Origin of the sequence: Streptomyces sp. NPDC050549, from assembly GCF_040655035.1 — a bacterium.
Taxonomy (GTDB): Bacteria; Actinomycetota; Actinomycetes; order Streptomycetales; family Streptomycetaceae; genus Streptomyces.
The window spans coordinates 56,348-114,018 of sequence record NZ_JBFAJD010000021.1; the positions used below are offsets into that span (position 1 = coordinate 56,348).

The following is a 57,671-nucleotide window of genomic DNA, read 5'->3' on the forward strand; positions in this document are numbered from 1 at the left end:
CGCCGACGACGGCGTACTCGACCTTGTTGTTGTAGATCACGGCGACCACGCCGCCGCCCTTGATGCCGTAGCTGGAGTACTTCCAGATGCTGCTGGAGCTGGGCACCACGATGTAGGGCAGTGAATCCGCCTTCAGTGGCTGGCCGTTCGACTGGTGGAACGCCGTGTCGTCCTGGTACCAGGGGTCGGCGTTCTCGTTGCACTTCGAGGTGCGCTGGCCGTCGCAGTCGATGTCCATGTCGGCCTTCCAGAACACGGCGCCGTTCTTGCCGCAGACCGGGATGGTGGCCGAAGTCTCGTCGTCGGTGCGGTACTTGCCGTTCGATATCTGCGAGCAGGACGTCACCTTGGAGAGCAGATCGGCCGCGCTGACCGTGCCCTCCTGTGCCGACTTCGGGGTGGCGCCGGAGGCGCTCGCGGGGAGCACTCCGGCGGCGAGCAGGGCGGCACCTGACGCCGCGGCGAGGGTCAGTGTTCGGATGCGCACTGTGGGGGACCCTTCTGTTAGGAAAGTTTCCTTACCGGGTGCGCAACAAGGTGGCCCATAGGCATGCTCGCGTCAAGACCCTGGTCCGAACCAAGTGACGAGAAGCGCCCCGGAGTTGGACTCCGGGGCGCTTCGTACCGCTGGGTTCAGCCCACGTTGAACGTCGACGGATCGGGACCCAGTCGCCGGTCCTCGTTCAGCGCGCTGATCGCCGCGAGGTCCTCGGTGTCCAGGCTGAAGTCGAAGACCTCGATGTTCTCCTTGATCCGCGACGGCGTCACGGACTTGGGGATCACCACGTTGCCCAGCTGGATGTGCCAGCGCAGCACGATCTGGGCAGGGGTGCGGCCGTGCTTCTGTGCGATGGCGACGATCGCCGGAACCTCCAGCAGACCCCGGCCCGAACCGAGCGGCGACCAGGCCTCGGTCGCAATGCCCTGCTCCGCGTGGTACTCGCGCCCGGCCCGCTGCTGGAGCTGCGGGTGCAGCTCGATCTGGTCGACCGCCGGGATGACCGAGGTCTGGTCGATCAGCCGCTCCAGGTGGTCGGGTTCGAAGTTGGAGACGCCGATGGCGCGCACCCGGCCGTCCGCGTGCAGCTTCTCGAACGCCTTGTAGCTGTCGATGTACTTGTCCCGGGCCGGGGTGGGCCAGTGGATCAGATACAGATCCAGGTACTCAAGGCCGAGCTTCTCCAGGGACACGTCGAACGCGCGCAGGGTGGCGTCGTACCCGTGGTCGGTGTTCCAGAGCTTGGTGGTGACGAAGAGCTCCTCGCGCGGGACGCCGGAGGAGGTGATGGCCTTTCCGGTGCCCTCTTCGTTGCCGTAGATCGCAGCCGTGTCGATGCTGCGGTACCCGGCCTCCAGCGCCGTGGCCACCGCCCGCTCCGCCTCGTCGTCCGGCACCTGCCAGACGCCGAAGCCCAGCTGGGGCATCTCGACACCGTTGTTGAGGATGATCGGGGGGACCTTGCTGCTCACGAGCTCTCGATCCTTCAGTCGTCGGGTGGGTACTCCCCATCGTCAACGATCACGGGCCGTGGTGCATTCCTGACCGCGAAATCCGTCCGGACCGAGCGGCCGTCCGGTGTCGTCGGCCCGAGATTGGCGAGAAATGCATCCGACCTTATTCGGTCCGGACCATTGACCGCGGACCGTCATGCCGCGACGCTGAAGCACGCCACCGGACGTGTCCGTGAACGCGGTGCGTCCATGTGAACAACCCTGTGAACACCGGCACCTGTCTGGGCTTCGAGACCCTCACCCCTCAGGAGAGCAGGTTTGCGCGCATGAGCAGGACGCTGCCCGGGATCCTCCAGACGGAACATTGTATGCAGGAAACATCGGATGAAAAGGTGTGGTGAAGGCATCGTCCGCCACGGCCGCACGGCGCACGGACCGCTGATGGCCGGCGGGCGTTTCCGCGACCCGTTCAAACTGATCAGTCGGTCAAGAGCGATGGCGGCCGAGGCCGCGGCTCCATCGAGTCGACGGCCCCATGCACTCCGCCCGAGCGTGCCGAAGCCGCCGGGAGCGCCCGAACCGACCCCACTCGAAAGGAAGGAACATGAGACGCCGACGACTGCGAGCGGCCCTGACCGCGGCAGCCCTCGCCACCGTCAACCTGACCGGAGCGGCCCCGCCGCTCGAAACGGCGGTGGCGGCGAGCCGCCCGGCCGCCGCGCCCGACTGGTCCGTGGCCGTGGTCGACTCCACGACGGCCCGCTACACACCGAGCACCATCGGCGGCTGGTCCTACCCGGTCGGCCTCTACCTCTACGGCCAGTACCTGACGTACAGACGTACGCACGACGCCCGCTACCTGGCCTACATCAAGAGCTACGTCGACCGTTTCGTGAAGAGCGACGGCTCGATCGACCAGTCCTTCAACAGCCTCGACAGCATGCAGGCCGGCCGCCTCCTGGTGATCCTGCACCACGAGACCGGCCAGGACCGCTACCGCAAGGCGGCCAAGAAGATCCGCGACCGCCTCGACACCTACCCGCGCACGAGCGACGGCGGCTTCTGGCACGCCGACAGCAGCAGCCGCGCCCATCAACTCTGGGCGGACGGCGTCTACATGGTGAACCCGTTCCTCGTCGAGTACGGCCAGGAGTTCGGCGACAGCGCCTACACGAACGACGAGGCGTCCAAGCAGCTCTACGTCTACGGCAGCCATCTCCAGGTCGCGAACGGCCTGTTGAAGCACGCCTACGACGAATCGCGCACCGCGAGCTGGGCCGACCCCGGCACCGGACTCGCCCCGGAACACTGGTGCCGCGCGGTCGGCTGGTACGCGATGGCCATCACGAACGTCCTCGACGCACTCCCCGCCGACCATCCGCGGCGGCCCCAACTCCTCGCCATCTTCCGCCGGTTGGCGACCGGTCTGGAGAAGTACCAGGACCCGGCGACCGGCCGCTGGTTCCAGGTCGTGGACAAGGGCGCCCGCGGCGACAACTGGACCGAGACGTCCTGCTCCAGCATGTTCACCTACGCCCTCTCGCGCGGCGCCCAACAGGGCTATCTCGACCGGCACTTCGCCGACGTCGCCCGGCGCGGCTACGAGGGCGTCCTCGCGCGCCTCTCGGTCGGCACCGACGGCCGCACCGACCTCTCGGACATCTCCATCGGCACCAACGTCGGCGACTACGCGTACTACGTCGCCCGTACCCGGGCCGTGAACGACTTCCACGGCCTGGGCGCCTTTCTGATCATGAACGAACAACTGCGAGGTGATTAGTGTCATGAGCGCATCCAGAAGGGCGGTTCTCGGAGCCGCCCTCGGCGGAGCCGCCGGCGCGGCGGTCGGCCTGTCCGCCGCCACCTCCGCGCACGCCGCCTCCTGGCAGCAGAAGTGGGCGCCGACCGCGAGCGGCGACGGCCTCGGCGCCTTCGAGACCGTCGAGGACGACCGCGCCGACTCGCACCCGGCCGGGCACCCGCACATCTACGCCACCGGGAACGACTGGCGCTTCACCATGCATACGGTCGACCGCGACACGTCGACCGACCGGCAGCGCCAGGAGGTCACCGGCCTGCGCACCGGCAGCAGCTACCTCAAGTGGACCCAGGGGCAGACCTGGCGGCTCACGTACTCGATGTACATCCCCAGCTCCCTGAAGGCGACCACGACCTTCACGCACATCATGCAGATGAAGCAGCCCGGCAACGGCACCTCGCCGATCGTCGTCCAGTCGCTGCGACGCGTGAACGGCGTGCAGACCATCGAGCTGAACCTTCCCGTCGCCGGTGTCCTGGTCGGCCGTACCGACCTCGATCCGCTGCACGACCGCTGGACCGACGTCGACTTCCAGATCAAGGTCGGCAACGGCACGGCCGGTTCGGTCCGCTGGATCCTCAAGTCCGGTTCCACGACCGTGATCGACGAGTCGAGGACCGGCGTCGACACCTTCCTCGCCGACCGGGTCCGCCCCAAGTGGGGCATCTACCGCTCCCTGGGCGACACCTCCGGGTCCCTTCAGGACACCTACCTCCTGCTCACCGATCTCCGCGGCTACCAACTCGTGTGAGGAGCCCCTTCCGTGAAACCCCCCACGAAGTCCCGCATGAAACCTCCCATGTACAAACGGAGTTGGGCGGCGAGCGTGTTCTTCGCGTTCGCCGTCGTCCTCGGCCTCGCCCACCCCTCGGCCCTCGCGGCGGCACCTTCCGCGACGCCGAGCCGTCCCGCCGCCGTCTACGACGTCCGCGACTACGGTGCCAAGGGCGACGGTTCCGCCAACGACACCCCGGCCGTCAACAAGGCCATCACGGCGGCCAATTCGGCCGGCGGCGGCACGGTCCGGTTCCCCGCCGGCACCTACAAGTCCAAGAACACCATCCACATGAAGAGCAACGTGACGCTCCAGATCGACACCGGCGCCACGATCCAGGGCTCGTCCGCCGACACCTACGACGCCCCCGAGGCCAACCCGTACGACCAGTACCAGGACTACGGGCACAGTCACTTCCGCAACGCGATGATCTACGGCGACCGGCTCACGAACATCGGCTTCGTCGGCGGCGGGGTCATCGACGGGCTCGGCAACCTGATCACCGGCAACCCCAAGTCCGGCGAGGCCGACAAGATCCTGTCGCTGACGCGCTGCGACGGACTCCGGATCGGCGACGGGCTGACCCTGCGCCGGGGCGGCCACTTCGCCGCGCTGATCAACGGCTGCACGAACGTCACCTCGGACCGGCTGACCATCGACACCGCGAGCGACCGTGACGGCTGGAACATCATCTCCACGACGAACGTCACCGTCACCAATGCCGACATCAAGGCGAACGACGACGCGCTCGTCTTCAAGAGCGACTACGCGCTCGGCGCCAAACTCCCCAACGGCCATGTGCGCGTGAGCGATTCGTATCTGTCGGCCAAGTGCTGCAACGCGCTCATGTTCGGCTCCGAGACCTGCGGCGACTTCACGGACTACCAGTTCCAGAAGATCCGGATCGAGGGCGCCGACAAGTCCGGCCTCGGCATGGTCTCCATGGACGGCGCGAAGATCTCCGACGTCCACTACCGCGACATCACCATGACAGGCGTCCACTCACCGATCATGGAGAAGATCGGCACCCGAAAGCGCTGCGGCGACAGTCCGGGCGTCGGTTCGATCAGCGACGTCACCTACGACAACATCACCGCCACCGGCAACAGCCCCTCCTTCAGCCCGACCCTGTGGGGCGAGAACGGCCACCGCATCAGCGGGATCACCTTCACGAACGTCGACATCACCGTCCCCGGCGGCAACGGCACCATGTCCACCGGCGTGCCGAACAACGACCCCAAGGACTACAACCCGAAGGCCATCGGCACCCGGCCGGCCTACGGCTGGTATCTGCACGACGCCGACAACGTCCAATTCACCGACAGCTCGGTGAAGTTCGCGGCGAACGACGGCCGACCGGCGGTCATCGCGAACGCGGCGAGCGGCATCCGCTTCACCGGCTTCACCGCCCAGCGCGGCACCGACTCGCCCTACGACCTGGGCTTCCAGGACGTGAACGGCTACTGCGTCAGCGGCGCCGGCGCGCCACGCCTCTCCAGCACCGGCTCCACCGAGAACTGCGCGGCCACGCCCGTCCGCTCGCCCGGTGCCCCCGCCCGCCCGCTCGACCTGGAGAACCCCCGCCAGGACTTCCTCCGGGGCTCGGTCGGTGGCCTCTTCCTGCACTGGGGCCTGCGCACCGCGCCCGCCCACACCAGTTGCACCGCGTGGGAGAACGACGTCACGAACGGCGGCTGGACACCCGACTACTGGGTGAACGAGGCCCGGAAGCTGCATACGCAATACCTCGTACTGGCGACCTTCCACAGCCGCCTCGGCTACGCCCGCCCCTGGCCCTCGAAGATCCCCGGATCCTGCTCCACGAAGCGGGACTTCCTCGGCGAGTTGATCACCGCCGCGAAGGCCAAGGGCATGAAGGTCGTCCTCTACATGACCGACGACCCGCAGTGGCACGACGAGGGCGGCCACGAGTGGCTCGACTCGGCCGCCTACTCCGCCTACAAGGGCAAGAACGTCGACCTGACCACCCGCGACGGCTTCGGACAGTTCAGCTACGACAACTTCTTCGAGGTCATGGACCGCTATCCCGACCTCGGCGGCTTCTGGATCGACAACGACAACGCGTACTGGGAGAGCCACGACCTCTACCAGCAGATCTATCAGAAGCGCCCGAGCTACACGCTCAGCAACAACAACGAAGACACCCCGATCATGGACATGATCAGCAATGAGCAGAAGACGGGAATGTCGCCCGCATACGACTACCCGCAGGCTGTATACACCGCACAACCCCGCCTGACGGAAGCCGACTTCAAGCTCCCGTCGACCGGCGCCTGGTGGTACGACGGCTCCGACCCGTCCGTCGACCGCGCCCTCACCCTCGGCCGCCTCGTCACCAACACGGGCTCCTCGGTGAAGGCGCTGATGGCGGAGACCGCCCAGGTCAACGGCAAGTTCCCGGCCAACCAGGCTGCCTTCAACAACTTCGCGAACTCCTACCTCGACCCGATCTGGGAATCCCTGCACGGCACCGAGGGCGGCGGCTACATGTACGGCGGCCTCAAACCCGGCTTCTGGAACGACGGCGCCCACGGCGTCACCACGATCAGCCGGACCGACCCCGACCTCCAGTACATCCACGTCCTGACCCCGCCCGGCACCAGCACCCTGCGCGTCCGCGACAACGGCTACCGCATCGTCTCCGTCACCAACCTCCGTACCGGCGCGGCGATTTCGTGGTCCCAGTCCGGCGGAGTGCTCACGCTCACCGGGCTCGGCGGCTGGGACCCGTACGACACCGTCTTCAAGGTCACGACCGCCGGCCGCCAGGGCATCCTGTCCGGCGTCACCGTCAGCGCGAGCGCCTCGGCGAGCGGACACCCGGGATCGGCCGCCGGGGACGGGACTCACCTCACCTACTGGGACAACGACAAGACCCTGCCCGTCAACCTCACCTTCGACCTGGGCAGTTCGAAGAAGGTGCAGTACATCGGGCTCAACCAGCGCGAGGACTCCGTGGCCTACGCCCGCTCCGACACCGAGCAGTCGGCGCGGATCAAGGCGTACAAGGTGTTCCTCAGCAACGACGGCACCAACTGGGGGAGCGCGGTCAAGACCGGCGAGCTGCCAAGTCGCCGCGGAATCCAGGGCATTGACCTCACAGCCGCCAACGCCCGCCATGTCCGGCTCGAAGTCGACTCCACCTGGGCCGCCGCCACCGACACCACCCGCTACAAGCGGCTGCGGATCGACGAGGCCTGGATCGGCACGTCCTACGCGACGCCCGCGACCCTCACCCCCATGTCGGACAACGGCCAGTCCCTGCGCCCCGCCATGGGCTGGAGCAGCTGGAGCTACGTCCGCCGCACCCCCACCGAGGCGAAGATCAAGGCCCAGGCCGACGCCCTGGTGGCGAGCGGCCTCGACGACCACGGCTTCGTGTACGTCAACCTCGACGACTTCTGGCAGAAGTGCGACACCAACGGCTTCACCGTCGACTCCTACGGCCGCTGGGCCGTCGACCCGGCCAAGTTCCCGTCCGGGGTCAAGGAGTTGGCCGACTACATCCACTCCAAGGGACTCAAGTTCGGCTTCTACGTCACCCCGGGCATCGCCAAGAACGCGGTCACCGCCAACACCCCGATCGAGGGCACGCCGTACCACGCGAAGGACATCGCGGACACGACCAGGACCGAGAAGAACTACAACTGCAAGAACATGTACTACATCGACTACGGAAAGCCCGGCGCGCAGGAGTTCGTCGACTCGTGGGCGAAACAGTTCGCCTCCTGGGGCGTCGACCACCTGAAGATCGACGGCGTGGGCAGTGCCGACATCCCGGACGTCCAGGCCTGGGACAAGGCGCTACGGGCGACAGGTCGTCCCATCAACTTCGCGCTCTCCAACAACCTTCCGATCGCGGACGCCGCCACCTGGCGTCAGTACGCGAACAGTTGGCGCACCCAGGGCGACGTCGAGTGCTACTGCGGACCCGGCGCCAACGGCAGCGGCTATCCGCTCACCGACTGGTCGCACGTCTCCGCGCGCTTCAACACCGCCGCGTCCTGGCAGCCGTACGCCGGACCGGGCGGCTGGAACGACCTGGACTCGCTGGAGGTCGGCAACGGCGACCAGGTGGGTCTGACGGCCGACCAGCGCCGCTCGCACTTCACCCTGTGGGCGATGGCGGGCTCGCCCCTCCTGCTCGGCACCGACCTCACCCACCTCGACACCGTCGACAAGGCGATGCTCACCAACGACCGCCTCATCGGCGTCGACCAGGACGGCGTCGCCGCGAAACGCCTGGTGAACAGCGGTGTCAAACAGGTCTGGAGCAAGCGCGAGAGCGACGGCACCTACGTGGTCGCGCTGTTCAACACCGGTACGTCCGGCAGCGCGACGGTCTCCGTGAACTGGTCGCAGGTCGGCTTCACCGGCTCCGGTGACGTCACCGACCTCTGGTCCGGCTCCCACAAGGGCACGATCGCGGACTCGTACAGCGCGACGCTACGGCCGGGCGAGACCCGCCTGATCCGGGTGAACCCGGTCGACGACGGACTGAGGGGACAGTCATGAAACGCGACAGAATCCTGGCGTGGGGCCTCTCCCTGGCCCTCGCCGTGCCGCTCGCCGGTCTCACCGGCCCCGTCGCGCACGCCGCGAGCACCGACTACCAGGCCGAGGACGCCACCGTCGTCCAGGGCACCGTGGCCACCAACCACACCGGCTACACGGGCACCGGCTTCGTCGACTACACCAACGTGACCGGTTCCTACGTGGAGTTCACGGTGAGCGCCACCGCCACCGGCACCGCGTCGGTCGCGCTCCGCTACGCCAACGGCACCACCGCCGACCGCCCGTTGGACATCTCCGTCAACGGTACGGTCGTCGCGCCCGCTGTCTCCTTCCCGGCGACCGCCGACTGGAACACGTGGGCGACGAAGACCGTGAACGTTCCGCTGACGGCCGGCACCGAAAAAATCAGGGCGACCGCGACCACCGCGAACGGCGGCCCCAACCTCGACCGCATCGGTGTCGGCACCGCGACCGACGCACAGGCCCCGACCCGCCCGGGCCAGCCGAGTTGCCCGGACATCGGCGAGGACGGCCTCACACTGACCTGGGGCGCCTCGACCGACAACGTGGGCGTCACGGTGTACGACCTCTACGAGCACGGCAACAAGATCGGTGAGGCGCCCGGGAGTTCGACGAGCAAGGCCCTCACCGGGCTCGCCCCGAACACCACCTACGACCTCACCGTCATCGCCCGGGACGCGGCCGGGAACACCTCGCCCGCCAGCCCGGTCGTCGACTGCACGACGAAACCCAGCTCCGACACCACCCCGCCCACCGAGCCCGGTACTTTGTCGACCGCCGACATCACATCGAATACGGTCGACCTCACGTGGGGCGCATCCACCGACGACCGTGCGGTTATTGCATACGACATCCGCAGCGGGGACACCGTCTACAAGACGGTCACCACCGGCACCTCGACCACCCTCACCGGCCTCGCCTGCGACAGCCCGTACACACTCGACGTCGTCGCCCGTGACGCGGCCGGCAACCTCTCCGCGCCGAGCAACACCGTCACCTTCACCACGAAGGCCTGCGCGGGCGACGGCGGTGTCCCCTCGTCCGTCGCGACGCTCTCCACCGGCTGGACCATCCCGTGGGGCACCTACTGGATGCCCGACGGCCAGAGCGCGCTCGTCACCGAGCGGGACGACTTCCGGGTCTGGAAGACCACCAAGGACGGCACCCGGACCCAGGTCGGTACCGTGCCGAACGCGGTCACCACCAACGGCGAGGGCGGCCTCCTCGGCGTCGCCGTCGACCCGAAGTGGGCCACCAACCACTACGTCTACTTCATGCACACCGCGTCCGAGGGCAACCGCGTCGTCCGCATGACGTACAACGGCACCGCCCTCACCGACTACACGGTCCTCCTCCAGGGCATCAAGAAGAACCGTTACCACAACGGCGGTCGTCTCGCCTTCGGCCCCGACGGCTACCTCTACGTCTCCACCGGCGAGGCCCAGACCCCCGACCTCGCCCAGGACAAGACCTCCCTCAACGGCAAGATCCTGCGCATGACGACGGACGGAAAACCCGCCCCCGGCAACCCGTTCGGCAACTACGTCTACTCCTACGGCCATCGCAACCCGCAAGGCCTCGCCTTCGACCGCAACGGCCGTCTGTGGGAAGCGGAGTTCGGCAACAGCTCCAAGGACGAACTCAACCTCGTCAAACCGGGCGCGAACTACGGCTGGCCCACCTGCGAAGGGACGTGCGGCGTCGCCGGCATGACCAACCCCAAGGCCACCTGGAACGTCGACGAGGCCTCGCCCAGCGGCATCGCGATCGTCCGCAACGTCGTCTACATGGCGTCCCTGCGCGGCGAACGCCTGTGGCGCATCCCGGTCAACGGCGACACCGAGAGCGTCGGCACCCCGACGGCGTACTACGTCGGAACCTACGGCCGCCTGCGCACGGTCACCAAGGTCCCCGGCGCCGACCAGCTGTGGCTGTCGACCACCAACTGCGACAACAACGGCAACCAGCCGGCCGGCTCCGACAAGCTCTTCCGCGTCAACATCGGTTAGGAGAAGGGCAGTTCAGGCGCGGTACAGCGCCTCGACCTCATTGGCGTACGCATTCTCGATGGCCTTGCGCTTCAGCTTCAGGGACGGGGTCAGCAGGCCGTGCTCCTCGGTGAAGGGCTGGGCCAGTATGCGGAAGGTGCGGATCGACTCGGCCTGGGAGACCAGGGTGTTGGCGGCGACCACGGCGCGCCGCACCTCGGTCTCCAGGTCGGCGTCCCGCACCAGCTCGGCCGGCGTCATCCGGGGTTTGCCGCGCATGGTGAGCCAGTGCTCGACGGCCTCGTGGTCGAGGGTGACGAGGGCGGCGATGTAGGGGCGGTCGTTGCCGACGACGATGCACTGCGAGACCAGCGGATGGTCCCGCACCCGTTCCTCCAGAAGCCCCGGCGCGACGCTCTTGCCGCCGGAGGTCACCAGGATCTCCTTCTTCCGCCCGGTGATGGTGAGATAGCCGTCCTCGTCGAGGGAACCGAGGTCGCCGGTGGCGAGCCAGCCGTCGTGCAGGGTCTCGTCGGTCGCCTTCTGGTTGTTGAGGTAGCCCTGGAAGACGTTGGGGCCGTTGAGCCAGATCTCGCCGTCGTCCGCGATGTGCACGGTCACACCCGGGACGGCCTGGCCGACGGTGCCGTAGCGGGTGCGCTCGGGCGGGTTGGCGGTCGCGGCGGCCGTGGACTCGGTGAGGCCGTAGCCCTCGTAGATCTGCACGCCGGCCCCGGCGAAGAACAGTCCGAGACGGCGGTCCATGGCCGATCCGCCGGACATGGCGTTGCGGATCCGGCCGCCCATGGCGGCCCGCACCTTGGAGTAGACGAGTTTGTCGAAGAGCTGGTGCTGCATCCGCAGCCCGGCGGACGGGCCGGGGCCGATGCCCCAGGCCTTCTCCTCGATCGCGTCCGCGTACTTCACCGCGATCTCCACGGCCTTCTCGAACGGCCCCGACTTGCCGTCCTTCTCCGCCCTGCGGCGGGCCGCGTTGAAGACCTTCTCGAAGATGTACGGCACGGCGAGGATGAACGTCGGCCTGAACGCGACCAGGTCGGGCAGCAGGGCGGCGGCGTTCAGCTGCGGCTGGTGGCCGAAACGCACCCCGCCGCGGATCGCCGCGACCTCCACCATCCGCCCGAAGACATGCGCCAGCGGCAGGAACAGCAGGGTCGCCGCCTCGTCGCCCTTCTTCGAGTGGAAGACGGACTCCCAGCGGTCGATGACGGTGTCCGCCTCGTACATGAAGTTGCCGTGCGAGATGACACAGCCCTTGGGTCTGCCCGTGGTGCCCGAGGTGTAGATGATCGTCGCGGTCGAGTCCGGGGTGACGGCCTGCCGGTGCCGGTGCACCACCTCGTCCTCGATGTGCGCGCCGGCGTCGTAGAGCTCCTGCACGGCGCCCGTGTCCAGCTGCCACAGCTGGTGCAGCGCGGGCAGGCGGTCGATGACGGTGGCGATGGTCATCGCGTGGTCCTCGTGCTCGACCATGGCCGCCGAGACCTGCGCGTCGTGCAGCATCCAGAAGCACTGCTCGGCCGACGACGTGGGGTAGACCGGCACCACCTGGGCGCCGATCGTCCACAGCGCGAAGTCGAACAGCGTCCACTCGTAGCGGGTGCGGGACATGATCGCGACCCGGTCGCCGAAGCGGATGCCCCGGGCCAGCAGCCCCTTGGCGAGAGCGAGGACCTCGTCGCGGAACTCGGCGGCGGTCACGTCCCGCCACCGGTCCTGGTCGTCCTTGCGGCCGAGGGACACGTGGAGGGGGTCTTCCCGGGCGCGCTCGAACACGACGTCGGCCAGACCGCCCACCGGCGGCGCCAACGCCAACGGAGGGTTGGTGAACTCGCGCAAACCCCGCTCCCCGCTCTCGTCGACGCTCCCCACAGCGCGGTGAAAGCTACCCCACCGGGCGGAAGGGCGGGAGGGGGCCGGAAACCGAACGATGCTCACGTTCGTACTGGTCAGCGCCGGAAAATACGCTCACAAGGGGAAGGGTCGGACAGAAATCCTTACGGTTCCGTAGGTTTCGGCCCCGTAATCTCCACTGAATCTGTACGACCCGACTACCTCCGCCGTCCCCCCTGGTGCGACGTCACCCGGGCGACGCCGTCTCCTCCTCACTCAGCGTCCGCGCGGCCGATTCCGTCACTCCGCCCCGCTCCGCGCGGCCGGCCCCGACCAGTACGAGGACCAGCGCGCCCGCCGCCGTCCCGACGAACCCGGCCGTCACGAACGCCGAGTCGAGCCCCGACGCGAACGCGGCCCGCAGCGCGTGCTCGGAGAACGCCCCGCGCAGCGCCGACGCCCTCGCCAGGGACCCCGACACCGCGTGGATCGGCCTCGCCTCCGAAGGCACCGAGATCGTCTGCCTGACCCGCCCGCGCACCCCCGGCGACTACGACGACCTCCTGCTCGGCAAACTCCCGCGCACCCCCAGCGTCCTCGACATCCGCGCCCACCAGATGCTGCACCGCTTCTACGGCGGCCCCACGGGCTGGCTCCGCCGCTTCGAAGTGCTGGCGGACGACCAGATCGCCGCCCTGCTCCCCGAACCGGCGCCGGCACCGGGACCCGCCCGCATCGAACCGGACGACGAGGCCCTGATCGCCGTACTCGAACGCGACGGCCGCGCCACCTACCCCGAACGCCAGCGCGCCACCGGCCGCTCCGAGTCCGCCGTCAAGCGCCGCCTCGCCGCACTGATCGGCTCCGGAGCGGTGTGCATCGACATCGAGTACGACTCCGAGGTCTTCGGTACGCGCGTGCGGCCGTGCTGTGGATCACGGCGCCCCCCGCCTCGCTGCACTCGGTCGGCGAGGCACTGGCCACACACGACGAGATCGCCTGCGCGTCCGCGACGGCCGGCCCGTCCAACATCGTGGTGACGGCCGTGGTGAAGGACACGGCGGGGCTCTACGACTACCTCAGCGGACCCCTGGGCCGGCTCGACGGGGTGCGGCACGTGGAGGCGAGCCCGTTCCTGTGCAGGGTCAAACAGCTGACGTACCGGACGCCTCCTCTCAACTCGCCGTCAACTCGCGCTCCCTCAAAGTAAGTTCAAGATAAATCATGCGCTATACCAAGCACTCGGAGGCGTGAATCACAGTGTTCGGCGATCGAATGTGGCTCGTCCAAGCCGATGCCGCAGGGATTTCCCCCGAAGATCTTTTCCGGCGCCGGAAAAAATCATTGGAAGTCCTCAGGGCGAGACCTCTGAAAGGGATATCGAATTGAAGACCAAAAACGCTCACCGCAGGTCTCTGGGACGGCACAGGAAGGTGGTGGGCGCCTTGGCGGCGGCGACGGCACTCCTCGGCGGCGGGCTCTACGCCAACGCGAACGCCGCGTCCGTCCAGTCCGACCCGTCCAGCAGCGCCTCCGCGTCGGACCCCGGATCCCCGTCCCAGTCCAGCCCCGGGTCCACCTCCCCGTCCACTCCCGGATCCGCCCGCCCGTCCGCCGTCGTGCCCTCGAACTCCGCCGGGACCGGCACCTCCGTCTCGGACGTGGTCGACGCCGCCAACACCTTCCTCGACACCCTGGACGACGACCAACAGGCCGACGTACTCCTCGACTTCACCCAGGCCAACGCTGTCGCCTGGTCCAACCTCTCCTGCGGTGCGACCTGCCGGGTCGGCATCGAACTCGGCTCGCTCGGTGACACCCAACTCGCCGCCGCCAAGGCGGTGGTCGAGGCCGCCACGGGCACCGGCAGCGACACCGGATACGACCAGATCTCCCAGATCCTCGCGGCCGACGACGTCCTCGGCGAGACCGACAGCAGCTACAGCAGCGGCAACTACTACCTCGCCTTCCTCGGCACCCCGAGCACCACCGGCACCTGGCAACTCCACTTCGGCGGGCACCAGTTGGCCCTCAACCTCACCTACAAGGACGGCGAGGTCGTCGGCACCACCCCGTACTTCGCCGGCGGCGAACCCGTCAGCTGGACCGACGGCGACACCACCTACGCACCCCTGTCCGGGATGCACGACGGCCTGGTGTCGATGCTCGAAGGCCTGACCGACGACGAGCTGACCGAGGCGAAGCTCTCCGACACCACCACCGACGTCGTGCTCGGTCCGGCCGGCGACGGCGGCTTCCCCACCACCAAGGAAGGCATCGCGGGCAGCGAACTCACCGACGACCAGCAGCAGTTGATCCTCGACGCCATCACGCCCTGGGTCGAGGCCGCGGACGACACGACCGCCGCGTCCACCCTGAGCACCTACACGTCGGAACTCGACGACACCTACATCTCCTACTCCGGCACCACCGACCTGGACACCGCGGGCGACTACGTACGCATCGACGGACCCGGCGTCTGGATCGAGTTCTCGGTCGAGGACGGCGTGGTCGACACGAGCGAACTCGGCTACGACAGCGTCTACCGCGACCACGACACCGACTACGGAGGAGAGTTCTCTTTCTCCTGAACCGCATAACGGGCGGCGCTGCCCCTGACCGACAGCGCCGCCCGCTGTCGCGCATTCCCCCGGTCAGTAATTCTTGTGCCGTGTTTCTTCTTACCGTCGAGCAATTCGATATCGGTATCTCCCCGCAATGGAGCGCCGATAGTGCCGGTATTACGGACCGCGCCGATGCAGCCGATCCCCGCCCGCCAGAATCGCCGCCGCCAGTGCGTCCGCCGCCCCCTGTGCGGAAACCCGGCGCCGTCCGTGCACCAGCACGAAATCGACCTCGCCCAATTCCGGCAGGCCCGCCCGCTCCGGCACCCGCACAAGCCCCGGCGGCACCAGCCCCTCCGAGTGCGCCATGACCCCGAGTCCCGCCCGGGCGGCGGCGATCAGCCCGTTCAGACTGCCGCTCGTGCAGGCGATCCGCCAGGGCCGCCCCTGCCGCTCAAGTGCCTCCATGGCCAGCGCCCGGGTGATCCCCGGCGGCGGATAGACGATCAGCGGCACCGGGCGGTCCGCGTCCAGGCGCAGCCGCTCCGCACCGATCCACACCAGCTTGTCGTGCCAGACCAGTTCACCCCGGGGATCCTCGGCCCGCCGCTTCGCCAGCACCAGGTCCAGCTTCCCGGCCGCCAGCTGCTCGTGCAGCGTCCCGGACAGCTCCACCGTCAGCTCCAGGTCCACCTCGGGATGGTCGCGGCGGAAGCCCTCAAGGATCTCCGGCAGCCGGGTCAGGACGAAGTCCTCGGACGCCCCGAAGCGCAGCCGGCCGCGCAGCCGGGTGCCGGTGAAGAACGCCGACGCCTGCTCCTGCACCTCCAGGATCCGGCGCGCGAAACCCAGCATCGCCTCGCCGTCCTCCGTCAGCTCCACGGAGTGCGTGTCCCGGGTGAACAGCTGCCGTCCCGTCGCGTCCTCCAGCCGCCGCACATGCTGGCTCACCGTGGACTGGCGCAGCCCGAGCCGCCGCGCGGCCTGAGTGAAACTCAGCGTCTGGGACACCGCGAGGAAAGTCCGCAGGTGGGAGAGGTCGTACATGGCATACACCATGGCATACACCGTTCCGGTCATCGCGAAGCGTGATGGCAGTCAGAGCGGTATGACGGATTCCCGATCAAGAGGCGGAAGAGGACGATGGGGAGGGCACAGGTCCGCGCCGGACGGCGGACGCACAGCGAGACGGTGGAGCACAGTGAAACGCCTGCGACGGCCCAGTCGGATGCCGATCGACCCCTACATCCTGCTGCTCCTCGGGACAGTGGGCGTCGCCGCACTCCTCCCCGCCAAAGGCACCGGCGCCGACATCGCGTCCGGCGCCTCCACGGCCGCCATCGCCTTCCTCTTCTTCCTCTACGGCGCCCGCCTCTCGACCCGCGAGGCACTCGACGGCCTCAAGCACTGGCGACTGCACACCACCGTCCTGGCCTGTACCTTCCTCGTCTTCCCGCTGCTCGGCCTGGCCGCCCGCGGCCTCGTCCCGGTGCTCCTGACCCACCCCCTCTACCAGGGGCTGCTCTTCCTCACCCTCGTCCCGTCGACCGTCCAGTCCTCGATCGCGTTCACCTCGATCGCGCGCGGCAACGTGCCCGCGGCGATCTGCGCCGGCTCCTTCTCCTCCCTCGCGGGCATCGTCGTCACCCCGCTGCTCGCCGCCGCCCTCCTCGGCGGCAACGCGGGCGGCTTCTCCGCCGACTCCCTCGTCAAGATCGTGCTGCAGCTCCTCGTGCCGTTCCTCGCCGGGCAGCTGCTGCGGCGCTGGATCGGCGGCTTCATCACCCGGCACAAGAAGGTCCTCGGCTACGTCGACCGCGGCTCGATCCTCCTCGTCGTCTACACCGCGTTCAGCGAGGGCATGGTCCAGGGCATCTGGCACCAGGTCAGCGCGCTGCGCCTGGCCGGACTGCTAGCCGTGGAAGCCGTCATCCTCGCCGTGATGCTCACCCTGACCTGGTACGGCGGCAAGGCGCTCCGCTTCGACCGTGAGGACCGGATCGCCATCCAGTTCGCCGGGTCGAAGAAGTCCCTCGCCTCCGGACTGCCCATGGCCAGCGTCCTGTTCGGCGCCCACGCCTCCCTCGCCGTACTGCCGCTGATGCTCTTCCACCAGATGCAGCTGATGGTGTGCGCGGTCATCGCCAAGCGCCGCGCCCGCGATCCGCAGCCCGAGGTCACCGGGACGGCGCCCCCAACCGCAGGGTCACGAACCGAGGCCGGTACAGCGACACGTTCCGGCTGAGGTTCCAGGCGGCCGAAGTGGCGGTCGGATCCAGCCAGTTGACGTCGTAACTGAGCACGATCCGCCCGTCGCCGCGGAGCGCCGGATGCACCTGCGGGTTGTAGGCGGCGACCTGCCCGGCCGGCAGTGGCGGGCTGAATCCCCGGGCCGGCCCGTGCCAAGGCCCGACGGGCGAACAGGCCCAGTACGAGGTCACGGTGGTCAGCCCCCGGCTGCCCGCCGCCATCGTGAACAGGACGTACGTCCCACCGTCCCGCAGCACCGAGAACGCGCTCCCCACACCGGTGTGCCGACCGTCCCCGAGCACCGCCCGCGGCCCGGCCCGGGCCGTCCACGCCGAACCGTCCCAGTACTCCCAGGCACCCGGCTCCCCGAGCCGTCCCTCCGGTACCCGCGCCGCATACGCCGAGGACGTCGGCCGGGCCGCCGCCTGCGCGTCGTTCCCGCCGAAGACATACGTCCACCCGCCCACCGCGACCAGCGTCGTCCCGAACTGCACCCGCCGGGACGGGTCCTGGACCAGCTGCTGGTCGAAGACCTTCGCGATCGACTCCACCCGCAGGTCCGGCAGCGACAGCGTGGCCACCTCGGTAGCCGTCGGCACCCCGTAGATCCACGGATACGCCCCCGCCGTCCGCGTCCACAGCAGCACCCGTACGACGGACTCGGCCGAGCCGGGGGAGCGGGGCTCGACGCGGGCCGCCACCGGCCAACGCCACTCGTTCGGGCCCGGATCGGGGAACAGCGGGGCAGGAAGTGTGAATTGGGGGTGTCCGTCGCGCATCACCACCGCCGAGTTGCGCACCAGCGGCGCCGTGGTGTCCCGCCAGACGTACGACTCGCCGACCGGGTTGGGCGGTCCGTGCACCTGGCCGAGATAGGTGTCGGAGAACAGCCACAGCACCCGCCCGTCCGGCAGCCGCACCGAGTGGGTGCCGTCGCCGCCGGTCCAGTCGTCGGAGCGGGTCGCGTCGTCGCCGTACGCGGCGAAGGAGTCGGTGAGCCGTGCGTCGGCCGACCAGGAGCGCACCGCACGGGCCCCGCACGCGCCGCCGCCCTCCCGGTCGTGGTCCTTCGGGAGGGCGGTGAGCAGCACGGCCGCGAGAGCCAGGGTCAGCAACAGGCCGACCCCGGCTCCCGTCCGCTGTCGTGCTCGTCGGTCCTCGGGCACGCCCGGGACGTTAGTGGCTGCCGCTCACCCGGTCCATGGGCAGCCACAGAACGGTCCCCGCGGCCGGCGGCTGCTGGGCGGTCAGCTCGTCGTCCGTCAACAGCCGGTCCCAGACGTGGACTTCGTCGAGGGACCCGGTGAAGTACTGCAGACTGTCCACCCGTTGGCCGAGGTGCACGCCGAACGGCGAGTTGCGGCTCACGGAACCCGTCACATCCGCCGTGCTCACGGTCGTTCCGTCCACGGACAGCGTCAACTGCCCTCCCCCGCGCCGCACTACGGCGTGATGCCACTGCCCGTCGTTGTAGGCGCCGGCGGTCACCACGGAGGTGGTGCGGACGGCCGTCGCACCCTCCCGGGTGGTGATCAGCGCCCGGACGTGATTGCCGGCGGGCTCACCGCGCAGCCACACCTGAGGCTGGCTGGTGCCGACCCCGCCCATCCACAGGAACGGCTGGTCGCCGGTCGTCGCGGTGTACCGGAACCAGAGAGAAACGGTGAAGTCCTTTGTCCCCAGGGGCAGTCGGTCGCTGTACGGCAGACGTACGGCGTCGTCGACACCGTCGAAGGACAGGGCGCCGCCCGACACGCCGTCCGTCTCCCGGGCGCCGCCGAGCACGGCCGCCCGCCCGGCGTGCGGGGCCAGGTCGGCGGTCGTCGGGTCCGGGCCGCGACGCGGTTGCAGCCAGGCCTCGCCGAAGCGGGCGAAACGGATCTCGTCCGTCGCCGACACGGCACCGCCCTCGTAGAGCAGCCCCACCGTGTCCCCGTCCATGCGCGCCATGTCGGAGTAGCCGGACCAGTCCTTCGTCACCACCGTGCCGCGGTCCACGCTGTCCCAGGTGCGCCCGCCGTCGTAGGAGGACCGGATCATCATCGTCCGGCGCCGGTCGGGATCCGCGTCGCAGGCCAGCAGGATCCGGGAGCCGAGACCGAGCGTGGAGCACTGGACCTGCGGGGCGTACAGGCCGGGCAGGTCGCGGAAGGGCGCGGTGAAGCTGTCGCCGCCGTCGCGGCTGACCGCCTGGGTGCGGTGGCCGAGGTCGGTGCCGTCCTGCTCACGGCCGCTCACCAGAATCGAACCGTCGGTGCGCTCGGTCATCGTCAGCTCGGACGGCTTCTGCCGCCAGGTCCCGTCGGCCGCGACGGGGTACGAGTCGGTGGCACCGACCCTCCAGTGGTCGCCGCCGTCGTCGCTCACGATCAGCGCCGCGTTGTTCGCGGTGACCCGAATCCCGTCCCAGGTCTCGGTGTTGACGCCGAACACCAGCCGGCCCCGGTGCTTGCCCCGGGTGAGCTGGATGCCGTGCACGGGGCCGGTGGCGTACCAGGAGTTCCAGTTCGGGGGCAGGATCTCGTCGCTCAGGTCACGCGGCTTCGACCAGGTGAGGCCGTCGTCGTCGCTGTACTGCAGATGCGGGGTGCGGTCGCAGGGGACCGAGCAACTGGCGCTGTCCGTACGGCCCGTGTTGTACGTCTCGGCGAGCAGGATCCGGCCCGTCTCGCGGTCCACGACGGGCGCCGGGTTGCCGTGGGTGTCGCCGCCGCCGTGGTTGACGACCTGCAGCGGGCTCCAGGTGACGCCGTCGTCGGTGGAGCGTTTGACGACGATGTCGATGTCGGCGGCGTCACCGCAGTTGAGGACCCGGCCCTCGGCGAACGCGAGCAGCGTCCCGTCGTTCGTCCGCACGACGGCCGGGATCCGGAAGCAGGCGTAGCCCGGGTCCTGGGACGTCTTGAAGAGGACCTGCTGATCGAACTCGGCTGCGGGGGAGGTGGGTTGAGCGGTGGCGTGCGCGGGGCCGGGGAGCATGAGCAGCGCGGCCAGGGTGAGTGCGGCGGTGAGGGAGGATCTCAGACGTGTGCGAAGACTTGACGGCATGGCGGTGCGACCTGCCCTTCATTCGTCTTTACATCCGGACATCCCATGTCCAATGGACACGCCACAGACGTTAGTCGGGGCATCCGGAGCCTCACAAGAAGCGTGCAGTGGTCGGAGTCACGGAAGTTGACGGTGTATCGGGGACCGGTCGGTTTCTCAGGGCCGCAGCACGACCTTGCCCAAGTTGCTCCGCGACTCGACCACCTCGTGCGCCTTCGCCGCCTCCGCGAGCCCGAACTCCCCGTGCACGAAAGGCTTCAGGGCACCCTCGGCGAACAACTGCCACAGCTCCCGCTGCCACCGCTCGTACAACTCCGGCCTCCCGCGCGCGATCCGCGCCATCTGGAACCCGATCACGGACTTGGCGCCCACGAGAAGGTCGTACGCCCGGATCGTCCCGCCGCCCGAGCTGTACGCCACGAGCCGCCCGCCCGGGGCGAGCGCCGCGACCGCCGGTGCGAGCAACTCGCCGCCCACCGCGTCGAGTACGCAGTCGACGGGCTCGACCGAGCCCAACGCGTCGTAGGTGATCACCTCGTCGGCACCCAGGGCGCGCACGAAGTCGCCCTTCGCCGGATCGGAGACCGCGCCCACCACCCGCCCCGCACCCCGTACCCTCGCCAACTGCACGGCGAGATGGCCGACTCCGCTCGCCTCGGCCGTGATCAGCACGGCCTCGCCGGGCTCGGGCCGGGCCGCGTCCAGCGCGCCGAGCGCCACCAGACCGCTGCGGACGAGCGCGACCGCGTCGACGGTGGAGGCGGTGTCGGGCACGGGGGAGGCCACGGCCTCGTGGAGGACGGTGAAGTCGGCGTAACCGTGCCCGAAGCACAGCCCCGTCACGCGCTCGCCCACCCGGAAGCGGGTCACGCCCTGTCCTACGGCGACCACCTCGCCCGCGATCTCGCCGCCCAGCGGGATCGGCTCGGCCGCCTCGGAGACCTTGCGGACGACGGGCAGGGTGACCCCGACCGTCTCGGCGCGCACGAGGAGCTCACCGGGGCCCGGCTCGGGGACGGGGGCCTCCTCCAGGAACAGCGGACCGCCGGCGGATCCGTACCGGACGCGACGCATCGCACCTCCAGAAAGCTTCGAGGATCGTTGGGAAGCCCAATGATATTCACGACTTCATTGGGAAGTCCAACGACTTTTCGCTAGGCTGCCCCCATGGCCGAAGCACCCCTCCCCGCGATCCGCTCCCTCCCCAGCTGGCTCCTCGGCCGGGCCGCCGCCCGCGGCCGCGCCCTCGTCGCCGACGCCCTGGCCGCCGAAGGGCTCAAGATGTGGCACCACGTGGTCCTCTCCGCCGTCCGCGACCTCGCCCCCGTCGCCCAGGCCGACCTCGGCCGCGGCGTCGGGCTCGACCCCAAGGACCTCGTCGGCGTCCTCAACGACCTCCAGGCCGCACACCTCGTCGTCCGCGAACCGGACCCGAAGGACCGCCGCAAGAACGCGGTGTCGCTCACCGCGGAGGGCGCACGACTGCTGAAGCGCTGCGAGAAGGCGGCCCGCGAGGCCAACGACCGGCTCCTCGCCCCGCTGACGGTGGCCGAACGCGACCGGTTCATGGACCTGTTGATCCGGATCTCCGGTACGGACGGCTGACGGGAGCTAACGTTCCGTCATGACCCCACCGCAGACTCCCGAACCCTGGCTCGCCCTCGACCCCGCGCGCACCGCACTGGTCCTCGTCGACCTGATGGACCGCATCGTCGCGCTGCCGCTCGAACCGTACAAGGGCACCGAAGTCCTCGCCGTGGCGCAGGAGTTGGCCGCCGCCTTCCGCTCCGCCGGAGCGCCCGTCGTAATGATCCGGGTCGAACGCCCCGGCGTCACCGAACAGCCCTCCGGCAGCGGACTCGCCGCCGGACTGGCACGGGAGAGCGACCTGGAGATCGTGAAACGGACGATCGGCGGCTTCCAGGGCACGGGACTTGACGAGCGCCTGCGCCAACGGGGCGTCGACACCCTGGTGTTCGGCGGCATCGCCACCAACCTCGGCGTGGAGTCCACCGCCCGCGCCGCCGGAGACCTCGGCTACCAACTCGTCTTCGTCGAGGACGCCATGAGCGCGCTCACCGAGGCCGAACACCAGGCGTCGGTCAGACTCGACTTCCCACGGCTGGGGTCGGTCGTGGCGGCGACGGAGGTGGGTTTCACGCCGCGAGGCTGAGACGCCCCGTGCTCAAGGCGGTCGAGAAGTGCGGCCCGGCCGTCGGACGAGCACGGTGCCGCCGTCCACGACCACCGTCGAACCGTGCTGTATCCGCCGCGCATCAGACACGGATACGCCTTGGCGCCATCGGACGGCTCGCCGATGCCGCCGACCGCGAGCGCCCCCGGCAACCCCTCCCGGTGCTTCCCGGGCAACTCCCGCCACAGCTCGGTGCGCACCACGCCGGGCGCGACCACGTCGACCCGCAGCGGCGCCGGCTCCAGGGCCGGCGTCCGGGCCGGCGACTCCGTCGCCGAGCAGTACTCCCGCCCCGACATCACCTGCGACCCCGTGACCGACGCCGAACCCGACGAGGTGATCCTCGCCCGGGAGACCACCCGCCGCTCACCTCACGTCACGGCGTTCGTCCGGGCCGCGCAAGGCGTGGCGAGTCCGGGCCGAGTCCGGGCCGAGGCGGGGCCCCTGCGGCGCAGGGGGCGCTCCCCGCCGGCCGGGGCCCCGCCGCCGTGCCGCGGGACGAGGGCGTCAGCCCTGGGCGGCCGCGGCCCGCAGGGCGATGCGGTCCTCGCCCGCGTACACGTTCATGTTGCTGCCGCGCAGAAAGCCCACCAGGGTCAGACCCGTCTCCGCCGCCAGGTCCACGGCCAGCGACGAGGGCGCCGACACCGCCGCCAGCACCGGGATCCCGGCCATCACGGCCTTCTGCGCCAGCTCGAAGGAGGCCCGGCCGGAGACGAGCAGGATCACCCGGGACAGCGGCAGGTCCCCGTTCTGCAGGGCACGGCCGACCAGCTTGTCGACCGCGTTGTGCCGGCCCACGTCCTCCCGTACGTCCAGCAGCTCGCCCTCCTCGCTGAACAGGGCCGCCGCGTGCAGACCCCCGGTCCGGTCGAAGACCCGCTGGGCCGCGCGCAGCCGGTCGGGGAGGCTCGCCAGCAGCGCGGGCTCGACACGGACCGGGGGAGTGTCGGCGATCGGCCAGCGGGTCGTCGTACGGACCGCGTCCAGGCTCGCCTTGCCGCACAGACCGCACGAGGACGTCGTATACACGTTCCGCTCCAGCGTGATGTCCGGAATCACCACGTCCGGAGCGGTCCGCACGTCGACCACGTTGTAGGTGTTCGACCCGTCGACCGTCGCCCCCGCGCAGTAGACGATGTTCCGCAGATCGTGTGCAGTCGCCAGTACACCTTCGCTGACCAGGAACCCGGCCGCGAGCGCGAAGTCGTCGCCCGGTGTCCGCATGGTGATGGCGAGGGGTTTGCCGTTGAGGCGGATCTCCAGAGGTTCCTCGGCGACGAGCGTGTCCGGACGGCTGGAGACCGCGCCGTCGCGGATCCGGATCACCTTGCGTCGTTCCGTGACTCGTCCCATGTCCTGATCAGCCCCGGTTCTGTACGTGCTGGTGGCCGAAACGGCCCTTGATGCGGAGGATGCCGTGGGCCACCGGGCCGCCGTGCGACGAGATGACCTTCACGATCCCATTGTCCTGCACGCGCCGAGCGAGGTCGCCGCCCGCTCCGCGGTACGCGCACAGCGGGGCGGCCGCGGCACCGCTCGATCTCCTCACGCGGCGCTCCTCAGCGCGAGCAGGTCCGAGATGGCGTGCACGGTGCGCAGGGTCGGCACCTCCACACCGGTGATCTCCGCCAACTCGACGACGGCCGCGAGCAGTACGTCGAGTTCGAGCGGCTTGCCGCGCTCCAGGTCCTGGAGCGTCGAGGTGCGGTGGTCGCCGACGCGCTCCGCGCCCGCGAGCCGCCGCTCGATGGAGACGCCGACCTCGCAGCCCAGGGCCTCGGCCACCGACAATGTCTCCGTCATCATGATCTCGATGACCCTGCGGGTGCCGCCGTGCAGACACATCTGCCGCATCGTGGCGCGGGCCAGCGCGCTGATCGGGTTGAAGGAGATGTTGCCGAGCAGCTTGAGCCAGATGTCGTTGCGCAGCTCCGGCTCGACCGGGCACTTCAACCCGCCCGCCTGCATCGCCTCGCTCAGCGCGAGACAGCGCGCCGAGACGCTCCGGTCGGGCTCCCCGATCGAGAACCGGGTGCCTTCGAGATGGCGCACAACTCCCGGGCCCGCGAGCTCCGTTGCCGCGTAGACGACACAGCCCACGGCCCGCTGGGGCGCGAGCACCGCACTGACCGCGCCGCCCGGGTCCACACTCTCGACGCGCTGCCCGTCGTAGGGGCCGCCGTGCGCGTGGAAGTACCACCACGGGATCCCGTTCTGGGCCGCCACCACCGCCGTGGTGTCGTGCAGCAGGGGCTCGATGAGCGGCCCGCACGCCGCGTACGAGTTGGCCTTCAGGCCGAGGAGGACGAAGTCGACCGGGCCGATCTCCGCCGGGTCGTCGGTGGCATGGGCGCGGACGGTGAAGTCGCCGCGCGGGCTGAGGACCTGGACGCCGTGCTGCCTCATGGCCGCGAGATGCGGTCCACGGGCGACGAGATGCACATCGGCGCCCGCTCGGTGGAGCGCGGCGCCGACATAGGCGCCGATCGCACCGGCGCCGAGGACTGCGACTTTCACTGGGACTCTCCGTTCGGTCGAGGGAGTACCGCGGAGGTGGCTGCCGTCCCGTTGGGGCGGACGGCGCCGAACAGTATCGAAGAGTGTCGACGAAATATTGTCTACAGTATGGAGTCGGGAGTCGGCAAGGGTTCGGACAGTGACCGTTGCGTCAGCGACCGTTGTGTCAACGACCGTTCGGCGCACTCTGCATACCGCTCATCGCATACGGCGACGCGCCGCCTTCTCAACTCCCTTGCCACTCCCTACCGTCCGGGATCATGAGTCCCCCAGTAGCACCCCCGGCGTGGAGCCGCTGGCTGGTTCCCCCCGCCGCCCTCTCGGTGCACCTCTCCATCGGCCAGGCCTACGCCTGGAGCGTCTTCAAGCCGCCGCTCGAATCCTCACTGAACCTCAGCGGCACACAGAGCGCGCTGCCCTTCCAGCTCGCCATCGTCATGCTCGGCCTCTCGGCCGCGTTCGGCGGCACCCTCGTCGAACGCAACGGACCGCGCTGGGCGATGACCGTCGCCCTCGTCTGCTTCTCCTCCGGCTTCCTGATCTCCGCGCTCGGCGCGGAGACGAAGCAGTTCTGGCTGATCGTCCTCGGCTACGGCTTCGTCGGCGGCATCGGCCTCGGCATCGGCTACATCTCACCGGTCTCGACCCTGATCAAGTGGTTCCCGGACCGGCCCGGCATGGCCACCGGCATCGCCATCATGGGCTTCGGCGGCGGCGCACTCATCGCCTCCCCGTGGTCCGCCCAGATGCTGAAGTCCTTCGGCGCCGACAACACCGGCATCGCGCAGACCTTCCTCGTACTCGGTCTTTCGTATGCGGTCTTCATGACCCTCGGCGTGCTGCTCGTCCGGGTGCCGCGCACGGAGAAGCCCGTCGAGAACGCCCCCAGCGTCCTCTCCGGCGTACAGGTCTCCGCCAACAGCGCCGTGCGCACCCCGCAGTTCTGGTGCCTGTGGGTCGTCCTGTGCATGAACGTGACCGCGGGCATCGGCATCCTGGAGAAGGCCGCCCCGATGATCACGGACTTCTTCGCGGACACCTCCACACCGGTCACGGTGTCGGCCGCCGCCGGCTTCGTCGCGCTGCTCTCCGCGGCCAACATGGCGGGCCGTATCGGCTGGTCGTCGACCTCCGACCTGATCGGCCGCAAGAACATCTACCGCGTCTACCTCGGCGCCGGCGCGGTCATGTACGCGCTCATCGCACTGTTCGGCGACTCCTCGAAGCCGCTGTTCATCCTGTGCGCGCTCGTCATCCTCTCCTTCTACGGCGGCGGCTTCGCGACGGTACCCGCGTACCTCAAGGACCTCTTCGGGACCTACCAGGTCGGCGCGATCCACGGCCGGCTCCTCACCGCCTGGTCCCTGGCCGGCGTCCTCGGACCGCTGATCGTGAACTGGATCGCCGACCACCAGAAGGCCGCCGGCAAACACGGCGCCTCCCTCTACGGCACCTCCTTCATCATCATGATCGGGCTGCTCGTCATCGGCTTCGTCGCCAACGAACTCGTCCGCCCCGTCGACGCCCGCCACCACATCCCCGCCCCGAGGGAGGCCGCAGATGTCGAACGACAGCACTCAGAGCCCGCCTGACCGACGGCCGCTGATCGCCTTCGCCTGGCTCTGGGTCGGCGCACCCCTCGTCTACGGCCTCTACGAACTGATCCTCAAGGCGAAGCAGCTGTTCACCGGCTGAATGTTCGGGCGACACCGTCAACCGCGGAACGGATGACGGAAGCCGACAACCCGGACGGCAGTTTCCTGTGGCATCACCTGCCGTCGTACCCGCGAGTCACTGGCAAGACTGGTGGATCCCGCTACCCAAGGCAACGAGGGGGACCACCCATGAACGGCACGCGGATCGCCGCCGTCGGCCACTACCAGCCCGCCAAGGTACTCACCAACGAGGACCTGGCGGGCATGGTCGACACCAGTGACGAGTGGATCACCTCCCGGGTCGGCATCCGGACCCGTCACATCGCCGGCCCCGACGAGCCGGTCGACGAGCTGGCCGCGCACGCCGCCGCCAAGGCCCTGGCCGCCGCAGGACTGACGCCCGGGGACATCGACCTCGTCCTGGTCGCCACCTCCACGGCCATCGACCGCTCCCCGAACATGGCCGCCCGCGTCGCCGCCCGCCTCGGCATCCCCTCGCCCGCCGCCATGGACGTCAACGTCGTGTGCGCCGGCTTCACCCACGCCCTGGCCACCGCCGACCACGCCGTCCGCGCGGGAGCGGCCGTACGGGCCCTGGTCATCGGTGCCGACAAGATGTCCGAGGTCACCGACTGGACCGACCGCACGACCTGCGTCCTCGTCGGCGACGGAGCGGGAGCCGCCGTCGTCGAGGCCGCCGACGAACCCGGCATCGGACCGGTCCTGTGGGGATCCGTGCCCGAGATGGGCCACGCGGTACGGATCGAGGGCACGCCCCCGCGCTTCGCCCAGGAGGGCCAGAGCGTCTACCGCTGGGCCACCACCCAGCTCCCGCCGATCGCCCGCAAGGCCTGCGAGAAGGCCGGCCTGACCCCCGCCGACCTCGCAGGCGTCGTCCTCCACCAGGCGAACCTGCGCATCATCGAGCCCCTCGCCGAGAAGATCGGCGCCGTCAACGCGGTCGTCGCCCGCGATGTCGTCCAATCGGGCAACACCTCCGCCGCCAGCATCCCCCTCGCGTTCTCGAAGCTCGTCGAACAGGGTGCCGTCCGCACCGGCGACCCGGTCCTGCTGTTCGGCTTCGGCGGGAATCTTTCCTACGCCGGCCAGGTCGTCCGGTGCCCGTGACCTGTGGACACGCCCCGGTGTGCCTTCGGACGCACCCTCGGATGTGACGAGGCCGACTCCCACAGCTCCTGGCTACTGTGCACCGTAGACTGTAGACGAAAGACAATCGATACTTGGTCGTACGGCTACTGTCTGCAAAATGCCGGTGTTGCCCAGGAGGGGACCGTGATGTTGTCCGCAGGACTGCCGCAGGGAGCGGTGCCCAAGCTCGAACGCCCGGGCCCGCTGCGCGACCGTGTCTACGAGGCGCTGCTCGAACTCATCACCACGCGCGCCCTGCAGCCCGGCCAGCATCTCGTCGAGAGCGAACTCGCCGGGCACCTCGGAGTGTCCCGACAGCCCGTGCGGGAGGCGCTGCAGCGGCTCAACACCGAGGGCTGGGTCGATCTGCGGCCCGCCCAGGGCGCGTTCGTGCACGAGCCGACGGAGGAGGAGGCCGACCAACTCCTCACCGTACGAACCCTGTTGGAGGCCGAGGCCGCCCGCCTCGCCGCCGCCAACGCGGGCAAGGCGGGCATCGCCGTCCTGGAGGAGCTGTGCGCGGAGGGCGAGCGCGCCGTCGACGCCGACGACGTGGACGCCGCGGTCGCCATGAACGCCCGCTTCCACGCGAAGGTCATGGAGCTGGCCGGCAACGCGGTCCTCGCCGAACTCGCCGCGCAGGTGGACCGCCGGGTCCGCTGGTACTACACGCCGGTGGCCCGGCAGCGGGGGCTGACGTCCTGGATCGAGCACCGTCACCTGATCGACGCGATCGCGGCCCGCGACGAACTGCGCGCCGGCCTGCTGATGCGCGAACACACCGAGCACACCCGGCGGTCGTACCACGAGCGCGAGAAGTCCTGAGCTTCACAAGGCTCCTGACGCACCGACAGGTCAGAAGACGATGGCCCTCCCGCATCGAGGAGGGCCATCGGGTGGGTGCAGGTACATAGGTCTGAGTCGGTGCCTGGGGACGAACTGTCAGGTAGCCGGCTGCGGTTGGGGAACGGGCACCGACTCCCGGTCCCCGCGCCCCGGTTGGCGCAGCAGCAGCGCGATCGCCGCCGCCACCATCGAGACGCCACCGGCCAGCGCGTACGCCCCGTTGTAGCCCCAGGCCGCCACCACCATGGAGCCGAGGCCGCCGCCGAACAGGCCGCTGATGAGCTTGCCGCTGTACACCAGGCCGTAGTTGGTGGCGTTGAAGTTCTCGCCGAAGTAGTCCGGGGTCAGGGCGGCGAACATCGGGTAGAAAGCGCCGCCGCCGAAACCGGACAGGAACGCGAAGAACAGGAACAGCCACTCGCTGCGCAGATGGCCGGCCCAGATCACGCCGAACTGGGCGAGGCCCAGGACGACGATCACGAAGACCAGGGTGAGTCTGCGGCCCCACAGGTCGGACAGCCAGCCGACGACCGCTCGGCCGATGCCGTTGATGACGGCCATGACGCCCATCGAGGAGGCCGCCACCAGCGGGCCGAAACCCACGTCCTTCGCGAAGTCGACCTGGAAGGAGATCCCGAAGATCGACACCCCGGCGGTCAGTACGATCGACAGCCACATCAGCGGCAGCATGCCGGTGCGGATGGCCTCCTTGGGCGTGAACTGCCGTACGGCAGGGGGGTTCTTGACGAGGCTCGTCGCGCTCTTGTCGTTGCCGCCGTAGGCCAGCGGATCGATGTCGGCGGGCCACCAGTTCTTCGGCGGGTCCTTGAAGAAGAACGCGCACCCGAACACCACGATCAGGATGTAACAGCCGATCAGGTCCAGCACCCGGTGGTAATTCCCGGTGTCGAAGGCGTAGTTGAAGATGAAGATGAACGGCAGCGAACCGTACGCGAAGCCGCCGTTGACGAATCCGGTGCGGGCGCCCCGCCGTTCGGGGAACCACTTGCCGACCATGTTGATGCAGGTCGCGTAGACCAGGCCGGCGCCGATACCGCCGATCACGCCGAAGCCGATGATCGCCAGCCACACGTTGTCCAGGTGGGACAGCGCGAGGAAGCCGATCACGCACATGACGGAGCCGGCGTACATCGCCTTGCGGGCCGTGAGGACGCCCTTCTCCCGCAGCCAGCCCGCCGGGAAGGCGATGCCGGCCTGGAAGAAGACCCAAATGCTCAGGATCCAGAAGGTGTTGCTCTGCGTCCAGCCGTGCGCGCTGGACAGGGTGTCCTCCGCGGAGCCGTACGCGTACTCGAAGACACTGATCGCCATCATGGCGATCCACGGCAGATAGATCATGATCCTGCGTGAGTGGCCGAGGATGTCCCGGTCGGTCTCACCGACGCGGTACACGCGGCCGTTGGCGTCGGTCACTTCACGGTAGGGACGGTTCGCGGCGCCGGATTCGTTCGTGGTGATGGGATCTGCGGTCATGTCACGCCATCTCCTCGCCGAGCGGGTGCGGGTTGGGGACGACGCGCCGGGCGCTGGGCCTGCCCGGCGCCTTGAGGAAGAGCGCCAGCACCGCGGAGGCCAGGCCCACGGAACCGGCCAGCACGAACGCGCCGTGGTAGTCCCACTCACCGACGACGACCGCACCCAGACCGGAGCCGACGAGCCCCGAGATCAGCTTCGAGCTGTAGACCAACCCGTAGTTGCCGGCGTTGTGGTTCTCACCGAAGTAGTCCGCCGTCATGGCCGCGAACAGCGGGAAGATCGCCCCGCCGCCGAAACCCGAGACCATCGAGCAGAAGAGGAAGAACGGCATGCTGCCCATCTGGCCCGAGACCAGCACACCGAACTGCGCGGTACCCAGCACAGTGCATACGATGATCAGCGTGTGGCGGCGGCCGTAGCGGTCGGAGATCCAGCCGATGACACCGCGCCCGGTGCCGTTGACGATCGCCTTCAGGGACATCGCAGTGGCCACGATCCCGCCCGCGAATCCCATGTCCTTGCCGAAGGGCACCTGGAAGGCGATGCCGAAGATGTTGATGCCGGCCGTGCACAGCAGACAGAACCACATCATCCAGAGCACGGGCGTACGGGCGGCCTCCCTCGGGGTGTACTGCTTGACCGCCGGCGGGTTCTTCTCCAACGCCCGCCGGATCCTGGGGTCTTGGGCCGTACGGAGCGGATCGACGTGCGCGGGCCACCAGTTCTTCGGCGGATCTCGGAAGAACCAGCCCGCCGACGCCACCACCAGACACAGCCCGACACCGACCAGACTGAGCAGCAGCCTGTAGTTGCCCAGGTCCAGCACCGAGGTGAACAGGAACACGAACGGCACCGACCCGTACGCGAATCCGCCGTTCACGAAGCCCGTCTTGCCGCCCTTGCGCTCCGGATACCACTTGCCGACCATGTTCACGCAGGTCGCATACACAAGACCGGCGCCGATACCGCTGCACATACCGAATCCCAGGTACGCGACCAGCACATTCGGCGCGAACGCCAGCGCCAGATAGCCCAGCAGCGTGCCGAGCGCGCCGATCAACATGGCCGTACGGGCGGGAAGCCTGCCGCTCTCCCGCAACTGCCCGGCCGGAAAGGCCACGGCCGCCTGGAAGAACACCCAGACGCCCATCAGCCAGAAGATGTGCCCACTGCTCCACAGATGCGCGTCGTGGAGCGTGTCCTCCGCCGACGTGAACGCGTACTCGGCGGAACTGATGCCCATCATGCCCACCCAGGGCAGGACGACCATCCACTTGCGGGTACGGCCCATGAGGTCCACATCGGATTCCCCGATGCGGTACACGCGGCCGTGACGGTCCGTCACCTCCCTGAAAGGGACGGACGTCGAACAGTCCGTTGTTGCCATCGCTCAGTGCCCCTTGCGTCGAAAGTTCTGGCCAGCGCCCCCTGTCCAATGCCTTTCGTGTGCGCACGGGTCCCCGGGGCCGGCCGACCGCACTGTCGGCCGGCCCCGCCTCGGCTCACGTCATGAACCACCGCCCAACAGCCCCGCCGCACGCGCCCATTGGTACTTCGCGCCGAGCACGGCCACCGGCTTCTCCGTCGTGTACGGGTACGCGACCACCCCGCGCTCGTACAGGTACTGGCAGGCCTCCTCGACCTCCACGTCACCCGCGAGCGACGCCACCACCGGCTTCTCGATCCCACGCTCCCTGAACTCGGCCACCACACGCGCGGTCAGCTCCGCGAAGACCATCGGGGGAGTGACGATCGTGTGCCAGTAGCCGAGGACCAGCGCGTGGATGCGCGGATCCTCCAGCCCGAGCCGGATCGTCGCCTCGTACGTCGACGGCGGCTCGCCCCCGGTGATGTCGACCGGGTTGCCCGCGGCCCCGAAGGGCGGGATGAACTCCCGGAAGGACGCGTCGAGATCCGGCGGAATCTCCATCAGGGAAAGGCCGTTGTCGCTCACCGCGTCCGAGAGCAGCACACCACTGCCGCCGGCGCCCGTGATGACAACGACGTTGTCGCCCTTGGGAGTCGGCAGCACCGGCAGCCCGCGCGCGTACTCCAGCATGTCGTTGAGGCCGGGGGCACGGATGACACCTGCCTGCTTCAGGACGTCCGTGTACACGGCGTCGTCGCCGGCCAGGGCGCCCGTGTGCGACCCGGCGGCCTTCGCACCCGCCGCCGTACGACCCGCCTTCAGCACCACAACGGGCTTACGGGGCACGGTCTTTCGGGCGGCCTCGACGAACGCGCGCCCGTCCTTGAGATCCTCCAGGTGCATCGCGATGCACTCGGTGTGCGGGTCCTCGCCGAACCAGGTCAGCAGGTCGTCCTCGTCCAGGTCCGACTTGTTGCCCAGCCCGACGATCGCCGACACTCCCGTCTTCGTGGTCCGCGCGAACCCCAGGATGGCCATCCCGATCCCACCGGACTGCGAGGTCAGCGCCACCCCGCCCTTCACGTCGTACGGCGTGCAGAACGTGGCGCACAGGTCCTGCCAGGTCGAGTAGTAGCCGTAGATGTTCGGCCCGAGCAGCCGGACGCCGTGCCGCTCGGCGATCTCGACTATCTCGTCCTGGAGTTCGACCTCACCGGTCTCGGCGAACCCCGAGGGGATGAGGACGGCGTTGGGGATGTTCTTGCGGCCCACCTCCTCCAGCGCCGCTGCCACGAACTTGGCGGGAATGGCGAAGACGGCCACATCCACCTCACCGGGAACGTCCGTGACACTCTTGTACGCCTTGCGGCCGAGGATGTCATCGGCCCGGGGGTTCACCGGGTGGATCTCGCCGGCGAAACCACCGTCGACGAGATTGCGCATCACCGAATTGCCGATCTTGCCCTGCTCGTTGGAGGCACCGATCACGGCGACGGAGGTCGGCTCCATGAGGCGGCGCATGGTCGTCAGGATCTCGTCGCGTGTATACCGTCGACGGGCAACCGGCTGCGACTCGGCGAGGATGACCCGGATGTCCGCCGCGACCGCGCCCTCCGGCGTAGCGATCACCGGGTTGAGGTCCACCTCGGCGATCTCCGGGAAGTCCGCGACCAGTTGGGACACCCGGCGGATCTGCTCCGCGACCGCCCACCGGTCGACGGCCGGCGCGCCGCGCACCCCGCGCAGGATCTCCGCCGCCCGGATCGAGTCCAGCATGGACAACGCCTCGTCCGCGCTCACGGGCGCCAGCCGGAACGTCACGTCCTTCAGCACCTCGACGAGCACCCCGCCGAGCCCGAACGCGACCACCTTCCCGAACGTCGGATCGGTCACCGCGCCGACGATGACCTCCTGTCCCTGCGGCAGCAACTCCTGCACCTGGACGCCCTCGATACGGGCACCGGCGTCGTACGCCCGCGCGTTGTCGACGATCCTGTGGAACGCGGCCCGAACGTCTGCGGCGCCCTCCACCCCGACGATCACACCGCCCGCGTCGGTCTTGTGCAGGATGTCGGGCGAGACGATCTTCATCACCACCGGCCCGCCGAACCGCGCCGCGTACGCCACGGCCTCGTCGACGTCGGTCGCCAACTCCTCACCCGGTACGGCGATCCCGTAGGCGTCGGCGATCACCCTGCCCTCCGGCGCGGTCAGCGCGAACCGCCCCTCCACCCGCACGGAGTCGAGCAGCGCGCGCACCTTCAGGACCCGGTCCTCTGCCATCACGTCAGATCACCCCGTTCGACTTGAGGAGGCGCAACTCTTCGTCGCCGAGACCGAGTTCGCCGACATAGACCTCTTCGTTGTGCTCGCCGAGCAGCGGTGAACTGGTCACGTCCACGGGGGAGTCGGAGAGCTTCAGCGGGCTGCCGACGGTGACGAACTCGCCGCGCTCGGGGTGCGGCACCGTCACGACCATCTCGTTGGCGACCAGCGAGGCGTCCTCGATGATCTCCCTGGTCGACAGGATCGGCCCGCACGGGACGTTGTGGGCGTTGAGCTTCTCCAGCACCTCCCACTTGGGCAGGGTGGAGGACCACTCCTCGATCAGCTGGAACATCTTGGCGAGCTGCGGCAACCGGGCCTCCGGCGTTGCCCACTCGGGATCCTCGGCCAGCTCGGGCCGGCCGATCAGCTCGGTGAGCGGCCGCCAGCCGACCGGCTGCACGATGACGTACACGTAGTCGTTCGGGCCGCCCGGCGCGCACTTGACCGCCCAGCCGGGCTGACCGCCGCCGGACGCGTTGCCCGAGCGGGGCACCTCGTCGCCGAAGTCCTCGTTCGGGTACTCGGCGAGCGGCCCGTGGGCGAGACGCTGCTGGTCGCGGAGCTTCACCCGGCACAGGTTCAGCACGGCGTGCTGCATGGCCACGTTGACGCGCTGACCGCGGCCGGTGCTCTCCCGCTGGAAGAGTGCCGCCAGTATCCCGGCCACTGTATGCACTCCTGTGCCGGAGTCACCGATCTGAGCGCCCGTCGCCAGCGGCGGCCCGTCCTCGAAGCCGGTGGTCGACATCGACCCGCCCATGGCTTGCGCGACGACCTCGTACGCCTTGAAGTTGGTGTACGGGCCGTCCCCGAAGCCCTTGATGGACGCATACACGATGCGGGGATTGATCTCCTGTATGCGATCCCAGGTGAACCCCATACGGTCGACCGCGCCCGGCCCGAAATTCTCGACCATGACGTCGGAACGCCGGATCAGCTCGGTCAGGATCTCCTTGCCGCGCTCGGTCTTCGTGTTGAGGGTGATGCTGCGCTTGTTGCAGTTGAGCATCGTGAAGTAGAGGGAGTCGACGTCCGGGAGGTCGCGCAGCTGCCTGCGGGTGATGTCGCCGGTCGGAGCCTCCAGCTTGACGACGTCGGCGCCGAGCCAGGCGAGCAGTTGGGTCGCGGAGGGGCCGGACTGGACGTGCGTCATGTCGAGGACGCGGATGCCCTCAAGTGCCCTGGCGGTCATGGCCGTTCACCTCACTTGTACATCGTCTGGTTCATGGTTCCGGGGGCGTACGCGTCCGGGTCGACCCAGACGTTGATCAGCGACGGCTTGCCCGACTCGCGGGCGCGCCGCAGCGCGGGTGCGATGTCGGCGGGGTCGCGGACCTCCTCGCCGTAACCGCCCAGCATCTGGGCGAACTTGTCGTAGTGGACGTCACCGAGGGTGTTGCCGACCCGCTCGCGCTCCACGCCGTACTTGGCGGCCTGGCCGTAACGGATCTGGTTCATCGAGGAGTTGTTGCCGACGATGCCGACGAAGGGGAGGTCGTAGCGGACGAGGGTCTCGAAGTCCCAGCCGGTGAGGGAGAACGCGCCGTCGCCGAACAGCGCGACGACCTCCTTCTCCGGGCGCGCCTGCTTCGCCGCGAGGACGAACGGGATGCCGACGCCGAGGGTGCCCAGCGGGCCCGGGTCCATCCAGTGGCCGGGCGACTTGGGCTGGACGACCTGCCCGGAGAAGGTCACGATGTCGCCGCCGTCGCCGATGTAGATCGAGTCCTCGGTGAGGAAGTCGTTGATCTCGCTGACCAGCCGGTACGGATGGATCGGTGAGGCGTCCGACTTGAGGCTCGGCAACCGTTTCTCGATCGCGGCCTGTTCGACGGCGCGCAGCTCGTCGAGCCACTCCTTGCGCCTGGACGCGCCGCCGTTGCTGTATCCATTGAAAGCGTGTCCCGAGGCGGCGTCCGCGACGGACTTCAGGACGAGTCCCGCGTCGCCGACGATGCCGAGGTCGATGTCGCGGTTCTTGCCGACGGTGCGGTAGTCGAGGTCGATCTGCACGACGGTCGCGTCGGGGGAGAGGCGCTTGCCGTAGCCCATGCGGAAGTCGAAGGGCGTGCCGACGATGACGATGACGTCGGCGTGGGAGAACGCGTACCGGCGCGAGAGCTGGAAGTGGTGCGGGTCGCCGGGCGGGAGGGTGCCGCGGCCCGCGCCGTTCATGTACGCGGGGATGTTGAGCGTGCGGACGAGGTCAACGGCCGCCTCGGTGCCGCGAGTTGTCCACACCTGGCTGCCCAACAGGATCGCCGGCTTCTCGGCGCGCACCAGCAGGTCGGCGAGCTTCTCGATCGCGGCGGGATCGCCGGCCGAGCGCGTCGAGGCACGGTATGCGCCGGTCTTGGGCACCCGCGCCCTGCTCACCGGCACCTTGGCGTCGAGGACGTCGCGCGGGATCTCCAGGAAGGAGGGTCCCGGCGCGCCGTGGTAGCACTCGCGGAACGCCATCGACACCATGTCGGCGGCGCGTGCCGTGTCCGGCACGGTCGCCGCGAACTTGGTGATCGGCGTCATCATGTCGACGTGCGGCAGGTCCTGCAGGGACCCCATCCTGTGCTGGGTGAGCGCCCCTTGGCCGCCGATCAGCAGCATCGGGGACTCCGCGCGGAAGGCGTTGGCGACACCGGTCACGGCGTCGGTGGTACCGGGGCCCGCGGTGACGACCGCGCACCCGGGCCTGCCGGTGATGCGTGCGTAGCCGTCCGCCGCGTGGGCTGCCACCTGCTCGTGGCGTACGTCGACGACTTCTATGCCCTCGTCGACACAGCCGTCGTAGATGTCGATGATGTGGCCGCCGCACAGGGTGTAGATGCGGTCGACCCCCTCGGCCTTCAGGGCTTTGGCGACGAGATGACCACCGGAAATCACGTCCTGGGTGTCGTCGGGCATGGCGAAGTCCTGTCCCTTCGTAGGGGGTTGGAAGGCTCTCGCAGTACATTGCATACAGTCGACGAATACTGTATGAAGCTTGTTATCCCGCATCCGATGGGTGGTGTCCAGGGGGCGTGCGGCACTTTTAAGTGGGAGCCGAGAGGGAGCCGAGATGGACCTGTACGAGCACCAGGCAAGGGAACTCTTCGAGGAACACGGCATCGTGGTGCCCCGGGCCGAGGTCACCTCCTCGTCCAGGGAGGCACGCGGGATCGCCCGCCGGCTGGGCGGCCGGGTGGTGGTGAAGGCCCAGGTGAAGACCGGTGGACGGGGTAAAGCGGGCGGGGTGAAGTTCGCCGCCGACCCGGCCGCCGCCGAGCTGACCGCACGGCAGATCCTCGGCATGGACATCAAGGGGCACACGGTCGGCACGGTGATGCTGGCCCAACCCGTCGACATCGAGAGCGAGTTCTACGTCTCCTATGTCCTCGACCGGGCGGCGGGCCGTTTCCTCGCGATCGCGTCCTCGGAGGGCGGTACGGAGATCGAGGAGATCGCCGCCCGCCGACCGGATGCCGTCGCCCGTATGCACATCGACCCGGCCGAGGGCGTCACCTCGGCGAAGGCGGGCGAGATCGCCGAGGCCGCCGGACTGCCGCCGCAGACAGTCGACGTCCTGGTGCGGCTCTGGGAGGTGCTGATCCGCGAGGACGCAGTCCTCGTCGAGGTCAACCCCCTCGTGCGCACCCGGCAGGGACAGATCCTCGCCCTCGACGGCAAGGTCACCCTCGACGACAACGCCCTCTTCCGGCAGGCCCGTTGGGGAGCCGAGGACACGATGCACGACGATCCGCTGGAAGCCGCGGCGGCCGCCAAGGGACTCAACTATGTCAAGCTCGACGGCGAGGTCGGCATCATCGGCAACGGCGCCGGCCTGGTCATGTCGACGCTCGACGTGGTGGCCGGGTGCGGTGCCCGCCCCGCCGACTTCCTGGACATCGGGGGCGGGGCATCCGCCCAGATCATGGCCGACGGACTCTCCGTCATCCTCTCCGACCCGGCCGTGAAGTCGGTCTTCGTCAACGTCTTCGGCGGGATCACCGCATGCGACGCCGTGGCCGACGGCATCGTGCGGGCCCTGGACACCGTCCGGTTGACCAAGCCGCTGGTCGTCCGGCTCGACGGAAACAACGCGGCGCGGGGACGGGCGATTCTCGACGGGCACGCGCATCCACTGGTCCAGCAGGCCACCACCATGGACGGCGCCGCCCGCCGCGCCGCCGACCTCGCCAACGCACGCTGAGGAGCAGGGACATGGCGATCTACCTCACCAAGGAGAGCAAGGTCCTCGTCCAGGGCATGACCGGCGGCGAGGGCATGAAGCACACCCGCCGGATGCTCGCCGCCGGCACGGACATCGTCGGCGGAGTCAACCCGCGCAAGGCCGGCCGCACCGTCGACTTCGACGTCCCCCAGTGCCTGAACGGCCTGGGAGGTGCCCCCACGGCCGTCCCCGTCTTCGGGTCGGTCGCCGACGGTATGCGGTCGACGGGAGCCGATGTCACCGTCGTGTTCGTGCCGCCCGCCTTCGCGAAGGCGGCCGTGACCGAGGCCGTCGACGCGGGTATCGGCCTCGCCGTCGTCATCACCGAGGGCATCCCCGTCCACGACTCGGTCGCCTTCACGGCCCACGCCAGGTCCAAGGGCACTCGCATCATCGGCCCCAACTGCCCCGGCCTCATCACCCCCGGCCAGGCCGACGCGGGCATCATCCCCGCCGACATCACCAAGCCGGGCCGCATCGGCCTGGTGTCCAAGTCCGGCACGCTCACCTACCAACTCATGTACGAGCTGCGGGACATCGGCTTCTCCACCTGCGTCGGCATCGGCGGAGACCCCGTCGTCGGCACGAGCCACATCGACTGCCTCGCCGCGTTCCAGGACGACCCCGACACCGAACTCGTCGTGCTCATCGGGGAGATCGGCGGCGACGCGGAGGAGCGGGCGGCCGCGTACATCCGTGAGCACGTCACCAAGCCGGTCGTCGGCTACATCGCCGGTTTCACCGCGCCCGAGGGCAGGACGATGGGCCACGCCGGTGCCATCGTGTCCGGTTCCTCAGGTACGGCGGCGGCGAAGAAGGAGGCGCTGGAGGCCGTAGGAGTCAGGGTCGGGCGTACGCCGACGGAGACCGCCCGGCTGGTGCTGGACCGGCTGGGGGCGGCGCGGGAGGCGACAGGTGACGTCACTCATAGTTGATGTGACGTGACTGTCGGACTCCTTTGGGTGCAACTAGCTTCACCTGTACGACGGTTCGCGCGTTGGACCGTTCCTGCCTCACCCCGCCCCGACTGTGCACCGAGAGCGGAGCAGAAGCATGGCATCAACCCTCACGCCCGGTTCCACTCCCACTCCCACTCCCACCCCCGCCCCCACCCATCGCCCCCCGACCCTCAAGGCGGGCACGTCCTGGAGCGACGCCTGGCGGCGTTGTCTCGCCGTCGCGCCCGAGGCGTTCCAGGACGACCGTGTCCTCAACCTCTGGAGCGCCGCCTGGCAGCGGGACGGCCGGCCCCTGCCCGCCACCACCCCCGTCGACGGCAGCCCCGTCGCGGGCCCGCCCCGACTGGACCGGTCCACTGCCCATCAGGCCGTTCGGGCCTCCCTCGACCAGCACCGGGCCTGGCGGCACGTCCCGCTCGACGAACGGCGGGCCCGCGTCGCCGCCACGCTGGACGCCCTCACCGAGCACCGCGAACTCCTCGCACTACTCCTGGTCTGGGAGATCGGCAAGCCCTGGCGACTCGCCCAGGCCGACGTGGACCGGTCCATCGACGGTGTGCGCTGGTATGTCGCCGGCATCGAACCGATGCTCGCCGGCCGCACCCCGCTGGACGGCCCGGTCTCGAACATCGCGAGCTGGAACTACCCGATGAGCGTGCTCGTCCACGCGATGCTCGTGCAGGCGCTGGCGGGCAACGCGGTCATCGCCAAGACCCCGACCGACGGCGGCGTCGCCTGCCTCACCCTGGCCTGCGCGCTCGCCGCACGCGAGGGCATCCCCGTCACCCTCGTCAGCGGCAGTGGCGGCGAACTGTCCGAGGCGCTGGTCCGGGCGCCCGAGATCGGCTGCGTCTCCTTCGTCGGCGGACGCGACACCGGAGCGGCGGTGGCCACGGCAGTCGCCGACCTAGGCAAACGGCACGTACTGGAACAGGAGGGACTCAACACCTGGGGCATCTGGAACCACACGGACTGGGGCACCCTCACCGCCGTCATCCCCAAGCTCTTCGACTACGGCAAGCAGCGCTGCACCGCGTATCCGCGCTTCGTCGTCCAGCGCGAGCTGTTCGACGAGTTCCTCACCGCCTACCTTCCCGCGGTCCGAACTCTGCGCGTCGGCCACCCTCTCGCCGTCCAGCGCGCCGAAGACGCCTGCCCCGAGCTGGACTTCGGCCCGGTGATCAACGCGGCCAAGGCCAAGGAGCTCCACGACCAGGTGGCCGAGGCGATCGACCGCGGCGCCGTACCGCTGCACCGCGGCAGGCTGTCCGAGGCCGACTTCCTTGCCGGGCAGGACACTTCGGCGTACGTCCGCCCCGTCACACTGCTCAACCCGCCGCCCTCGTCCCCGCTGCACCACGCGGAACCGTTCGGCCCGGTCGACACCATCGTCCTGGTCGACACGGAGGCGGAGCTGCTGGCCGCGATGAACGCGTCCAACGGCGCGCTGGTCGCCACCCTGTCCACCGACGACCGGGCGACCTACGACCGACTGGCTCCGCAGATAAGGGCGTTCAAGGTCGGGCACGGCAAGCCGCGTTCCCGAGGCGACCGTGACGAGCTGTTCGGCGGGTTCGGCGCCTCCTGGCGCGGCGCCTTCGTCGGCGGCGAACTCCTCGTCCGCGCCGTGACGCACGGACCGGTGGGGGAGCGGCTGCCCGGCAACTTCCCGGAGTACCAGCTCATGCCGTGACCGGCGCCCGCCGGCTCACGCGGTGATCCGCGGCCGGGCGGCACTCGCATCCGACGAGTGCCGCCCGGCGATGATCTCGTCGGCCAGCCGGCGGGCCACGCCCCGCGGATACGGGCGCGGCAGGTTCAGCACGATGTGGTTCATCCCGGCGTCGACGAGCCGGCCGACCGTCTCCCGGGTCGTGGCCGGCTCGTCGTAGGACACCAGGACCTGCACCGAACGCGTGATCCCGGCCGGGTCGCGGCCCAGCTCGGCGCAGTGCGCGTCGAGGACGCGGGCGCGCTCGGCGACGTACTCGACGGTGTTGTGCGGCGGCCCTGGAACGTTCCACATGTCGGCGTGCTCGGCGACCAGCCGCAGCAGCCGGGTGCCCCAGCCGCCGATCAGCAGTGGGGGACCGGGCCGCTGGACGGGCTTCGGTTCGCAGCGCGTACCCCGGAGCCGGTAGTGGCGGCCCTCGAAGTCGAAGACGTCCCGGGTCCACATCCCCTTCAGGATCGCGACGGTCTCCGCGAGCCGCTCGATGCCCTCGCCCGGCGGAACGAGCGGAAGGCCGTAGGCGGCGTACTCCGCGATCGCCGGATTGGCGCCCGGGATTCCCCCCGCGCCGGGCGGCTGCCGCGTCCCGCCTACGCCCAGCCCGAGCACGAGACGCCCGCCCGAGATCACGTCCACGGTGGACGCCATCTTGCCGAGCAGGGCCGGTGGCCGGACACGGTTGCTGGTGACGAGGAGGCCGAGACGCAGCCGCCCGGTCTGGGCGGCGAGTGCGCTGAGCAGGGTCCACCCTTCGTGTATCTGTCCGTCCTCCGGCCCGGCGACCGGCAGCAGGTGGTCCCACAGCCACGCGTCCGCGATCTCCGGAACGGCGTCCGCCTCCAGCCAGACCCGGCGGATGTCCTCGTACGACACATGCATGGGTGTGGTCTTGATCCCGAAGCGCACAGCGGTTTCGTCTGTCATAACCGTCAGCCTACTTAATCATCAGCCAAGCTGACGATCAGAAAGAGGATTCATGTCGGGATACAGTCGGGGAATGGCCAACGATCAGTCCCCCAGCCCCCTGGAGTCCCGGCTCGGCTACCTCCTCAAGCACGCGCAGGCGAAGCTGGCCATGGCCTCGGCCGAGGCGCTCGCCCCGCACGGGGTCGACGGTCACGAGCTGGCCGTACTGGTGGTGCTCGCCGAGGGGGAGCCGTTGTCGCAGGTCGAGGCCGCCGGGCGGCTCGGGGTCGACCGCACCACGATGGTGTCCCTGATCGACGGCCTGGAGGACCAGGGCCTGGTGGTGCGGCGGCGCAGCCCGCAGGACCGCCGCAAGAACATCGTCGAACTGACGCCCGAGGGGCAGGACCGCCTGCGCCGGGCGGAGACGGCGCGGCGAGCGGCGGAACGGCGATTTCTGGCACCGCTGGACGAGGTGGGGGCGGCGGCGCTCGTACGGGCGCTGCAGATCCTGGTGCTCGCCGGTCGAGAGTCGGAATCCGGCGTGCGTCCGTAGCGGTTCGTTCACCCGTGGTGGCGGAGTACTCGCAGGTGGCAGGCCTCGCGCGGCCGGTTCGGCCGGGGCGGATATGCAGGTGAAAGGCACTCCGAAAGCTTGGTATTGTTGTCCATGTCGCCGCGGGGAACACCCCCGGTCGGGCGGCAGACACCTCGTCCGGGTGGCGGAATGGCAGACGCGCTAGCTTGAGGTGCTAGTGCCCTTTATCGGGCGTGGGGGTTCAAGTCCCCCCTCGGACACCAGCGGAGACCCCACTTCACGTGGGGTTTTCTGCTTGCCGGGGCCGTCGTGCGGTCGGCCCGCAGATGACATCTCACCTACCGGGTGGGCCCGGCGAGGTTTGCAGCGATGTCGACGTATCCTTCTTGAGGTCTACGGCGTCAAATAGTGGGCGCCGAAAATGGAGGCAACACCCCGTGCTCATTGCTCAGCGTCCGTCCCTGACCGAAGAGGTCGTCGACGAGTTCCGTTCCCGGTTCGTGATCGAGCCGCTGGAGCCCGGCTTCGGCTACACCCTCGGCAACTCCCTCCGCCGTACGCTCCTCTCCTCGATCCCGGGTGCGGCGGTCACGTCCATCCGCATCGACGGTGTCCTGCACGAATTCACCACCGTGCCGGGCGTCAAGGAGGACGTCACCGACCTGATCCTCAACATCAAGCAGCTCGTCGTCAGCAGCGAGCAGGACGAGCCCGTGGTGATGTACCTGCGCAAGCAGGGTCCGGGTCTGGTCACCGCCGCCGACATCGCGCCTCCGGCCGGTGTCGAGGTGCACAACCCCGACCTGGTCCTCGCCACGCTGAACGGCAAGGGCAAGCTGGAGATGGAGCTGACCGTCGAGCGCGGTCGCGGCTACGTCTCCGCCGTGCAGAACAAGCAGGTCGGCCAGGAGATCGGCCGGATCCCGGTCGACTCGATCTACTCGCCGGTGCTGAAGGTCACGTACAAGGTCGAGGCGACGCGTGTCGAGCAGCGCACCGACTTCGACAAGCTGATCGTCGACGTCGAGACCAAGCAGGCGATGCGTCCCCGTGACGCGATGGCGTCGGCCGGCAAGACCCTGGTGGAGCTGTTCGGTCTCGCGCGCGAGCTGAACATCGACGCCGAGGGCATCGACATGGGCCCGTCCCCCACGGACGCCGCCCTGGCCGCCGATCTGGCGCTGCCGATCGAGGAGCTGGAGCTCACCGTCCGCTCCTACAACTGCCTCAAGCGCGAGGGCGTCCACTCCGTGGGCGAACTGCTGGCGCGTTCCGAGGCCGACCTGATGGACATCCGCAACTTCGGTGCGAAGTCCATCGACGAGGTCAAGGCGAAGCTGGCCGGTCTGGGTCTGGGCCTGAAGGACAGCCCGCCCGGATTCGACCCGACCGCCGCGGTCGACACCTTCGCCACCAACGACGCGGACACGCGGTTCGTGGAGACCGAGCAGTACTAGGCAGTACTGGAACGCCGTAAGCGGTGAGTCCCGGCGCCCCGGTCGGGCAACAGCCCGACCGGGGCGCCGTGCTGTGCCGGGCCTCAAGGTGTACATCCCGAGGCTGACAGGCCGTCCGGAAATCCGCCGAGGGCGGGATGCCGTCTCGCCGTTCGCCCTGCAGGGTGGCGGGCATGCGTGAAACCGGAGAACTGACGAAGCGTCACAGACGTTTGTTGTCAGGCAGGTCGGCGGTCCTCGGAGCCGTGCTCTGCCTCACCTCGGCCACCATGGCCCTGCTGCCCGCCCCCGCTCCCGCGTCCGCCGCCACGACGGTGGCCGACGGCGGGCACACGGTCCGGATCAGCCGGACCGAGTACGGCGTACCGCACATCCTGGCCCAGGACTTCGACGGGCTCGGCTACGGCTACGGGTATGCGTTCGCGCAGGACAACGTGTGCGAACTCGCCGACCAGGTGGTGACGTTGCGGGGTGAGCGGTCCCGGTTCTTCGGGCCCGACGGGGACTCCGGCACGGGCGCCGATCTCGCGAGCGACACCTACTACGGCGGACAGCTGCGCGCCGGGACGGTTCGCCGACTGCTCGGCGAGAAGGCGCCGTTGGGGCCGACGACGGAGCTGCGGCGGATGGTCGAGGGGTACGCCGCCGGGTACAACCGCTATCTCCGGGACACCGGAGTCGACCGGCTGCCGGACGCGCGCTGCAAGGGCAAGCCCTGGGTGCGGCCGATCACCGCGCTCGACCTGTGGAATGTCGTCTACGACGTCAACAGGGTGACCGGCACAGTGCCGTTGGCCCCGGACATCGGCGACGCACAGCCCCCGACGGCCTCCGCACCCTCGACCACCCCTGCCTCGACGGCCACGACAACTGCCTCCCGGAACGGCCTCGCCGGTCTCGGCCTCGCCTCCGCCGACGTCGGCAGCAACGGCTGGGCGCTGGGCCGGGACGCCACCCGCACCGGCAACGCGATGGTGCTCGCCAACCCGCACCTGCCCTGGGCCGACGGCAACTTCCGTTTCTACCAGGTGCAGTTGACGATCCCCGGCACCCTGGACGTGTCCGGCGCCGGCCTCTACGGCACCCCGCTGGTGGAGATCGGCCACAACAGCACCCTCGCCTGGACGCACACTGCGAGCGACGCGCAGCACGACTCCTTCTACGCCCTCAGACTCGTGCCGGGTGACCCGACCAGCTATCTGCTCGACGGCAAGGCCGTTCCGATGGAACGCCGTACGGTCCCGGTCACCGTACGCGGCGCGGACGGCGGACTGTCGACCGTCGAACGGACCCTGTACACCTCGCGGTTCGGCTCCGTCCTGTCGTCCGGCTGGACCACGACCACCGCCTACGCGATCCGCGACGCCAACTCCGACAACCTGCGCTCCATGAACACCTGGCTTGCCATGGGGAAGGCGCGCACCCTCGGTCAACTCCGCGCCGCCCAGGACACCTACCAGGGCGTCCCCTGGACCTACACCCTCGCGGCCGACACCAGCGGTGCCACGTACTTCACCGACTCCTCGGCCGTGCCGCACCTCACCGACGGGCAGTTGAAGCGCTGCACCGTCGAGGCCGACGAAGGGCCCACCGCCCTGGACGGCTCGACGTCGGCCTGCGCCTGGGGCAGCGACCCCGACACGCTCGTGCCCGGCCTCTACGGCCCCTCCCACCAGCCGAAGTCGGTCCGCACCGACTACGTCGCCAACTCCAACAACGGCCCCCAGTACGTCAATCCGGAGGCGCCGATCACCGGACTCCCGGGCGTGTACGACACCGATCCCCACCTCGACGGGCGGGCCCAGCTCGGACTCCGCATGATCGCCGAACGCCGGGACGGCACGGACGGCTTGGGCGCCCCGGGCTTCACCGAGGCGACCCTGCGCGCCTCGATGTTCGGCAACCGTGTCCTGTCCGCCGAGACGGGCCGCGACGACATCGTCGCCATGTGCCGCGCCCACCCGAGCCTGACGGCCACCGACGGCACGGAGGTCGACGTGACGCGGGCCTGCGCCGCACTCGCCCGCTGGGACACCCGCGCCGACACCACCAGCCGGGGCATCGTGCTCTGGAGCACGTTCTACAACCGCCTCCTCGACGGCGGCCCGCCCGACACCTGGCGCCGGGTCGCCTACGACCCCGCCCGACCCCTCACCACACCAAGGGGATTCAACGGCGAGGACCCGCGCGTCCAACACGCCCTGGCCGACGCCGTCCAGGAGCTCGCCGCCCGTGACCTCCCGGTCGACGTCGAGCTCGGCGCCGTACAGAAATGGGCCGGTGTCCCGTTGCCCGGCTGCGACGCGGGCTGTTTCGACGTCGTGGAGGCGGGACCCGGCTCGGGGACCGGCACCCCGACCGCCGGCGCCTTCGGCAGCAGCTTCCTGATGACCGTCGAGCTGACCCCCGACGGGCCCCGCGCCCACACCCTCCTCACCTACGGGGAGTCGGCGAACCCGACGTCACCCCACTTCTCGGACCAGACCCGCCTCTTCTCGCGCAAGCAGTGGGTCGCCGAGCGCTTCACCGAGGCGGAGATCGCCGGCGCCCCGGGCCTGGAGGTGACGACTCTGCGCAGGTGACGCGGGCCTCCGTGGCGCGGGCCGGTCGCAACCGGGCTGCCCGGGTGTGGGGTTGACTGGTCTACACCCTTGACTGGTACATACCAATGCGGTTCAGTGAGTGGCATCATCCCCCACCACGGCCGCCCCCCACGTCGTGACCGGTCCGACCGGCCCGTGCGCACAAAGGCTCCGCTCCGCCCTGCCCTTGGCGGGGTACGGCCGTGCTCCACAGAGGAGTTGAACCCTGTGTCGAGACGCCGCATCGCCGCAGTACTGACCGCACTCGTCCTCGGTAGCCTTACGCCCGTGGTCCTCCCCGCCGCCGGCGCGTCCGCCGCGTCCTGTTCCAGCTATCCCAACTGGGTGGCCGGCCAGTTGTACGTCACCGGCCAGATCGTCCGCTACACCGACGGCAACGCGTACATCGCCGAGCACGACAACCCGGGCTACGACCCGGTCATCAGCACCTGGTTCTGGGAGCCGTACGCCTGCGACGGAGGCTCGGGCACGCCCGTCGGCAACTTCGTCGTCAGCGAGGCGCAGTTCAACCAGATGTTCCCGAGCCGGAACTCCTTCTACACGTACAGCGGTCTCACCGCCGCCCTCGGCGCCTACCCGGGCTTCGCCGACACCGGCAGCGACACCACGAAGAAGCAGGAGGCCGCCGCCTTCCTCGCCAACGTCAGCCACGAGACGGGCGGGCTGGTGTACATAGTCGAGCAGAACACCGCCAACTACCCGACGTACTGCAACTGGAACGAGCCGTACGGCTGCCCGGCCGGTCAGTCCGCCTACTACGGGCGCGGACCGCTGCAGATCAGCTGGAACTTCAACTACAAGGCCGCGGGCGACGCGCTCGGCATCGATCTGCTCAACAATCCGTGGCTGGTGCAGAACGACTCGGCCGTGGCCTGGAAGACCGCGCTCTGGTACTGGAACACCCAGAGCGGCCCCGGCTCCATGACCCCGCACAACGCGATGGTCAACGGCGCCGGTTTCGGCCAGACCATCCGCAGCATCAACGGCTCGGTGGAGTGCGACGGCAAGAACCCCGCCCAGGTGCAGAGCCGCGTGGACGCCTACCAGCGGTTCACGTCGATCCTCGGGACCAGCACGGGGGCCAACCTCTACTGCTGAGTACGCCACGGACGACGTGGCCGCGATGGTGGTCGACGCGAACAAGAGCGGTCGTAGGCTCACGGACGTCGTGGGCGGGACGCCCGTCGCCTTCAATCGAGCGGTCGGCGGGAAGATCTCGTCCTTCGGCTGCCCCGCCACCCACCCGCAGCTCGGCGAGGAACTCCTGCGCTGCGTGGGCACGGAGAAGAAGGAGAACGGCCAGCAGATGATCCCCTGCGACATGACCGGCGCCTCCAGCGGCGGACCCTGGCTCGCCGGTTTCGACGAGGCCACCGGGAAGGGCACCCTCGTCTCGGTCAACAGCGCGCTGGACGGCTTCACGCCGACCAAGATGTACGGCGAGATCCTGGGCGCCACCGCCAAGACCATGTAAGAGCGGGCCGGGCGCGGCTGACCGACGGTGTCCGAGGGCTGCCCCCGCCGACAGGGGCAGCCCCATGTGAGTACCGCCAGGGGAGGTGCGGTGACGGGCGCCTTGCCATGACAGCCGTGGGGTTGACCAACACTGCCGGCGCCCGCGACGTTCCGTTCCCCTGGCGGTGCGACCAGCCTGCGGCAGCGGGCGGGTGCGGGGGGCGTGAACTGCAGGAGATCGGTGCACCCAGTCGCCGGCGCGGGCCGCGCGGGGCGTACCTAGGTATGCGGAAACACCCCGATACCTACGCCGTCGAGGTGCCATCCGCCTGTGCCGGGGCCAGGATCTCGGTACGGGAGGCGATCCCCAGCTTGGCCAGGATGTGCTCCACGTGGGCGTCCACGGTGCGTTTGGAGATGACGAGGCGTTCGGCGATCTCCCGGTTGGACAGGCCCCGGGTCACCAGCGCGGCGACCTCGCGTTCCCGCCGGGTGAGGGGATCGGCGGGGCGGCCGTCCGAGCTGCCGGGACGGGCCGCGGGCACACCGGGCGGTTCGTCCGCGTCAGCCCTCACGGCGTCCAGGAGTTCCCGGCCCGACATCCGGGCCCCCGCCTCCCGCCACCGCTCGTGGAGTTCGTCGCCCAGTGCCGCACGCACCGCCCGCTGCTGGGCCTCCTGCTCCTCCAGCAGCCGGGGCAGCATGCCCACCGGGTCGCCGCCGAGCCGGCGCGCGTGCTCCGCGTAGCCCAGCAGCCAGCAGGCCCTGACGTACCGCTGCTGTCCGGCCGCGTGCCAGGCGAGCCCCAGGGACGCGAGCGCCGCGACCAGCACCTCTCCGATCTCGCTCGCCGCCTCCAGGCCCCGGCGCAGCGCGACAGCGCTCTCCTCGGGCCGTCCGACGAGCCACAGGATGACGCCCTGGACGGTGAGCGTGGACCCGTACAACTGGCGCTCGCCCCGGCCCTCCAGATACGCCAGCCCCGCCTCGCACCACTCCAGTGCCCGGTCCGTGAAGCCCAACGCCCCGTACAGCAGGGCCCCTTCGTAGTGCACGACGCCGATGCCCAGTGCGTCGTCGGCCGCGACCATCCGCGCCCGGACCGCGTCGAGCGCCGCCATCCCCTCCTCCAGGGCGCCGCCGAGCACCCGCAGGGCGGCCAGATAACCCTCGCTGAACAGCTCCACCCGGCTCTCGCCGACCCGCCGCGCCACGTCGAGGGCCTGCGGGAACCGGTCCGACGCCGTCTCCAGATCCGCCGTCCACACCCCGAACACCCCGGTCATGAACAGCGCCCAGGCCCGCGCGGGGGAGTCCTGCTGGACCGGTCCAAGCCCCTTGTCGATCCAGTACCGGCCCTCGGACAGCGTCCCCGCCGCCCGCCAGTACGCCCCGAGCCGGGTCGCCAGCCACAGCGCGTCCGCGGCCCGGCCCTCGGTCGCGCAGCCGTACTCCAGGGCGGCCCGTACGTCGGCGATCTCCGCGCGCACCGCGTGGTGCAGCGGGACCTGCGCCGGGCCCACCAGGCCGTCCCAGAAACGGCCGACGAGTTCGTCGTAGTGGGCGAAGTGCCGGTGCCGTACGGCCTCGGCGTCCTCGGTCTCCGCGAGCCGTCCGGCGCCGTACTCGCGGATGGTGTCAAGGAGCCGGTAGCGGGCCCCGTCCTCGCCGAGACGCTGGACGACCGACTTGTCGACCAGGCCGATCAGCGCCTCGACGACCTCCTCGCCGCCGAGGACGCCCGCACCGCCCGCGCACACCCGCTCGGCGGCGGTCAGTCCGAAGGAACCGGCGAACACCGACAGCCGCGCCCACAGCAGTTGCTCCTGGGGTGTGCACAGGTCGTAGGACCAGTCGACGGCCGCGCGCAGGGTCTGGTGGCGGGTCAGGGCCGTGCGCCGGCCGCCGGTCAGGACCTCGCAGTGGCGGTCCAGGCGGGCGACGAGTTCGGAGAGGGGTACGGCCCGCAGCCGTACGGCCGCCAGTTCGAGTGCGAGGGGGATGCCGTCGAGGCGGTCGACGAGTGCGAGGGCGTGCTCCCGGTCGGCGCCGTCGAGGGCGGGACCGCCGGTGACGGCGGCGGCCCGCTGGGTGAACAGGTCGACGGCGTCGGCGCGGGCCAGCGGGGCGATCGGCAGACAGCGCTCACCGGGCACGTCGAGGGGCTGCCGGCTGGTCGCGAGCACGCTCAGTCCTGGGGCCTCGCGCAGCAGGACGTCGCAGAGCATCGCGCACGCGTCGACCAGGTGCTCGCAGGTGTCGAGGACGATCAGCATCCGCCGCCCGCGCAGGTGTTCCACGATCGCGTCCAACGGCGTCATGCCGGACTGCTCGGGCAGCTCCAGCACGCCCGCGAGGGTCGGCGGCACCAGCTCCGGGTCGTGCAGCGCGGAGAGCTCCACCAGCCGCACCCCGTCGGCGAACCGGTCCGTGGCCGCGCGGGCCGCCCGCAGCGCGGTACGGCTCTTGCCGACACCGCCCGGGCCGACCAGCGTGACCAGCCGCGAGCGCGCCAACTCGGCGTGCAGCGCGGCGAGTTCGCCGGTGCGTCCGACGAAGCTGGTCAACTCGACGGGGAGTTGACCGCCGCGCCGCTGTCCGAAGCCGTATCCCATGCCGCCCCCATACCCGTCCGCCAACCGGTCACCACAGCGTAGGCGAGTGACTCCTGAGCGTGAACGGTAGTCGAGTCCGGCGGGTGGACGCGAGATCGCGCCGGTGGCTCAGTGCAGGGGCGTGCGGGCCGGCCGGAGTGTGCGCCCCTCACGCCGGGCTCAAGCGGGTGCCGCTCTGTGCCGGGCTCGCCCAGCCGCCGCTCTCGACGGAGCGCACCATGGCGTCCAGTACCGCCGCGCTGCGTACCGCGTCCGGCAGTGTGGCGCCGTAGGGCTTGCCCTCGGCGACGGAACGGAGGAAGCGGTACGCCTCGATCACCTTGAGGTCGTCGTAGCCCATCGCGTTGGCCGCGCCCGGCTGGAAGGCGCCGAACTCGCCGTCGCCCGGGCCGACATACACGGTGGTGACGGGCTGGTCCTGGTACGTGGTGCCGCGGCTGACCGCCAGTTCGTTCATCCGGCGGAAGTCCCAGAACACCGCGCCCTTCGTGCCGTGCACCTCGAAGCCGTAGTTGTTCTGCTCGCCGACCGAGACCCGGCAGGCCTCCAGGACACCCCGGGCGCCGGAGGCGAAGCGCAGCAGGCAGTTGACGTAGTCCTCGTTCTCCACCGGGCCCAACTCGCCGCCCGTGGCCAGCGCGTGGCCCGCGGTCGCGCCGGTGGGGCGGGCCCGCTGCGGGAGGAAGATCGCGGTGTCGGCGGCGAGGGCGGTGATGTCGCCGAGGAGGAAGCGGGCGAGGTCGGCGCCGTGCGAGGCCAGGTCGCCGAGGACTCCGTGGCCGCCGCGCTCCAGCTCGTAGCGCCAGGTCAGGGCGCCGTCCGGGTGGGCGGCGTAGTCGCTGAAGAGGCGGACCCGGATGTGGGTGACCGTGCCCAGTTCGCCGGAGGCGATCAGGTCGCGGGCGGCCTCCACGGCGGGCGCGTTGCGGTAGTTGAAGCCGACCGCGCCCTGGACGCCGGCCTTGGTGACGGCGTCGGACACGGCGGAGGCGTCCGCGGTCGACAGGCCCACCGGCTTCTCGATCCAGATGTGCTTGCCGGCCTCGGCCATCGCGACGCCGATCTCGCGGTGCAGGAAGTTCGGCGCGGTGATGCTCACCGCCTGCACGCGCGGGTCGGCGACCACCTCGCGCCAGTCGCGGGTGGTGGAGGCGAAGCCGAACTGCTCGGCGGCCTGCTCGGCCCGCCCGGGCACGTCCTCGGCGACCGACACGAGCTGTGGCCGCACGGTCAGCTGCGGAAAGTGGTGCGGGACACGGGCGTACGCCTGGGTGTGCACCCGCCCCATCCATCCGAAGCCCACGACGGCTACACCGAGCGAGGTCACCATGACTGCCCTTCTTTGGACCGGTCCAGAAGCTGTTCCCGCCACCCTGAAACGCGTACGTCCTTATGTCAATACCTTTAGATGCCTTTGACAGCCGGCCGGAGCGCATGGAACGGTCCAACCATGAGAGCACCGACCATCCGTGATGTCGCCGAACACGCCGGTGTGTCGAAGTCGCTGGTCTCCCTGGTGCTGCGCGGCTCCGAGCAGGTCCGGCCCGAGAAACGGCAGGCCGTGCTGGCCGCCGTCGAGGAACTCGGCTACCGGCCCAACGCCGCCGCCCGCAGTCTCAGCGAGCGCCGCACCCGCTCGGTCGGTGTCCTCCTCAACGACCTGCGCAACCCCTGGTTCGTGGAGCTTCTCGACGGCCTCGGCTCCCGCCTGCACGAACGCGGCCTGCACATGCTCCTCGCCGACGGCCGCCTCAACCGGCGCCTCGGCGACGACCTCACCCGCACCTTCACCGAGCTGCGCGTCGACGGACTGGTGGCGGTCGGCACCCTGACCGCCACGGACGAGCTGCGCGCCGCCGCCGGCCACATCCCCACCGTGGTCGCCGGCGCCCGCGAGCCCGTGCTGCCGCACGTCGACGTGGTCGCGGGCGACGACGCGCACGGCGCGCGCCTGGCCACCGAGCACCTCGTCGACCTCGGCCACCGCCGCATCGCCCACATCGCCGGACAGGGCGTCGTCGGCGGACTGCGCCGCACCGCCTTCGAGACGGTCGTGCGCGAACACGGCCTGACCGACCTCGCCACGGTCGAGCAGGGCGATCTCACCGAGGAGGGCGGCTACCGCGCCATGGTCCGGCTGCTCAACGCCCCCGAGCCGCCGACCGCGGTCTTCGCCTTCAACGACATCGCCTGCGTCGGCGCCCTCTCGGCCGCCGAGGAGTCGGGCCTGCGGGTGCCGCGCGACCTCTCCCTCGTCGGCTACGACAACACCTATCTCGCGCGGCTGCGACACCTGTGGCTCACCACCGTCGACAACGCCAGCCACGACATCGGCCGCCGCGCCGCCGAGCACCTCCTGGACCGGATGGCGAACCCGGCCCGCCCGGGCTCGACCGTCCTGTCGCCGCCGTCCCTCCAGGTGCGCGGCACGACGGGGCCGCCCTCGACGCCGTAGCCCGGGCACGGGCATGATCGGTACGGTGCCGAACGAAACCCCACCGCCCCGCCGCCCGCCCCTGCTCTGGGAGCAGCACTGCTGCCTGCCGCTCGAACGGCGCGCCGATGTCGGCGAGTTGGCCCGCTACCGCAGACCCGGCGGCAGCTTCGTCTCCGTGAACGTCGGCTACGCGCCGCACAGTGCCGACGACGTCACCGGCCTGTTGACGAGCTGGCGGGAGCGGATCGCCGCGGACGACCGGCTGCGCCTGGTCGCGACCGTCGACGACATCGACGACGCCGTGCGCGCGGGGAGCGTGGCGGTCGCCTTCGACCTGGAGGATTCCGGGCCGCTGGAAGGGGACTTGGACCGCGTACGGCACTTCTACGACCTCGGAGTGCGCACCATGGTGCCGACCTACAACACCCGCAACGCGGCCGGCGGCGGCTGCCTCGACGCGGTCGACGAGGGACTCACCGGCTACGGGCGGTCGCTGGTACGGGAGTTGAACGCCGTCGGCATGGTCGTGGACGGCTCGCACTGCGGTGCCCGTACCGGCCTCGACCTGTGCGAGGTGTCCCGACTCCCCGTCGTCTACAGCCATTCCGGCATGCGCGCCGTGCGGGAGCACCCCCGCAACATCACCGACGAGCAGGCCAGGGAGTGCGCGGCCACGGGCGGGGTCGTCGGCATCACCGGCGTCGGCATCTTCCTCGGCGCCAACGACGCCTCCGTGGACGCCCTCGTACGGCACATCGACCACGCCGTCGACCTCGTCGGGCCGGAACACGTCGGGGTGTCCACCGACTACCCGTTCGACGAAGGGGACTTCAACACGATGCTCGAACAGAGCCCGGAGCTGTACCCCGAGTGCTACACCCGCTGGGGCGCGATCGAATTCATGCCGCCGGAAAGCCTGTTGACCGTCGAGTACGCGCTGCGCGGCCGGGGATATCCCGAGGACGCCGTCGCCGCGATCCTGGGCGGCAACTTCCGGCGGGTGGCGGAGCGGGTGTGGCGGTAGTGGGCAACCGGACCGCGGGGCAGGGCAGCTGTGCGGCCGTCGGCGAGCGCGGTGCCTTCCTGACCATCGCCCGGGCCGCCGCACCGCTGTATGTGACCATGCTCGCCTCCTCGGCCGGCTCGCTCGTCGACACCGCTCTGCTGGGCCGGCACGCCACCGTGTCGCTGGCCGCGTTCGCCGTGACGATCGCGGTGTTCGGCCCGGCCACCGCCACCGTGGCGGGCGCGCTGCGCGGGGTGATGCCGTTCGTCGCGCCGCACCGGGACGATCCGGAGGGACTGCTGCCGCTGGTGCGCGCCGGGATGTGGCTGGCGTTCGCCGTGGGCGGGGTCTGCGCGGCGGCGGTCGCGGCGGTGCCGCTGCTCGGCGGGGCGTTCGGCGTCCCGGACGGCATCCTCGGCCAACTGGGCCCGTTTCCCTGGATGTCGGCGGGCAGCGTGCTGCTGATCGCCGTGAACTCCTCGGCCTCCTCCGTCCTCGTCGCGCTCGGGCGGTCGGCGCAGGTGATGCGGTCCGGGCTCGTGGGCACCGCCGTGTCCGTGACGCTGTCGGTACTGCTGGTCGGCGGACCGGGACCGCTGCCCAGCTTCGGACTGACGGGGGCAGGGCTGGCCATGCTCGCCTCCAGCCTGGTCGCGGCCGGTCTCAACCAGTACGCGCTGCGCCGCCGTACGGTGCTCGCCGGCCGCCCGATCCGGCCCGGGCGGCCCGATCCGCGCCAGGTGCTGCGGCTGGCCCGGGTCGGTCTGCCGCTCGGCGCCACCGTGCTGGTGAAGTTCTCGGTGCTGGGCGTGCTGACCTTCGCCGCCGCCCGTATCGGCACCGGCAGCGCCGCCGTGCACGGCGTCGCCGAGTCCCTGGTGAACGTGGTCTTCACCGCCGCGGTCGCGGTCGGCCAGGCCACGGTGCCGCTGATCGCCGGCTACGCCGAGGAGCGCGACCTCGCCCGCACACGGCGCGCGGTGGACGCGGGGTTCGCGGTCGCCCTGAGCGCGGTCCTCGTCCTCGGCGCCACCCTGGTGGTGCTGCGCGGCCCGGTGATCGACCGGTTCACCAGGAGCCCGGACCTCGCCGACCAGGTCGTACACCTGCTGCCGCTGGTCCTGGCGGTGGTCGTCGGCGACGCCCTGCAGGCCGTCGCGGGCTTCGGACTCGTCGGGCTGCGGCGCACCGTGCCGAGCCTGGTGTCCACGGCGGTGTGGTTCGGCGTGCTGGCGGCACTGGCCGTCCCGATCGCCGACGCCACCGGCCTGCGGGGCCTGTGGACCGCGCCGGCCTGCGCGAACCTGCTCCAGGCCGGCACCAAAGTTCGTCTCCTTCAGGCGGCACAGCGCCCACGTCGTGGCCGCGTCCGCCCCGGCGCCCGTCCGGGACCTGACGGAGGCCTGAACTTGGACCGGTCCGGCCGGACCACCCCGCGATGTGACGTCACGAGGCGCGCCCATTACGTTCGTAGGGACGACGGGCACGCCGGAAGAGGAACAGCATGAGCAGCCGGAGCACGGGCGAGATCACGCGCGTCGAGGACGCGGCGCTCACCCTGGCCGCGCAGGCCGGTGACGTCGCCTCCCTGGGGCTGCTGCTGGAGCGGCACCGGGGCGGGATGCGGGCGGTCGCGGTGAGTGTGCTCGGGCCGGGGCCCGACGTCGACGACGTGATGCAGGACGCGGCGCTGACCGCGCTGCGGCGGGTGGGGGACGTGCGCGACCCGGAGGCCGTGGGGCCGTGGCTGCGGATGATCGTGCGCAACACCGCCCGCTCGCTGCTGCGCCGCGCCGCCGACCACCGGCCGCTCGACGACCACCACGTGCCCGCCACGGAGTCCGGCCCGGAACGCTGGCTGGAGCACCACACGATGCGGGACTGGATCTGGGAGGCCGTCGAGCAGCTGTCGCCCGCGCTTCGACTGCCGCTGGTGCTGCGGCACTTCAGCGTCGGCGTCACGTCGTACGAGCGGATAGCCGAGGCCTGCGGGGTCCCCGTCGGCACCGTCCGCAGCCGGCTCAGCCAGGGCCGGGCCAGGCTCGCGCTGGCCCTCGCGGCCACGGCGGACGCCCCGCACGGCGACGCGGGCCGCCGCACCCGCGCCAGCCGCGCCGAAGCACGGGAGACCCTGGAGGCCGCCGAGCGCGGACACTTCGGCAAGCTGGTCACCGAACGCTGGTCGCCCGAGGCCGCGCTGGTCCGCGGCGGTGAACCGGTGGGCGGCAGAAGCCTGTTGGTGCGCGGAATGGAGTGCGACCTGGAGGCCGGCGTACGCCAGCACCTCGCGCACGCCGTGGCCGGCCGGTCCCTCGTCGTCTGGGAGATGGACATCAGCAACCCCGACGACGACCCCGAGCACTGCCCGCCCGCCGTGGCCTGGCTGATGAGCCTGGACGGCGCCGGACGGGTGCACCGGCTGAGGCTCGTCCACCCCCGGCCGGTACCGGTCCCGCACTCCCTGCTGGTGTGACGGGCATCACTCGATCCGTTTCGAACTTCGCCCCGCCCCTCGCGTCCTGTCGGTGTCGTCACCATCCGCGGACCAGGGAGATCCCATGACCACGTCGAACGACCCGCTCGCCACCGGAACGCACACCGTCGAGATCGACGGAGTCACGCAGCGCTACCACGTCCACGGGACCGGTCCCGTGTGCGTCGCGCACTCCGGCGGCCCCGGTATCTTCTGGGGGTACCTGCGCATGCCCGCGCTGGAGGAGCACCTCACGGTCGTCGACCCGGAGCCCGTCGGCACCGGCGCCTCCGGCCGGCTGCCCACCCACCCGCACGGCTACACCCGGGCCCGCTACAGCCGCTTCCTCACGGCGCTCGTCGACCACCTCGGCGTCCCCGAGGTGCACCTGCTCGGACACTCCCACGGCGGGTTCGTCGCCCAGTACCACGCGCTGCACCACCCCGACCGCCTCGCCGGCGTGATCCTCTACGAGAGCGCGCCGGTGACCGGTCCCGAGCACGGCGCCGAAGCGATGCGCATGGTGCAGGAGTTCGCCGCCCGGCACGCCGACAACCCCGGGCTCCCCGAGGTCGTGGAGGCGTTCCAGAGCATCCCCGCCATCTCCGACGACACGCAGACGAGCGCCGTCGCCCGGGGGATCTTCCCCGCGTACTTCGCCGACTTCTGGGGCCGGGAGGCGGAGTTCGGTCCCGCGCGGGCCGCGGTGACCGGCACCTACATCTCCGGTCTCGACGAGGACCTCACCCCGGACGCCGTCGACGACCGTGCCGCGCTCGGCTCGCTCACCGTGCCGACCCTCGTCCTCGTCGGCCGCCACGACGTCATCTGCGGGGTGCGCTGGGCCGAGGAACTGCACGCGCTGATCCCGGGTTCGGAGCTGGTGGTCCTGGAGAACAGCGGGCACTTCGGGCACCTGGAGGAACCGGAGGCCTTCGCCAAGGCGGTGACGACGTTCGTCGAGGCCGCCGCCCGGAACTAGTACTCCAGTTGCACTTCTCCATATGCCCTGGTCGCGGGGCTCTTTCGGAGTCTAGTTGGCTGACGCTGCATCAGGTTGGTGGTGGTTCGTGACTCACTCGATCGGGGCGCGTGCGGCGCCGGTAGTGGCAGCGGCGGGCGATGGCCTGGTGGCGTCTGCGCCAGCGGGACCAGTAGAGCCGCCGCGCGGGCGACAGGTGCCGGGCCGAGGGGGGATGGGCAAGGTCCAGGAGCCGTCGGACTTCTGCCACGGTGAGGGGAACGAGGCCGCTCGAACCGTTTCTGCGGCCCCTTTTTCGAGGGCCTGGGCTGTCATCGCCGCCAGGAAGGCGTGCGCGAGCATGGCCAGGGTGATGTGCCGGTACCAGCCGACGTAGCGGCGGACTTCGTACTGGTCCAGGCCGCACTCGTTCTTCGCTGCCTGGAAGCACTCCTCG

The 57,671-nt window shown here is 70.0% G+C and carries 42 protein-coding genes, 1 tRNA gene and 3 pseudogenes (2 of these 46 running past the window's edge); 27 read left to right on the forward strand and 19 right to left on the reverse strand.

Annotated features, from left to right (window positions below; genetic code table 11):
* Together AB0I51_RS28035 and AB0I51_RS28040 are read right to left on the reverse strand one after the other, a co-directional pair.
* A protein-coding gene (locus AB0I51_RS28035) for a glycoside hydrolase family 75 protein (protein WP_362979716.1) crosses the window boundary here: on the reverse strand, window positions 1–487 show its 5' portion. It extends 206 nt beyond the left edge of the window; only the first 487 of its 693 coding nucleotides appear in the window; its start codon is at window positions 485–487; the stop codon falls past the left edge of the window.
* Window positions 488–633: 146 nt separating this feature from the next.
* Window positions 634–1,470, reverse strand: coding sequence for an aldo/keto reductase (locus AB0I51_RS28040; RefSeq protein ID WP_362979718.1), 837 nt, complete (start codon window positions 1,468–1,470; stop codon window positions 634–636).
* Between the two features lie 586 nt (window positions 1,471–2,056).
* Here AB0I51_RS28040 and AB0I51_RS28045 point away from each other — a divergent pair.
* From AB0I51_RS28045 to AB0I51_RS28060, 4 genes are read left to right on the forward strand one after another with little or no spacing between them, the layout of a single operon-like run.
* Complete coding sequence (locus AB0I51_RS28045) at window positions 2,057–3,232, forward strand: glycoside hydrolase family 88 protein (RefSeq protein WP_362979720.1); 1,176 nt, start codon at window positions 2,057–2,059, stop codon at window positions 3,230–3,232.
* A gap of 4 nt (window positions 3,233–3,236) precedes the next feature.
* Window positions 3,237–4,022: a Tat pathway signal sequence domain protein gene (locus AB0I51_RS28050; RefSeq protein ID WP_362979722.1), complete on the forward strand. Its 786-nt coding sequence runs from the start codon at window positions 3,237–3,239 to the stop codon at window positions 4,020–4,022.
* Between the two features lie 36 nt (window positions 4,023–4,058).
* Entirely contained in the window at window positions 4,059–8,582 is a 4,524-nt protein-coding gene (locus AB0I51_RS28055; protein WP_362979724.1) for a glycosyl hydrolase family 28 protein, read from the forward strand.
* The gene (locus AB0I51_RS28060) at window positions 8,579–10,612 is read left to right on the forward strand and encodes a PQQ-dependent sugar dehydrogenase (protein WP_362979726.1); all 2,034 of its coding nucleotides are present in this window, start codon (window positions 8,579–8,581) and stop codon (window positions 10,610–10,612) included. The genes AB0I51_RS28055 and AB0I51_RS28060 overlap by 4 nt, the downstream gene beginning before the upstream one ends.
* Window positions 10,613–10,624: 12 nt before the next feature.
* Here the strand turns inward: AB0I51_RS28060 and AB0I51_RS28065 are convergent, their stop codons facing one another.
* Complete coding sequence (locus AB0I51_RS28065; RefSeq protein ID WP_362979728.1) at window positions 10,625–12,451, reverse strand: long-chain fatty acid--CoA ligase; 1,827 nt, start codon at window positions 12,449–12,451, stop codon at window positions 10,625–10,627.
* Between the two features lie 428 nt (window positions 12,452–12,879).
* On the opposite strand from AB0I51_RS28065, the pseudogene AB0I51_RS28070 reads away from it, so the two are divergent.
* Window positions 12,880–13,655 (forward strand): annotated as a pseudogene (locus AB0I51_RS28070) (Lrp/AsnC family transcriptional regulator); the annotation flags it as partial.
* Window positions 13,656–13,890: 235 nt separating this feature from the next.
* Window positions 13,891–15,036 (forward strand): DUF3500 domain-containing protein, encoded by a 1,146-nt coding sequence (locus AB0I51_RS28075; protein WP_362979730.1) that lies wholly within the window; start codon window positions 13,891–13,893, stop codon window positions 15,034–15,036.
* 150 nt (window positions 15,037–15,186) lie between these two features.
* Here the strand turns inward: AB0I51_RS28075 and AB0I51_RS28080 are convergent, their stop codons facing one another.
* A complete protein-coding gene (locus tag AB0I51_RS28080) occupies window positions 15,187–16,056 on the reverse strand; it encodes a LysR substrate-binding domain-containing protein (protein WP_362979873.1) in 870 nt (289 codons plus the stop codon).
* Between the two features lie 181 nt (window positions 16,057–16,237).
* Between AB0I51_RS28080 and AB0I51_RS28085 the strand changes: the two genes are divergently transcribed.
* The gene (locus tag AB0I51_RS28085) at window positions 16,238–17,254 is read left to right on the forward strand and encodes a bile acid:sodium symporter family protein (RefSeq protein WP_362979732.1); all 1,017 of its coding nucleotides are present in this window, start codon (window positions 16,238–16,240) and stop codon (window positions 17,252–17,254) included.
* On the opposite strand, the gene AB0I51_RS28090 is transcribed toward AB0I51_RS28085, so the two are convergent.
* From AB0I51_RS28090 to AB0I51_RS28100, 3 genes are all read right to left on the reverse strand, one after another.
* Window positions 17,187–18,425 carry a hypothetical protein gene (locus AB0I51_RS28090; RefSeq protein ID WP_362979734.1) on the reverse strand — a complete coding sequence of 413 codons (1,239 nt, stop codon included), beginning with the start codon at window positions 18,423–18,425 and terminating at the stop codon, window positions 17,187–17,189. The genes AB0I51_RS28085 and AB0I51_RS28090 overlap by 68 nt on opposite strands.
* A gap of 10 nt (window positions 18,426–18,435) precedes the next feature.
* Entirely contained in the window at window positions 18,436–20,307 is a 1,872-nt protein-coding gene (locus AB0I51_RS28095) for a sialidase family protein (protein ID WP_362979736.1), read from the reverse strand.
* 156 nt (window positions 20,308–20,463) lie between these two features.
* Window positions 20,464–21,381 (reverse strand): NADP-dependent oxidoreductase, encoded by a 918-nt coding sequence (locus tag AB0I51_RS28100; protein WP_362979738.1) that lies wholly within the window; start codon window positions 21,379–21,381, stop codon window positions 20,464–20,466.
* Between the two features lie 93 nt (window positions 21,382–21,474).
* On the opposite strand from AB0I51_RS28100, the gene AB0I51_RS28105 reads away from it, so the two are divergent.
* Together AB0I51_RS28105 and AB0I51_RS28110 are read left to right on the forward strand one after the other, a co-directional pair.
* Complete coding sequence (locus AB0I51_RS28105) at window positions 21,475–21,912, forward strand: MarR family winged helix-turn-helix transcriptional regulator (protein ID WP_362979740.1); 438 nt, start codon at window positions 21,475–21,477, stop codon at window positions 21,910–21,912.
* Window positions 21,913–21,931: 19 nt separating this feature from the next.
* Entirely contained in the window at window positions 21,932–22,480 is a 549-nt protein-coding gene (locus AB0I51_RS28110; RefSeq protein ID WP_362979742.1) for an isochorismatase family protein, read from the forward strand.
* Window positions 22,481–23,008: 528 nt separating this feature from the next.
* Here AB0I51_RS28110 and fdhD read toward each other — a convergent pair.
* From fdhD to AB0I51_RS28125, 3 genes and pseudogenes are all read right to left on the reverse strand, one after another.
* Window positions 23,009–23,857 carry a formate dehydrogenase accessory sulfurtransferase FdhD gene (gene fdhD, locus AB0I51_RS28115; protein ID WP_362979744.1) on the reverse strand — a complete coding sequence of 283 codons (849 nt, stop codon included), beginning with the start codon at window positions 23,855–23,857 and terminating at the stop codon, window positions 23,009–23,011.
* 7 nt (window positions 23,858–23,864) lie between these two features.
* Window positions 23,865–24,020 (reverse strand): annotated as a pseudogene (locus tag AB0I51_RS28120) (Fe-S-binding domain-containing protein); the annotation flags it as partial.
* Between the two features lie 29 nt (window positions 24,021–24,049).
* Entirely contained in the window at window positions 24,050–25,021 is a 972-nt protein-coding gene (locus tag AB0I51_RS28125; protein ID WP_362979746.1) for a 2-dehydropantoate 2-reductase, read from the reverse strand.
* 260 nt (window positions 25,022–25,281) lie between these two features.
* Between AB0I51_RS28125 and AB0I51_RS28130 the strand changes: the two genes are divergently transcribed.
* The 4 genes from AB0I51_RS28130 (at window position 25,282) to AB0I51_RS28145 (ending at window position 28,650) form a co-directional block, all read left to right on the forward strand.
* Window positions 25,282–26,613, forward strand: coding sequence for an OFA family MFS transporter (locus AB0I51_RS28130; protein ID WP_362979748.1), 1,332 nt, complete (start codon window positions 25,282–25,284; stop codon window positions 26,611–26,613).
* Complete coding sequence (locus AB0I51_RS28135) at window positions 26,582–26,716, forward strand: hypothetical protein (RefSeq protein WP_362979750.1); 135 nt, start codon at window positions 26,582–26,584, stop codon at window positions 26,714–26,716. Before AB0I51_RS28130 ends, AB0I51_RS28135 begins: the two co-directional genes overlap by 32 nt.
* Before the next feature lie 149 nt (window positions 26,717–26,865).
* Window positions 26,866–27,804 carry a beta-ketoacyl-ACP synthase III gene (locus AB0I51_RS28140; RefSeq protein WP_362979752.1) on the forward strand — a complete coding sequence of 313 codons (939 nt, stop codon included), beginning with the start codon at window positions 26,866–26,868 and terminating at the stop codon, window positions 27,802–27,804.
* A gap of 168 nt (window positions 27,805–27,972) precedes the next feature.
* A complete protein-coding gene (locus tag AB0I51_RS28145) occupies window positions 27,973–28,650 on the forward strand; it encodes a GntR family transcriptional regulator (protein ID WP_362979875.1) in 678 nt (225 codons plus the stop codon).
* 117 nt (window positions 28,651–28,767) lie between these two features.
* Here the strand turns inward: AB0I51_RS28145 and AB0I51_RS28150 are convergent, their stop codons facing one another.
* The 5 genes from AB0I51_RS28150 to AB0I51_RS28170 form a co-directional block, all read right to left on the reverse strand.
* Window positions 28,768–30,165: an OFA family MFS transporter gene (locus AB0I51_RS28150; RefSeq protein WP_362979754.1), complete on the reverse strand. Its 1,398-nt coding sequence runs from the start codon at window positions 30,163–30,165 to the stop codon at window positions 28,768–28,770.
* 1 nt (window position 30,166) lies between these two features.
* Complete coding sequence (locus AB0I51_RS28155; RefSeq protein ID WP_362979756.1) at window positions 30,167–31,555, reverse strand: OFA family MFS transporter; 1,389 nt, start codon at window positions 31,553–31,555, stop codon at window positions 30,167–30,169.
* Window positions 31,556–31,675: 120 nt separating this feature from the next.
* Complete coding sequence (locus tag AB0I51_RS28160) at window positions 31,676–33,820, reverse strand: acetate--CoA ligase family protein (RefSeq protein ID WP_362979758.1); 2,145 nt, start codon at window positions 33,818–33,820, stop codon at window positions 31,676–31,678.
* Window positions 33,821–33,824: 4 nt separating this feature from the next.
* On the reverse strand, window positions 33,825–35,057 hold the full coding sequence (gene frc / locus AB0I51_RS28165; protein ID WP_362979760.1) for a formyl-CoA transferase: 1,233 nt from the start codon (window positions 35,055–35,057) through the stop codon (window positions 33,825–33,827).
* An 11-nt stretch (window positions 35,058–35,068) separates the two neighbouring features.
* Complete coding sequence (locus AB0I51_RS28170; protein ID WP_362979762.1) at window positions 35,069–36,766, reverse strand: thiamine pyrophosphate-binding protein; 1,698 nt, start codon at window positions 36,764–36,766, stop codon at window positions 35,069–35,071.
* A 154-nt stretch (window positions 36,767–36,920) separates the two neighbouring features.
* On the opposite strand from AB0I51_RS28170, the gene sucC reads away from it, so the two are divergent.
* From sucC to AB0I51_RS28185, 3 genes are all read left to right on the forward strand, one after another.
* Window positions 36,921–38,051 carry an ADP-forming succinate--CoA ligase subunit beta gene (gene sucC, locus AB0I51_RS28175; protein ID WP_362979764.1) on the forward strand — a complete coding sequence of 377 codons (1,131 nt, stop codon included), beginning with the start codon at window positions 36,921–36,923 and terminating at the stop codon, window positions 38,049–38,051.
* Between the two features lie 11 nt (window positions 38,052–38,062).
* Window positions 38,063–39,007 (forward strand): succinate--CoA ligase subunit alpha, encoded by a 945-nt coding sequence (sucD, locus tag AB0I51_RS28180; protein ID WP_362979766.1) that lies wholly within the window; start codon window positions 38,063–38,065, stop codon window positions 39,005–39,007.
* 118 nt (window positions 39,008–39,125) lie between these two features.
* A complete protein-coding gene (locus tag AB0I51_RS28185) occupies window positions 39,126–40,724 on the forward strand; it encodes an aldehyde dehydrogenase family protein (RefSeq protein WP_362979768.1) in 1,599 nt (532 codons plus the stop codon).
* A gap of 15 nt (window positions 40,725–40,739) precedes the next feature.
* Here AB0I51_RS28185 and AB0I51_RS28190 read toward each other — a convergent pair whose 3' ends face one another.
* Entirely contained in the window at window positions 40,740–41,687 is a 948-nt protein-coding gene (locus AB0I51_RS28190) for an LLM class flavin-dependent oxidoreductase (protein WP_362979770.1), read from the reverse strand.
* A gap of 73 nt (window positions 41,688–41,760) precedes the next feature.
* Between AB0I51_RS28190 and AB0I51_RS28195 the strand changes: the two genes are divergently transcribed.
* The 6 genes from AB0I51_RS28195 (at window position 41,761) to AB0I51_RS28220 (ending at window position 47,741) form a co-directional block, all read left to right on the forward strand.
* Entirely contained in the window at window positions 41,761–42,225 is a 465-nt protein-coding gene (locus AB0I51_RS28195) for a MarR family transcriptional regulator (RefSeq protein WP_362979772.1), read from the forward strand.
* 157 nt (window positions 42,226–42,382) lie between these two features.
* A tRNA-Leu gene (locus tag AB0I51_RS28200) sits at window positions 42,383–42,470 on the forward strand.
* Window positions 42,471–42,644: 174 nt separating this feature from the next.
* Complete coding sequence (locus AB0I51_RS28205) at window positions 42,645–43,664, forward strand: DNA-directed RNA polymerase subunit alpha (protein WP_019073061.1); 1,020 nt, start codon at window positions 42,645–42,647, stop codon at window positions 43,662–43,664.
* 215 nt (window positions 43,665–43,879) lie between these two features.
* Window positions 43,880–46,246: a penicillin acylase family protein gene (locus tag AB0I51_RS28210; protein ID WP_362979774.1), complete on the forward strand. Its 2,367-nt coding sequence runs from the start codon at window positions 43,880–43,882 to the stop codon at window positions 46,244–46,246.
* Window positions 46,247–46,474: 228 nt separating this feature from the next.
* Window positions 46,475–47,365 carry a glycoside hydrolase family 19 protein gene (locus tag AB0I51_RS28215; RefSeq protein WP_362979776.1) on the forward strand — a complete coding sequence of 297 codons (891 nt, stop codon included), beginning with the start codon at window positions 46,475–46,477 and terminating at the stop codon, window positions 47,363–47,365.
* Window positions 47,366–47,381: 16 nt separating this feature from the next.
* A complete protein-coding gene (locus tag AB0I51_RS28220) occupies window positions 47,382–47,741 on the forward strand; it encodes a hypothetical protein (protein ID WP_362979778.1) in 360 nt (119 codons plus the stop codon).
* A gap of 286 nt (window positions 47,742–48,027) precedes the next feature.
* Here AB0I51_RS28220 and AB0I51_RS28225 read toward each other — a convergent pair whose 3' ends face one another.
* Window positions 48,028–50,337, reverse strand: coding sequence for a LuxR C-terminal-related transcriptional regulator (locus AB0I51_RS28225; protein ID WP_362979780.1), 2,310 nt, complete (start codon window positions 50,335–50,337; stop codon window positions 48,028–48,030).
* Between the two features lie 148 nt (window positions 50,338–50,485).
* On the reverse strand, window positions 50,486–51,667 hold the full coding sequence (locus tag AB0I51_RS28230) for a Gfo/Idh/MocA family oxidoreductase (RefSeq protein ID WP_362979782.1): 1,182 nt from the start codon (window positions 51,665–51,667) through the stop codon (window positions 50,486–50,488).
* 120 nt (window positions 51,668–51,787) lie between these two features.
* Between AB0I51_RS28230 and AB0I51_RS28235 the strand changes: the two genes are divergently transcribed.
* From AB0I51_RS28235 to AB0I51_RS28255, 5 genes are all read left to right on the forward strand, one after another.
* Window positions 51,788–52,792, forward strand: coding sequence for a LacI family DNA-binding transcriptional regulator (locus AB0I51_RS28235; RefSeq protein WP_362979784.1), 1,005 nt, complete (start codon window positions 51,788–51,790; stop codon window positions 52,790–52,792).
* Between the two features lie 25 nt (window positions 52,793–52,817).
* A complete protein-coding gene (locus tag AB0I51_RS28240; protein WP_362979786.1) occupies window positions 52,818–53,798 on the forward strand; it encodes a membrane dipeptidase in 981 nt (326 codons plus the stop codon).
* Window positions 53,789–55,288 carry an MATE family efflux transporter gene (locus AB0I51_RS28245; protein ID WP_362979788.1) on the forward strand — a complete coding sequence of 500 codons (1,500 nt, stop codon included), beginning with the start codon at window positions 53,789–53,791 and terminating at the stop codon, window positions 55,286–55,288. The genes AB0I51_RS28240 and AB0I51_RS28245 overlap by 10 nt, the downstream gene beginning before the upstream one ends.
* Entirely contained in the window at window positions 55,285–56,253 is a 969-nt protein-coding gene (locus AB0I51_RS28250) for a sigma-70 family RNA polymerase sigma factor (protein WP_362979790.1), read from the forward strand. The genes AB0I51_RS28245 and AB0I51_RS28250 overlap by 4 nt, the downstream gene beginning before the upstream one ends.
* Before the next feature lie 85 nt (window positions 56,254–56,338).
* On the forward strand, window positions 56,339–57,235 hold the full coding sequence (locus AB0I51_RS28255; protein ID WP_362979792.1) for an alpha/beta hydrolase: 897 nt from the start codon (window positions 56,339–56,341) through the stop codon (window positions 57,233–57,235).
* Window positions 57,236–57,529: 294 nt separating this feature from the next.
* Here the strand turns inward: AB0I51_RS28255 and AB0I51_RS28260 are convergent.
* Window positions 57,530–57,671, reverse strand: a pseudogene (locus AB0I51_RS28260) (IS701 family transposase); its annotated part runs 938 nt beyond the window's last position; the annotation flags it as partial.

Coding starts and splice junctions, on each gene's coding strand:
- AB0I51_RS28045 (WP_362979720.1), top strand. CDS start 2,057: ATGAGACGCCGACGACTGCGAGCGGCCCTGACCGCGGCAGCCCTCGCC.
- AB0I51_RS28050 (WP_362979722.1), top strand. CDS start 3,237: ATGAGCGCATCCAGAAGGGCGGTTCTCGGAGCCGCCCTCGGCGGAGCC.
- AB0I51_RS28055 (WP_362979724.1), top strand. CDS start 4,059: ATGAAACCTCCCATGTACAAACGGAGTTGGGCGGCGAGCGTGTTCTTC.
- AB0I51_RS28060 (WP_362979726.1), top strand. CDS start 8,579: ATGAAACGCGACAGAATCCTGGCGTGGGGCCTCTCCCTGGCCCTCGCC.
- AB0I51_RS28080 (WP_362979873.1), bottom strand. CDS start 16,056: ATGTACGACCTCTCCCACCTGCGGACTTTCCTCGCGGTGTCCCAGACG.
- AB0I51_RS28085 (WP_362979732.1), top strand. CDS start 16,238: ATGCCGATCGACCCCTACATCCTGCTGCTCCTCGGGACAGTGGGCGTC.
- AB0I51_RS28095 (WP_362979736.1), bottom strand. CDS start 20,307: ATGCCGTCAAGTCTTCGCACACGTCTGAGATCCTCCCTCACCGCCGCA.
- AB0I51_RS28100 (WP_362979738.1), bottom strand. CDS start 21,381: ATGCGTCGCGTCCGGTACGGATCCGCCGGCGGTCCGCTGTTCCTGGAG.
- AB0I51_RS28105 (WP_362979740.1), top strand. CDS start 21,475: ATGGCCGAAGCACCCCTCCCCGCGATCCGCTCCCTCCCCAGCTGGCTC.
- AB0I51_RS28110 (WP_362979742.1), top strand. CDS start 21,932: ATGACCCCACCGCAGACTCCCGAACCCTGGCTCGCCCTCGACCCCGCG.
- fdhD (WP_362979744.1), bottom strand. CDS start 23,857: ATGGGACGAGTCACGGAACGACGCAAGGTGATCCGGATCCGCGACGGC.
- AB0I51_RS28130 (WP_362979748.1), top strand. CDS start 25,282: ATGAGTCCCCCAGTAGCACCCCCGGCGTGGAGCCGCTGGCTGGTTCCC.
- AB0I51_RS28135 (WP_362979750.1), top strand. CDS start 26,582: ATGTCGAACGACAGCACTCAGAGCCCGCCTGACCGACGGCCGCTGATC.
- AB0I51_RS28140 (WP_362979752.1), top strand. CDS start 26,866: ATGAACGGCACGCGGATCGCCGCCGTCGGCCACTACCAGCCCGCCAAG.
- AB0I51_RS28145 (WP_362979875.1), top strand. CDS start 27,973: ATGTTGTCCGCAGGACTGCCGCAGGGAGCGGTGCCCAAGCTCGAACGC.
- AB0I51_RS28150 (WP_362979754.1), bottom strand. CDS start 30,165: ATGACCGCAGATCCCATCACCACGAACGAATCCGGCGCCGCGAACCGT.
- AB0I51_RS28155 (WP_362979756.1), bottom strand. CDS start 31,555: ATGGCAACAACGGACTGTTCGACGTCCGTCCCTTTCAGGGAGGTGACG.
- AB0I51_RS28160 (WP_362979758.1), bottom strand. CDS start 33,820: ATGGCAGAGGACCGGGTCCTGAAGGTGCGCGCGCTGCTCGACTCCGTG.
- frc (WP_362979760.1), bottom strand. CDS start 35,057: ATGACCGCCAGGGCACTTGAGGGCATCCGCGTCCTCGACATGACGCAC.
- AB0I51_RS28170 (WP_362979762.1), bottom strand. CDS start 36,766: ATGCCCGACGACACCCAGGACGTGATTTCCGGTGGTCATCTCGTCGCC.
- sucC (WP_362979764.1), top strand. CDS start 36,921: ATGGACCTGTACGAGCACCAGGCAAGGGAACTCTTCGAGGAACACGGC.
- sucD (WP_362979766.1), top strand. CDS start 38,063: ATGGCGATCTACCTCACCAAGGAGAGCAAGGTCCTCGTCCAGGGCATG.
- AB0I51_RS28185 (WP_362979768.1), top strand. CDS start 39,126: ATGGCATCAACCCTCACGCCCGGTTCCACTCCCACTCCCACTCCCACC.
- AB0I51_RS28190 (WP_362979770.1), bottom strand. CDS start 41,687: ATGACAGACGAAACCGCTGTGCGCTTCGGGATCAAGACCACACCCATG.
- AB0I51_RS28195 (WP_362979772.1), top strand. CDS start 41,761: ATGGCCAACGATCAGTCCCCCAGCCCCCTGGAGTCCCGGCTCGGCTAC.
- AB0I51_RS28225 (WP_362979780.1), bottom strand. CDS start 50,337: ATGGGATACGGCTTCGGACAGCGGCGCGGCGGTCAACTCCCCGTCGAG.
- AB0I51_RS28230 (WP_362979782.1), bottom strand. CDS start 51,667: ATGGTGACCTCGCTCGGTGTAGCCGTCGTGGGCTTCGGATGGATGGGG.
- AB0I51_RS28235 (WP_362979784.1), top strand. CDS start 51,788: ATGAGAGCACCGACCATCCGTGATGTCGCCGAACACGCCGGTGTGTCG.
- AB0I51_RS28250 (WP_362979790.1), top strand. CDS start 55,285: ATGAGCAGCCGGAGCACGGGCGAGATCACGCGCGTCGAGGACGCGGCG.
- AB0I51_RS28255 (WP_362979792.1), top strand. CDS start 56,339: ATGACCACGTCGAACGACCCGCTCGCCACCGGAACGCACACCGTCGAG.